44 protein-coding genes and 6 pseudogenes (1 of these 50 cut by a window edge) are annotated in these 41,967 nt (G+C 65.8%); 20 read left to right on the forward strand and 30 right to left on the reverse strand.

The window, feature by feature from the left end:
• Positions 1 to 81 (reverse strand): annotated as a pseudogene (locus ACZ46K_RS00585) (isochorismatase family protein) (its annotated part extends 282 nt beyond the left edge of the window); the annotation flags it as partial.
• Between the two features lie 505 nt (positions 82 to 586).
• Positions 587 to 835 (reverse strand): ferredoxin, encoded by a 249-nt coding sequence (locus ACZ46K_RS00590; protein WP_054810260.1) that lies wholly within the window; start codon positions 833 to 835, stop codon positions 587 to 589.
• Positions 836 to 855: 20 nt separating this feature from the next.
• Here ACZ46K_RS00590 and ACZ46K_RS00595 point away from each other — a divergent pair, with 20 nt between their 5' ends.
• Positions 856 to 1,098: a hypothetical protein gene (locus tag ACZ46K_RS00595; RefSeq protein ID WP_054806672.1), complete on the forward strand. Its 243-nt coding sequence runs from the start codon at positions 856 to 858 to the stop codon at positions 1,096 to 1,098.
• A 2-nt stretch (positions 1,099 to 1,100) separates the two neighbouring features.
• On the opposite strand, the gene ACZ46K_RS00600 is transcribed toward ACZ46K_RS00595, so the two are convergent.
• From ACZ46K_RS00600 to ACZ46K_RS00625, 6 genes are all read right to left on the reverse strand, one after another.
• On the reverse strand, positions 1,101 to 1,973 hold the full coding sequence (locus ACZ46K_RS00600; protein WP_054806673.1) for a DODA-type extradiol aromatic ring-opening family dioxygenase: 873 nt from the start codon (positions 1,971 to 1,973) through the stop codon (positions 1,101 to 1,103).
• Positions 1,973 to 2,953 (reverse strand): alpha/beta fold hydrolase, encoded by a 981-nt coding sequence (locus ACZ46K_RS00605; RefSeq protein WP_464743270.1) that lies wholly within the window; start codon positions 2,951 to 2,953, stop codon positions 1,973 to 1,975. The genes ACZ46K_RS00600 and ACZ46K_RS00605 overlap by 1 nt, the downstream gene beginning before the upstream one ends.
• Positions 2,954 to 3,001: 48 nt before the next feature.
• A complete protein-coding gene (locus ACZ46K_RS00610) occupies positions 3,002 to 3,313 on the reverse strand; it encodes a hypothetical protein (protein ID WP_054807299.1) in 312 nt (103 codons plus the stop codon).
• Positions 3,291 to 3,794: an aromatic-ring-hydroxylating dioxygenase subunit beta gene (locus ACZ46K_RS00615; RefSeq protein WP_019287416.1), complete on the reverse strand. Its 504-nt coding sequence runs from the start codon at positions 3,792 to 3,794 to the stop codon at positions 3,291 to 3,293. The genes ACZ46K_RS00610 and ACZ46K_RS00615 overlap by 23 nt, the downstream gene beginning before the upstream one ends.
• Positions 3,791 to 5,122, reverse strand: coding sequence for an aromatic ring-hydroxylating dioxygenase subunit alpha (locus ACZ46K_RS00620; protein ID WP_464743272.1), 1,332 nt, complete (start codon positions 5,120 to 5,122; stop codon positions 3,791 to 3,793). The genes ACZ46K_RS00615 and ACZ46K_RS00620 overlap by 4 nt, the downstream gene beginning before the upstream one ends.
• Positions 5,123 to 5,221: 99 nt before the next feature.
• Entirely contained in the window at positions 5,222 to 6,295 is a 1,074-nt protein-coding gene (locus ACZ46K_RS00625; protein ID WP_054807300.1) for an SDR family NAD(P)-dependent oxidoreductase, read from the reverse strand.
• 127 nt (positions 6,296 to 6,422) lie between these two features.
• Between ACZ46K_RS00625 and ACZ46K_RS00630 the strand changes: the two genes are divergently transcribed.
• The gene (locus tag ACZ46K_RS00630; RefSeq protein ID WP_464743274.1) at positions 6,423 to 7,337 is read left to right on the forward strand and encodes a LysR family transcriptional regulator; all 915 of its coding nucleotides are present in this window, start codon (positions 6,423 to 6,425) and stop codon (positions 7,335 to 7,337) included.
• A gap of 31 nt (positions 7,338 to 7,368) precedes the next feature.
• Here ACZ46K_RS00630 and ACZ46K_RS00635 read toward each other — a convergent pair.
• Positions 7,369 to 7,593, reverse strand: a pseudogene (locus tag ACZ46K_RS00635) (IclR family transcriptional regulator domain-containing protein); the annotation flags it as partial.
• A 17-nt stretch (positions 7,594 to 7,610) separates the two neighbouring features.
• Between ACZ46K_RS00635 and ACZ46K_RS00640 the strand changes: the two are divergent.
• Together ACZ46K_RS00640 and ACZ46K_RS00645 are read left to right on the forward strand one after the other, a co-directional pair.
• Positions 7,611 to 7,832, forward strand: a pseudogene (locus ACZ46K_RS00640) (ATP-binding protein); the annotation flags it as partial.
• 282 nt (positions 7,833 to 8,114) lie between these two features.
• Positions 8,115 to 8,822 (forward strand): IS6 family transposase, encoded by a 708-nt coding sequence (locus ACZ46K_RS00645; protein ID WP_464743246.1) that lies wholly within the window; start codon positions 8,115 to 8,117, stop codon positions 8,820 to 8,822.
• 169 nt (positions 8,823 to 8,991) lie between these two features.
• Here the strand turns inward: ACZ46K_RS00645 and ACZ46K_RS00650 are convergent, their stop codons facing one another.
• The 6 genes and pseudogenes from ACZ46K_RS00650 to ACZ46K_RS00675 form a co-directional block, all read right to left on the reverse strand.
• Positions 8,992 to 9,165, reverse strand: a complete 174-nt coding sequence (locus ACZ46K_RS00650) for a hypothetical protein (protein WP_464743276.1) — start codon at positions 9,163 to 9,165, stop codon at positions 8,992 to 8,994.
• A gap of 202 nt (positions 9,166 to 9,367) precedes the next feature.
• Positions 9,368 to 10,211: pseudogene (gene dmpG / locus ACZ46K_RS00655) on the reverse strand (4-hydroxy-2-oxovalerate aldolase); the annotation flags it as partial.
• A 200-nt stretch (positions 10,212 to 10,411) separates the two neighbouring features.
• On the reverse strand, positions 10,412 to 11,134 hold the full coding sequence (locus ACZ46K_RS00660) for an acetaldehyde dehydrogenase (RefSeq protein ID WP_051059612.1): 723 nt from the start codon (positions 11,132 to 11,134) through the stop codon (positions 10,412 to 10,414).
• A 97-nt stretch (positions 11,135 to 11,231) separates the two neighbouring features.
• Positions 11,232 to 11,408: a hypothetical protein gene (locus ACZ46K_RS00665; protein WP_155951843.1), complete on the reverse strand. Its 177-nt coding sequence runs from the start codon at positions 11,406 to 11,408 to the stop codon at positions 11,232 to 11,234.
• Positions 11,409 to 11,760: 352 nt separating this feature from the next.
• Entirely contained in the window at positions 11,761 to 12,756 is a 996-nt protein-coding gene (locus ACZ46K_RS00670) for a 3-carboxyethylcatechol 2,3-dioxygenase (protein WP_464743278.1), read from the reverse strand.
• A gap of 55 nt (positions 12,757 to 12,811) precedes the next feature.
• On the reverse strand, positions 12,812 to 13,324 hold the full coding sequence (locus tag ACZ46K_RS00675; RefSeq protein WP_054810402.1) for a flavin reductase: 513 nt from the start codon (positions 13,322 to 13,324) through the stop codon (positions 12,812 to 12,814).
• Between the two features lie 442 nt (positions 13,325 to 13,766).
• Here ACZ46K_RS00675 and ACZ46K_RS00680 point away from each other — a divergent pair, with 442 nt between their 5' ends.
• Positions 13,767 to 14,402: a GntR family transcriptional regulator gene (locus ACZ46K_RS00680; protein ID WP_464743280.1), complete on the forward strand. Its 636-nt coding sequence runs from the start codon at positions 13,767 to 13,769 to the stop codon at positions 14,400 to 14,402.
• 94 nt (positions 14,403 to 14,496) lie between these two features.
• On the opposite strand, the gene ACZ46K_RS00685 is transcribed toward ACZ46K_RS00680, so the two are convergent.
• On the reverse strand, positions 14,497 to 14,748 hold the full coding sequence (locus ACZ46K_RS00685) for a hypothetical protein (RefSeq protein WP_054716020.1): 252 nt from the start codon (positions 14,746 to 14,748) through the stop codon (positions 14,497 to 14,499).
• A gap of 234 nt (positions 14,749 to 14,982) precedes the next feature.
• Between ACZ46K_RS00685 and ACZ46K_RS00690 the strand changes: the two genes are divergently transcribed.
• The 7 genes and pseudogenes from ACZ46K_RS00690 (at position 14,983) to ACZ46K_RS00720 (ending at position 21,674) form a co-directional block, all read left to right on the forward strand.
• Positions 14,983 to 15,846 carry an alpha/beta fold hydrolase gene (locus tag ACZ46K_RS00690; protein WP_026138026.1) on the forward strand — a complete coding sequence of 288 codons (864 nt, stop codon included), beginning with the start codon at positions 14,983 to 14,985 and terminating at the stop codon, positions 15,844 to 15,846.
• Positions 15,843 to 17,339 carry a 4-hydroxyphenylacetate 3-hydroxylase family protein gene (locus ACZ46K_RS00695; protein WP_464743282.1) on the forward strand — a complete coding sequence of 499 codons (1,497 nt, stop codon included), beginning with the start codon at positions 15,843 to 15,845 and terminating at the stop codon, positions 17,337 to 17,339. The genes ACZ46K_RS00690 and ACZ46K_RS00695 overlap by 4 nt, the downstream gene beginning before the upstream one ends.
• Positions 17,336 to 18,100, forward strand: coding sequence for an SDR family oxidoreductase (locus ACZ46K_RS00700; protein ID WP_464743284.1), 765 nt, complete (start codon positions 17,336 to 17,338; stop codon positions 18,098 to 18,100). The genes ACZ46K_RS00695 and ACZ46K_RS00700 overlap by 4 nt, the downstream gene beginning before the upstream one ends.
• A gap of 10 nt (positions 18,101 to 18,110) precedes the next feature.
• Entirely contained in the window at positions 18,111 to 18,590 is a 480-nt protein-coding gene (locus ACZ46K_RS00705) for a cupin domain-containing protein (protein ID WP_007298144.1), read from the forward strand.
• Positions 18,591 to 18,597: 7 nt separating this feature from the next.
• The gene (locus tag ACZ46K_RS00710) at positions 18,598 to 19,479 is read left to right on the forward strand and encodes a VOC family protein (RefSeq protein WP_054810778.1); all 882 of its coding nucleotides are present in this window, start codon (positions 18,598 to 18,600) and stop codon (positions 19,477 to 19,479) included.
• A 466-nt stretch (positions 19,480 to 19,945) separates the two neighbouring features.
• Positions 19,946 to 20,188, forward strand: a pseudogene (locus ACZ46K_RS00715) (phosphoadenosine phosphosulfate reductase domain-containing protein); the annotation flags it as partial.
• Positions 20,189 to 20,390: 202 nt separating this feature from the next.
• A complete protein-coding gene (locus ACZ46K_RS00720; RefSeq protein WP_054807625.1) occupies positions 20,391 to 21,674 on the forward strand; it encodes an IS256 family transposase in 1,284 nt (427 codons plus the stop codon).
• A gap of 145 nt (positions 21,675 to 21,819) precedes the next feature.
• Here the strand turns inward: ACZ46K_RS00720 and ACZ46K_RS00725 are convergent.
• The 7 genes and pseudogenes from ACZ46K_RS00725 to ACZ46K_RS00755 all read right to left on the reverse strand — a co-directional run.
• Positions 21,820 to 22,806: pseudogene (locus ACZ46K_RS00725) on the reverse strand (IS256 family transposase); the annotation flags it as partial.
• 89 nt (positions 22,807 to 22,895) lie between these two features.
• Complete coding sequence (locus ACZ46K_RS00730; RefSeq protein WP_464743246.1) at positions 22,896 to 23,603, reverse strand: IS6 family transposase; 708 nt, start codon at positions 23,601 to 23,603, stop codon at positions 22,896 to 22,898.
• Between the two features lie 207 nt (positions 23,604 to 23,810).
• Entirely contained in the window at positions 23,811 to 24,356 is a 546-nt protein-coding gene (locus ACZ46K_RS00735) for a DUF6262 family protein (protein ID WP_464743286.1), read from the reverse strand.
• Positions 24,353 to 24,514 carry a hypothetical protein gene (locus tag ACZ46K_RS00740; protein WP_464743288.1) on the reverse strand — a complete coding sequence of 54 codons (162 nt, stop codon included), beginning with the start codon at positions 24,512 to 24,514 and terminating at the stop codon, positions 24,353 to 24,355. The genes ACZ46K_RS00735 and ACZ46K_RS00740 overlap by 4 nt, the downstream gene beginning before the upstream one ends.
• Complete coding sequence (locus ACZ46K_RS00745; protein ID WP_464743290.1) at positions 24,511 to 26,844, reverse strand: tyrosine-type recombinase/integrase; 2,334 nt, start codon at positions 26,842 to 26,844, stop codon at positions 24,511 to 24,513. Before ACZ46K_RS00745 ends, ACZ46K_RS00740 begins: the two co-directional genes overlap by 4 nt.
• A complete protein-coding gene (locus ACZ46K_RS00750; protein WP_054807786.1) occupies positions 26,841 to 28,001 on the reverse strand; it encodes a tyrosine-type recombinase/integrase in 1,161 nt (386 codons plus the stop codon). Before ACZ46K_RS00750 ends, ACZ46K_RS00745 begins: the two co-directional genes overlap by 4 nt.
• A gap of 93 nt (positions 28,002 to 28,094) precedes the next feature.
• Positions 28,095 to 29,191, reverse strand: a protein-coding gene (locus ACZ46K_RS00755) for an IS3 family transposase (protein ID WP_464743292.1) whose coding sequence is annotated in 2 segments (ribosomal slippage) — positions 28,095 to 28,924 and positions 28,924 to 29,191 — 1,098 coding nt in all. Because the reading frame shifts where the segments join, the coding sequence is not laid out codon by codon here.
• A 263-nt stretch (positions 29,192 to 29,454) separates the two neighbouring features.
• Between ACZ46K_RS00755 and ACZ46K_RS00760 the strand changes: the two genes are divergently transcribed.
• The gene (locus ACZ46K_RS00760) at positions 29,455 to 29,577 is read left to right on the forward strand and encodes a hypothetical protein (protein ID WP_464743294.1); all 123 of its coding nucleotides are present in this window, start codon (positions 29,455 to 29,457) and stop codon (positions 29,575 to 29,577) included.
• Here the strand turns inward: ACZ46K_RS00760 and ACZ46K_RS00765 are convergent.
• Together ACZ46K_RS00765 and ACZ46K_RS00770 are read right to left on the reverse strand one after the other, a co-directional pair.
• Positions 29,574 to 31,385 (reverse strand): FAD-binding protein, encoded by a 1,812-nt coding sequence (locus ACZ46K_RS00765; protein ID WP_464743296.1) that lies wholly within the window; start codon positions 31,383 to 31,385, stop codon positions 29,574 to 29,576. The two genes, ACZ46K_RS00760 and ACZ46K_RS00765, sit on opposite strands and share 4 nt — an antisense overlap.
• Complete coding sequence (locus ACZ46K_RS00770; protein WP_005253614.1) at positions 31,382 to 31,642, reverse strand: rubredoxin; 261 nt, start codon at positions 31,640 to 31,642, stop codon at positions 31,382 to 31,384. Before ACZ46K_RS00770 ends, ACZ46K_RS00765 begins: the two co-directional genes overlap by 4 nt.
• 467 nt (positions 31,643 to 32,109) lie before the next feature.
• Here ACZ46K_RS00770 and ACZ46K_RS00775 point away from each other — a divergent pair, with 467 nt between their 5' ends.
• Both ACZ46K_RS00775 and ACZ46K_RS00780 read left to right on the forward strand, forming a co-directional pair.
• The gene (locus tag ACZ46K_RS00775; RefSeq protein WP_017681829.1) at positions 32,110 to 32,802 is read left to right on the forward strand and encodes a GntR family transcriptional regulator; all 693 of its coding nucleotides are present in this window, start codon (positions 32,110 to 32,112) and stop codon (positions 32,800 to 32,802) included.
• The gene (locus ACZ46K_RS00780; protein ID WP_054807224.1) at positions 32,799 to 33,470 is read left to right on the forward strand and encodes a V4R domain-containing protein; all 672 of its coding nucleotides are present in this window, start codon (positions 32,799 to 32,801) and stop codon (positions 33,468 to 33,470) included. Before ACZ46K_RS00775 ends, ACZ46K_RS00780 begins: the two co-directional genes overlap by 4 nt.
• A 462-nt stretch (positions 33,471 to 33,932) precedes the next feature.
• Here the strand turns inward: ACZ46K_RS00780 and ACZ46K_RS00785 are convergent, their stop codons facing one another.
• Positions 33,933 to 34,328 (reverse strand): SCP2 sterol-binding domain-containing protein, encoded by a 396-nt coding sequence (locus ACZ46K_RS00785; protein ID WP_464743298.1) that lies wholly within the window; start codon positions 34,326 to 34,328, stop codon positions 33,933 to 33,935.
• A gap of 229 nt (positions 34,329 to 34,557) precedes the next feature.
• Here ACZ46K_RS00785 and ACZ46K_RS00790 point away from each other — a divergent pair, with 229 nt between their 5' ends.
• The 5 genes from ACZ46K_RS00790 to ACZ46K_RS00810 all read left to right on the forward strand — a co-directional run bounded on the left by ACZ46K_RS00790 (position 34,558) and on the right by ACZ46K_RS00810 (position 38,802).
• The gene (locus ACZ46K_RS00790) at positions 34,558 to 35,964 is read left to right on the forward strand and encodes a Rieske 2Fe-2S domain-containing protein (RefSeq protein ID WP_464743300.1); all 1,407 of its coding nucleotides are present in this window, start codon (positions 34,558 to 34,560) and stop codon (positions 35,962 to 35,964) included.
• A 3-nt stretch (positions 35,965 to 35,967) separates the two neighbouring features.
• Positions 35,968 to 36,486, forward strand: coding sequence for an aromatic-ring-hydroxylating dioxygenase subunit beta (locus ACZ46K_RS00795; RefSeq protein WP_054807225.1), 519 nt, complete (start codon positions 35,968 to 35,970; stop codon positions 36,484 to 36,486).
• 13 nt (positions 36,487 to 36,499) lie between these two features.
• Positions 36,500 to 36,772 (forward strand): hypothetical protein, encoded by a 273-nt coding sequence (locus ACZ46K_RS00800; protein WP_054807226.1) that lies wholly within the window; start codon positions 36,500 to 36,502, stop codon positions 36,770 to 36,772.
• Between the two features lie 5 nt (positions 36,773 to 36,777).
• On the forward strand, positions 36,778 to 37,593 hold the full coding sequence (gene hcaB, locus ACZ46K_RS00805) for a 3-(cis-5,6-dihydroxycyclohexa-1,3-dien-1-yl)propanoate dehydrogenase (RefSeq protein WP_054807227.1): 816 nt from the start codon (positions 36,778 to 36,780) through the stop codon (positions 37,591 to 37,593).
• Between the two features lie 222 nt (positions 37,594 to 37,815).
• Positions 37,816 to 38,802 (forward strand): dihydrodipicolinate synthase family protein, encoded by a 987-nt coding sequence (locus ACZ46K_RS00810; RefSeq protein WP_005570095.1) that lies wholly within the window; start codon positions 37,816 to 37,818, stop codon positions 38,800 to 38,802.
• A gap of 7 nt (positions 38,803 to 38,809) precedes the next feature.
• Here ACZ46K_RS00810 and ACZ46K_RS00815 read toward each other — a convergent pair whose 3' ends face one another.
• From ACZ46K_RS00815 to ACZ46K_RS00830, 4 genes are all read right to left on the reverse strand, one after another.
• On the reverse strand, positions 38,810 to 39,940 hold the full coding sequence (locus ACZ46K_RS00815) for an IS630 family transposase (protein WP_054807598.1): 1,131 nt from the start codon (positions 39,938 to 39,940) through the stop codon (positions 38,810 to 38,812).
• Positions 39,941 to 40,041: 101 nt separating this feature from the next.
• Positions 40,042 to 40,392, reverse strand: coding sequence for a hypothetical protein (locus ACZ46K_RS00820; RefSeq protein WP_054720130.1), 351 nt, complete (start codon positions 40,390 to 40,392; stop codon positions 40,042 to 40,044).
• A 2-nt stretch (positions 40,393 to 40,394) separates the two neighbouring features.
• Positions 40,395 to 40,859 carry a prevent-host-death protein gene (locus tag ACZ46K_RS00825; RefSeq protein WP_464743302.1) on the reverse strand — a complete coding sequence of 155 codons (465 nt, stop codon included), beginning with the start codon at positions 40,857 to 40,859 and terminating at the stop codon, positions 40,395 to 40,397.
• Positions 40,860 to 41,134: 275 nt separating this feature from the next.
• Positions 41,135 to 41,275, reverse strand: coding sequence for a hypothetical protein (locus ACZ46K_RS00830; protein WP_464743304.1), 141 nt, complete (start codon positions 41,273 to 41,275; stop codon positions 41,135 to 41,137).
• Positions 41,276 to 41,967: the final 692 nt, after the last annotated feature.

Below are 41,967 nucleotides of genomic sequence, written 5' to 3' on the forward strand. Positions count from 1 at the left end.
GACCAGCAGCATCTCGTTCTCGCGACGACCCAGTCGCTCATCCAGCTCCACCCACTCGCTTCCCTCCACCAGCCAGCTGTTGGGATTTTCTGACTGCCACCTGAGCGTAGGGTCGCATGTGTCGTCGTGGTCCGCACTATCCCGGCTCCTTAGCGGAGCTGAGGTCGTGATTCCCCGACGCCGAGGGCTCGGATGGAAACTCTGAACTGGCCCGCTCTAGCCGACTGGGCCAGTGCCCGAGGTGCGGCAGGAAGGCAGGCCGGTATCCTCTTGGGCGTCAACGATATGCCCGCCGCGGCGACCAAATGCTGTACGCGTGGCAGCCCGGGATGCTGGCATCGAGCCCCGGATCGCGAGTCGCCCGGTCTGACAACGTGGTCGTTGACCCGCTCAGCGATCGGCCATTGCGGCTGCCACCCCTCCAACCGAGAGCGCGAGCGGAGAGAACCTGCTGAACGGCGCAGCCGGCCGCCAACGTCGGTGGTAGCACGTTCACGAACCGGGGCACAGGGCGTACCGGCCACCGTCGCCCGACGGAGTTCGTTCTCGACCGCGGTTGCCACCGCGTCCGGCGAAACTCCGTCGGTCACCGGCCGCGCCGCGGCAGCGATGGTTCGTCCACCAGGGGGTCGTCGGAGACGGTGATGGCCCGCACCGGGCAGCTCGCGGCGGCCTCGAGCGCTAAGGCGCGGGTGCGGGGGCCACCGTCAACAGGCTCCAGAACGACGGCGACGCTTCGCTCGTCATCGAGGTCGAAGAGCTCGGGCGCGGTCACAACGCACGAGGCGAAGCCCTCACACCGCTCGAGGTCCACCGTAATGTTCATCATGTTCATCGTCCCTCCGTGGTTAAGTCATGGGCAGTCTGTTCGGCGGCGAAGCGCCGCATCGGATCGATCCTGAGCGCACCGGCCAGCTGCATGATCAGCAGTGGGTGGGCGCCCCTTTGATGGAGGGTGACCAGGTCACCATCCAGGACGGCCGCAAGATCGGCCAGCCGTACGCCTGCGAGGTCGGCCGCGAGCTGGCCCGACTCTTCCGCAATGGAACGAAACTCCGGATCCCGGACGACCCGGCGGATGACCTGGTCCAGGGGTAAGTTCACGGTTCCTCCTCGGGGGCCAACCGAGCCAGCGCGATCCCGGTCGCCCAGTCCGGGACGGACTCGTATGCCAGGACGACCCCTCTCGGCCCACGGGCCGTCCGCTCAGGCTCCGACACTCCCCAGCCCTTTTGACTGGACGCGGCGGCCATCGCGGTGACCCAGTTGCAGATCTCCGGGGCACCATTGCCGGCCTCAGCGAGGACGTCGGTGGTCTTCATGGCGAGGATCGCGCCGAGGTCCCCTGCGCGCACGTGCTGCAGGAACCGCTCGTCGAAGGCGGAGTTGATCTGGCCCATCTCCGGCGTGCCGACCCAGTGGGAGAGCCCGCCGGTCCCGAGCACGACCACTGTTTCGGCTGCGGGCCGCCGCGTAATGACGTCGCGCAGCAGTTCCCCTAGTTGGGCGCTGCGCCACAGGGGTGGCAGAGGCTCGGTGTTGGCGTTCTGGAACACCGGGACCACCGGGATGTCCATCTCTGGTCGGATCAGGGTCAATGGTGCCATGAACGCATGGTCGATCTTCGGGTTGGCGGAGAACGCGAGGTCGAACCCGGCGGCCACCCCTTCGGAGAGCAGCTGGGCAGCGAAGGCGCCAGCAAGTGGGACCTCGGCGCTGGCCACTCCTCCATCGCCCCAACCGGTGGCTATCTCTCCGATTCCGACGCATATCTGCGGAAAGCTGTCGTAGCTGAAGGATGTTAGGTGCTCGCTGCTGACGACGACGAGCACGTCAGGGGACAGCCGGTCAATTTCCGCACGCACCTGAGCGAAGGCCTGATGGACTGCGGCGTGCACGTCGTTGTCCGGTTGGAGCTTTCGGATCATCATCGCCGTGTGGGACGTCGCGTACGCACCTACCAGCCTGCCCATCAGCGGGCCGCCCGTTGCCGGTTGGTGGCCGGATCCGTGGGGCCGCCGTCGCCGTCGGTGCGCCCACCTCGGCGCCCCGCGGTGACCGAACGCACGAAACCGCCGACGACAGCGTGGAATTCCGCCGGCTTCTCGAACTGCGGCCAGTGACCGGCGTCCTCCATCAGATGGAACGTTGCATCGGGAATGATCCGGCTGGCCGCCTCCCCCACCGGCCACGGCATGGTCGGGTTCTGCCGGGTCCACAGCACGAGCGTCGGGCAGTTGATCGTCGCGAGCCGCTCGGCGGTCAGCAGTTCCTCCGGCCGGGGCCGGGAGGTGAATGCGGCGACCATGTCACCGGCGGTGGCGGCGAAGTCCGGGCTGGCGTAGATCCGGTACCGGGTCTCCACCAGTTCGTCGGTGACCACGGACGGGTCATGGACCAGCCATTCCAGCCGAGTCCGGACCTTCTCCCGGGTCGGGGTGTCCAGAGCCTTGGTGGTAGCCTCCGCGACCTGCCGGCCGACGTTCTCGGTCAGCGTGGCACCGTCGGCGTCCACCTGCAGCCCCGCCCCGGTGACGCTGACGAGCGAGGCGACCCGTTCGGGGTGGTGGACGGCGAGAAACGCCGCGACCCAGCCACCGAGAGACTGCCCGACCAGGTGGGCTCGCGAGGCGCCGATCTCGTCGAGGAAGCCGAGCACGTGCTCGGCGAGCGCGCGGATCGAGTACTCGATCTGCGGCTTGTCGGTGAAGCCGTGACCCAGCATGTCAATGGCATGCACGCGGAAGTCCCGGCCGAGGACGGCGACGTTGCGCACCCAGGTCTCGGCGTGTCCGCTCACGCCGTGCAGCAGGACTACCGGCTCACCGGCGCCTGCCTCGATGCTGCGGGTGCGGTAAGAGCTCGCCTGGCGGTACCGGACCTCGGTTCCCAGCAGGTCCACCCAGAACGAGTTCCCCTGGGGCTGGGCCATTCCCCCTTCAGTGCTCGTCACGTTGAGGCTCCTCTCTGTTCGGCCGTGCGGCCGGTGCGGGATGGTCGGTCACTCCGGTCCGAACGGCTCGGAGAGCAATGTCGTGTAGGCCCTCTCGTCGAGCCAGGTGAGGCTCTCCAGCTGCAGCGCGTCAAGGAAGACCTCGCGGCCGGTGCGCTGGCTACGGATGGCCAGGCGAAGGTCGTTGCCGTCTCGGTCGGCGCGTACCCGCACCCGGGCGAACTCGTTGCTGACTACGAGCTCGCCGTCGGCAGAGCCGATGCGCAGCCAAGAACTCGGCTCAGGTGCGCCATCAGCCCCGACATCCCGACTGCCGTCGAGGTCAGCCGCCTGGGCCTCAGAAGAAGATGGAGATGGCACGGGGCAACACCCGGTGGTCGAAGAGCACGGTCCGTTCGGCGATCTTCCAGCTCTCACCGGAGGTCACGATCCGGTCGCGACGGGAGCCGACGAAGAACTGCTCGGAGTTGGCTCGCCGGGACTGGAAGACGATGAAGTTGCACTCCGCTACCAGGTCGCCGTCCGGCCCGGGGGTGACCAGGACGTTGCTGATGAAACGACGCGTCCGCGACCGCGGCTGCTCCGAGTGGGCAAGGCCACCGGCCAAGCGCTCCATCCGCTTGGCGAGGAAACGGGCGTCCTCCTCCATGAGCGACCACTCGCCGGGGACGTGGTCCCGGTGCTGCCGCACCTCACGGGTCTCCGTGATCGGCATCCAGTAATGGACATCCTCGGTGAACAGGTCGAGCCACTCGTCGTAGCGTTGCTCGTCGAGCATCTTGGCCTCGCTGTAGAGGAAGTCCTCGACGTCGCGGCGCAGATCGGTGAGGGAATTGGTCATTTCTGCTCTCCCGGGGTGGTCATGAGTTCGAGCCAGTAGCGATAGAAGTTGCGGTGGTTCTGCTCCGAATAGTGGGGCCCCAAATGGCCGGGGTATCCCTCCTCGTGGATCTCGCCCTCGTGCCCCAGGCCCATCGCGTAGTTGAAATCCCGGGTCTGGGAGACCACCCCGCGGGCGGACTCGGTGATTTGCTCGAAGTTCTCGCCATCGTCCTGGCCAAAGATCCCGGCCGCGGCGTTCTCCTGGGACATCTGGGTGCGGGCGAAGTCCTTGACCGACTGCGGCGCGTCGCGGTCGAAGAGCGCCGTCTGCCAGACCTCGATCTCACCCGGTCCCCTCGGGTGCCATTGGAAGAGCCCGAAGACGTGGAAGACGCCGAACTTGATCCATGACAGGTTCGGGAAGATATTGCCCTGACCGAGCCCGTGCATCTCCGCCTGCAGCGGGGAGACCCGGGCCTTGAGCCGCTCGTGTACGGCGTTGACGTACTCGATCGCCTCCGGCCCGAGGAACTGAGCCATCCCGACGTCGTTCTGATAGGCCCGGCCGGGCTTGCTGATGTCGCCCATCCCGTGGCCGTGGCCGAAGTATGCGATGTAGTCGCCGAGCGTGTCGTAATCGGGGAGGAAGCCGATCTGGAAGGCCGACCCATGTGTGTAGAGCACGTGGTAGTCGTCGCCGGCGAAGTTCTCCGCCGCCAGCTTCCAGTTGGCCTTGATCCGGAACTTCATCGTGGGGCCGATCACCTCGAGCCCGCCGAGCGGCGCCTCGAAGGCCAGGTCCAGATACCAGAGCTGGTCAGCGCCGAGGTAGTCCACCAGCGGGATGGCGTCCTCGTCCCAATTGGCGAAGATGAAACCCTTGTAGTTCTCCACCCGCGGAACGGCCTTCAGACCTAGCCGCGACTTGTCCAGCTCGCCATGGTAGACGGTATCTGCGCGCGGTACACCGATCAGATCGCCGTTGTTGCTGTAGGTCCAGCCGTGGTAGGGGCAGCGGAAGAACTTCGAGGACCCGGCGTCGGTGCTACACACGGCCATGCCCCGGTGGGCGCAGGAGTTGAGCATCACCCGGATCACTCCGTCCGCACCGCGAGTGGCGATCACAGGGTCCTCGCCCATGAAGTTCGTCAGGTAGTCGCCCGGCTCACTCAACTGGGACTCGTGGCCGATGAACAACCACGTCTTGGTGAATACCCGGTCCAATTCCTTGCGGTAGATTGCCTCGTCGACGAAGACCGTTCGGCTGACGGCACCCTCGTCGGGCTTCACCAGGTCGTGCAGTCCTGCGGCGGCCACGTCAACGGGGCGTTCGCTAATGCTGGTCATGAGCGGGTCCTCTCGGGGTCTGACGGGTTGCGTGAGGTGAGATGGGAGGGCGGACCCGAACGGCCCACCTGTAGGCGGATCGTCTGGGCGTCTGCGGTATCACTGAGCGCTGTCATTGCTGGTCCAACTGTTCTGGGCCCCGAGGTTTGCCATGCCCGCGGCGTACAGGGCGCCCTGCGCGTCGAAGGGGAGGTGGGCCACGCCGGCCCGCTCGTATGACGGGGTCGCGGCTTCCAGCCGGCTGTAGATCTCCTCCAATTCCGGAGGCAGCTCATGGTCCTGCCAGGCGGCGTAGTCCCCGTAGCCGTGGTCGTAGTTCCACTCCGGCACGTAGTAGAGGCGCCCGGACGTCCCCGCGCTGTCCTGGGCGGCGAGGAAGAGCGAGATCGGCAGCAGGTGCTCGGGAATCGCCGGGCGCATGAAGTAGGCAATGCCCTGCTCGTTGAAGGCCCGGGCGGTGGCGTCGAACCACGACGCTCGGGTGTGCCCCGGCATGATCGCGTTAACCGCGACCCCGTCGCCGCGCACTTCCTCGGCGAGGTAGAAGGTCAGCGCCATCACGGCGGCCTTGGTGGCCTGGTAAGGCATCTCGACCGTCCACGGGCGCAGCCCGTGGTAGCCGCCGCCGCCGGCGACGGCCAGGACGCCACTGCTGACGACGTTGACGATGCTGCCCCGCTGCTGGGCCCGCATCGGCTCGATGAACCGGCGGATGGCCTTCAGCGTGCCGAACACGTTGACGCCGAACATCACCTCCCAGTCGCGGTCGGTCGTGTCAAGGGTGTTCCGGTGGCCTGTGGGCGGGAAGAGGGTTTCGGAGACCAGAGACGCGTTGTTCACTAGGACGTCGACGGTCCCAAACCTGTCGATTACAGCGTCTCGGGCGGCGTCGAGGGCGGCGTCGTCGGTGATGTCCATGTCGACGGCCATGCCGCTGCCGTCCGACTCCAGCTGCTTGCGGAAGTCGTCAGCGTCGTCCCACGTCAGGTCCGCTGCTACGACCTTGGCGCCGGCGCGCAACAGTCCCTCGCAGAGGGAACGGCCGATGCCGCGGGCTCCACCGGTGACAACGATGACTCGACCCGCCACCTCGCCCTGCCACTCACCGAGTGCCCGCTCGACCAGCTGACGCTGCCGCGCAGTGGCCACGGTTCCTCCACCAGACTCCGACATCCAATTCTCCTCAAGTTGGGACGGCTTTCTGCATAGCAGTACACATAAAAGAGTATGGCCCTCATCACAGGCTGTCTACGGGCTATTTTGGGATCGAGCTATTCACTGGTGAAACTAGGAGCCGTGCGTGGAGCTGCGTCAACTCAGGTATCTCGTTGCGGTGGCCCGCGAGGGGTCGTTCCTCCGCGCCGCCGCCACCCTCGACGTGCCGCAGCCCTCGCTGTGGCGTTCGATCAAGGCGCTGGAGGCGGAGCTGGGCATCGCCCTCTTCAAGAGGTCCGGCCGCGGAGTACAGCTCACCGGTGCCGGGAATCAATTGCTGCCCCGCGCCCATTACCTGCTGAATCGAGCGGAGTCGGTCTCCCAGTTTGCCCACGAACTCGCTCGCGGTCGAGCGGGCGTCGTCACGGTGGCCTGCGCATATCCGCACGTGCCACGGTTCCTCGCGCCCCTGATCGGCACCTTCCGGTCGGCGCATCCCGCTATCCACGTCGCCGTCCACGAGTACTCGGGCCTGCCCGCGATCGAACAGGTGCTTAACGGGGACGTCGATCTCGTGACGGGCCTCGGGCAGGTCGACCAGCGTCTTGCGGGCCACCAGCTCGGGGACGTGCGGCTGGCGGTGGTGACCTCCGACGACCACCCGTGGCGGGGCCGGAGCCACGTCTTGGTCGCTGAATTGCGTGGCCAGCCGGTGCTCACCGGGCCCGCCGATAGCCTCACCCGGCGCCTGCTGGAGCCGGCGCTGCGGGCAGGGGGCTTCGGGCTCGACATCACGTCGGAGAGCGTCAACGCCACCACCATCGTTGCGCTCGCCCGGGCAGGGCTGGGCGTGGCCGTCATCGCCGACGACAACCTCAGTGCCGACGACTCGGCCAGATGGCCAGTGCTGGTCGACGAGCACACCCCGATGAGCGCCCCGCTGTGGATCTGCTGGTCACGCGAAGGAGGCATCGCCCCGGCGGTACGGTCCTTCGTGCGCCACGTCCAGGGGACCGGCAACCGGCTGGACCGGGACGGCGGGCAGCCCAGTCCAGCCTGAGGCCCAGCCGACCTCGGACTGACCACGCCGATCAGAGCAGGAGATGGTCGATCTCCTTCCCCGCAGCTACCAGCCGAGTGAGGATGTCCTGCTCGGTCGCCGAGCTCATGCGACTGAGCGGCAGCGAGGCGTTGACAGCCAACCGCGGGGAGCGGGTCGAGGCCAGTGCGACGGCGAGGGAGGCGAAACCCTCCTCGCTCTCCTCCTTGCTCGACGCGAACCCCCGGGAACGGCTCGTGCGCACCGCGTCGAGAAGCTCGGTCCGGGTGCCTAGCGAATGGGCTTTACCGCCTGGTGGACGCCGCCTACGAGAAACGTGCCATCGCGATCAGCTCGAACCTGCACCCGGCCGGTTTCGACGAACTCATGCCCAAGACCATCGCCACCGCGACAGTGGATCGGCTACTGCACCACGCCCACGTCTGCCAGACCAGCGGCGACTCCGTCCGCCTCTCCCAAGCACTCGCAGGCCAGGGAGTGAAGCCCTTGTCCTGACAACCCGAAAACCCGAGATGGCCAACCCCTGGGCAGATCCCATGGCCATCTCCGGGCAGATCTGGGGATCTGGCGCACTTTCCGTGAAGGCACTGCCGCGCTGCATCATTCGAGGTGGATAACGCGTTTCCGCAGCAGGTCCAGGTTCGCCCGCCCGTACATCTGCCGTTTGAGCATATTGATCCGGTTCACATGGCCCTCGACCGGACCGGAGTTATGCACGAGCGTCAGACCGGGCACTGTCACGTTAACGAGGATGCATTCGCTGGCAGAATCTGTGGGATGACCAGCGCAATGCCGTCGTTCAAGCGACACCGCTATCCGGTGGAGATCATCGACGAGTGTGTGTGGTTGTACTTCCGGTTCCGATTGAGCTTCCGGGAGGTCGAGGAGCTGATGCTCCAACGCGGTGTCGTGGTGTCCTACGAGACGATCCGTCGCTGGTGTCACAAATTCGGGCAGGCCTACGCGAACGAGTTACTGCGCCGCCGGCCTCGGCCCGGCGACAAATGGTATCTCGATGAAGTGTTCATCCGCATCAACGGCACGCAGCACTATCTGTGGCGGGCGGTCGATCAAGACGGCAACGTCCTCGACATACTGGTCCAGTCCCGCCGGAACGCGAAGGCGGCCACACGGTTCTTCCGCAAGCTACTCAAGGGCCTGCGGTACGTACCGCGGGTGATCGTGACCGACAAGCTGACCAGCTACCAGGTGGCGCACCGCGAGACGATGCCGTCGGTCGAGCACCGTCGATCGAAATACCTGAACAACCGCGCCGAGAACTCGCATCAACCGACCCGGCAACGCGAGCGTGCGATGAAACGCTTCACATCGGTCCGGCACGCGCAGCGATTCCTGGCTGCGTTCAGCGGAATCTCACCGCATTTCCGGCCTCGCCGACACCTGTTATCGGCGACCCAATGGCGCGAAGAGATGGCCGACCGATTCCGGGTTTGGAGCGAGGTGACCGCAATAATGACCGTCTGAACAACGAAGCAGACCAGCACATTACACTAACTTGAGCCTCAAGCCGACTGAACCGTACACGATTTCAGTTAACGTGACAGTGCCCTGCCGAGTACGCTGCCGGATGTACCCACCGGCACCAACCGGTGGCGTGCGAGATCGACTGATCGACTGCAAGCAGGAACCGGCTCTAGAACCGACCGGACCGACTATTGGGGACCTGCCAGACGCAGTAGTAGTAGTAGTAGTAGTAGTAGTCGACCATGCCGGTGGACTTGATCCACGGATAGCTCCGACCGTCGGCGTCTCGGCTTTTCTCGGTGCGGAACAGTGGTGTCTTCTCCCGCACCCGGCCGATGAACACCACTCCTCGGACGCGGTGAACTGCTCGAGGTGCTCGTGCATCACGTCGTCCTTGCGCTGGCCCTTGACGAAGTCGACCCACCGAATGTCGGGTGTCGACGGCGGTGCACCACCGTCGAGAAGCGGTCGGTGATCCTCGCCAACAGGTGCGGTCGAGGCGATCGGCAACCCCAACTGCCGGTGCACCTAGCCGACCAGACCCCCGCACGTTCCGCGCGCCGGAGGAAGCTGGAGTAAACGCCCGAGTAGCCCAAAGTGGGTGTCTCCGTGTCCACTTGCACCGGACGGTGCTGCAGCGGCCGGACGATGTCGTCAGCCGAGTCCTGCAACTTCAACAGATGACCGTTGTGCTTCCATCCGGTCAGGTCTGCGACGGCGATGAACGCTTCGATGGGGGTGTTGCCCGCTCCGGCCCCTTGCCGGCCAGGGAGGCGTCGACCCTGGCAGCTCCTTCCTCGACCGCAACACGGAGTTGGCCACGTACAGTGACAGATTCTGGTGTGGTGGATTCCGATCTCCGCCTCGGGATCGAGGACCCCTCGGTAGGCGCGCATCCGCGCTCGTACGTCGTTCATGGCCAGCTGTCCACCCGAGTCGGTGATGTTCACGCAGTGCGCGCCGTAGGCTTCCATCAGCTTGGCTTGTTCGGCGAGGTGCGTCGGTGAGGCCATGTGGCTCATCATCAGAAAACCCGGAAACGTCCATGCCCAATTCTCGTGCCGCGCTGATGTGCTGCGCGGAGACGTCTGCCTCGGTGGCGGGTGTGGCGACGCGGACCGATCTAACGCCGAGTGAATGCACGAGCTTCAGATCGTCGATTGTTCCGATACCGGGCAGCGACAGTGTGGTCAGCTGCGCCTTCGTGACGACCGAGGCGGGCGCTTCGATCCACTCGGGGTCGGTGTGCGCGCCGGCCCCGTAGTTGGGCCTGCAACCGGAAAGTCCGTCGCCGTGCGCAATCTCGATTTCGTCGACACCGGCGTCGTCGAGTGCTTTCGCGATTCTCGACACCTGCTCGGTGGTGTAACGATGACGGATGGCGTGCATGCCGGCGCGCAGGGTGAGGTCGTGGAGGTAGACCGACGTGGGCCGCGTGTCGGTTGTCGTCCTGAGGTGACCTCCGCGGATGACGAGGAATAGAGCCGGACCCGGGCTGCGAGCTGTTCGCGCGGCCGAAGTCATGATGTCGAGGTTGCCGGCGTAGGCGGGCAGGTACTGGGCGGCGCCTTCGACCTCGAGGAAGACGGTCAGCTGGTGGCGCTCTCCGTTGCCTGCACACCGGCGGCCAGTGTGTGCACCGGCTCGTCAGCGGTGATTTCGGTGAATTGGACGGCCTGCTCGAGCCGGTAGCCGGGAACATACCTGGCAACGTTTCGAGCCATGCGTTCGACGGAGGCGCGGATCCGCTGTTGGGTGTCTGCGCCGAGTCGGTCGGTCAGACAGAGCACGGTGTCTCGCATGATCATCTCGGGCTCTGCCGGGTTGAGGACGATGATCGCCTTTCCCCGCTCCGTCCCGCCGACCTCCTCGATCGCGCGGGCGGTGGTTTCCGTGAATTCGTCGATGTGGGCGCGGGTGCCCGGACCTGCAGACTTGGAGGCGATCGACGCGACGATTTCCGCGGAGCGGAGGGGGTTTGCTGGGCGATTGCCGCCACGATCGGAATCATTTCCTCCCCGCCGCAGGTGACCATGTTGACGTTGTCGGCATCGCGATTCTCGGGCGAGATTGACCGCAGGGACTACGTAGGGACCGATCGCTGCCGGTGTCAGATCCACCAGCTCTTCCCGTACCCGGCGGGTCTTTTCAGCGTGCGCGATGTGTGCTACAGCTGAGGGGGCGTCGAAGACGATGTCGATGTCTTCGAAGCCGGGCATGCCGATGAGACCGTCGACACCGGCAGCGGCGGTGGGCACTCCGAGACGGGTAGCCCGGGCCAGTCCGTCGGATCCGGGGTCGATGCCGACCATCGCTGCGGGTTGCCGAGTACATCGGTACCCATTCCGGTACCGGCGGCGCGGCCGTTGATTGTCATCTGTGCTTCGCAGGCCGCCAGCTGCTGCACGGTCAGCGGTGTCTGCGGTCCCGTTCCCAGTACCACCCCACCCGAGGACGCTTGTCCGCGATGGTGTCGATGATCGTGATCTTCCAGTCGCTGATGCGTGAGTCGATGATTGCGATCCCGCGCAGCACCTGCCCCACTGCGGCTGCAGCATCCTCGATGGTGAGGCCCGGGCCCCGCAAGATCCTCCTGGGGGATGAATGCCACCTCGGGTTCCACACGCGGGAACGCAGCGACCGGACTCGAAGATCATCTCGTCGAGCAGGAATCCGAAGTCCGGCTGGTCGACCCCGAGCTGACGCTGCATCACCTGCGAGGTCAGCCCCACTTTGTGCCCGCGCAGCACGCTGCCCGAGCAGGTGAGCGCGCACGCTGGTCTGGATCCGGTAGGCCCCGTCGATGGTCAGGCCCGGACAGCGTTCGGAGAGCGGGGAGATCGGGATACGCGGGTTGCGGCAGCGAGGAGATCGCGGGTGAGAGCGCCGAGGTCGGCTGGCTGCGCCTGGTCGATGGTGTTCCGGCGTGTCGGCGCCATCATGCGCGCACCGTTCCGGCAGCGACCGCTGTTTCCGTGAGGCCGGCGGTCTTGGGAACGGATACGGCCGTGGTCACGGCGAACCCGGCGATGTACTCGGGAATGGGCCGGTAGTACTCGGAGGTCACCGCGTACTGGCCGGCGGCCGCTTTCAGGGCGTTGTGGGCCGCGACCCAGGTGCGCACTTCGTGGGCGGAGTTGCCTGCCGTGGCGGCCATCTCCTTGGCGGTCCACGCATCGAGCTGTTCCAGCTCCCCGGAGGCCAGGATGTCAAGAAGTTGCCGGTCCCACTCCGGAGCGAGGTCCATGATGCCGGCCTCACCCCTGGTGAAGGCCTTGGCGGTGTCGATAACCCGCTGCTGGCGGACCGATCGCGCCGCGGCGGTGGGGTGGTTGCAACCCAGCAACATCGTCCTTTGTTCCCCGGTCGCTGCCTCGAGCCGCGGTACCGGCGGGTCGTGGGACAGACCACCGGACCCGAGGAGCAGAACGTTCCCGTCGAAATTCTTCAGGAATGTGCCCACGGCCTCGCCGAGCAGACGGATTCGCTTCATGGGCGCGAACGGTGCCGCCACGGAATTGACGAAGATCGGGATCACCGGCTTCGTCGCGATGCCCCCGAGCAGGATTTCCAGGGGCTGGACCGCACCGTGGTCGACTTCCATCGCGAGGGAGACCGCAATGTCCACGCCCTGGTCCAGCACCGACTGCGCCATCTGCTCCGCAAGCGCCGAGGGCACGTCGAGCGGGCCGGCGGAGCTGCCGAAGTCCCCCACGCCCGAGGCCTCGAGGCCGATGCAAAACGACGGCATGAGCTTGTAGAAGAACCCGTTGTAGTGATCGGGGGCGAAGGAAACGACGAGGTCGGGGTCGTAGTCTTCGATGAACTGCCGGGCCTGCGCGAAGGCCCTGTCCACCTCTGTGCGCACCTCGGGCGGGGGGTCGTTGAACTCCAGCAGCGGACTGTGTGACGTGCAGACCAGCGCGAGCGTCATTATCGGTTCCCTTCGGTGAACAATATGGTCTTCGCCTCAGCGGACGGGCCAGCACTCAGTCGGCGAGGGTGAGCGGGCCGGTCGGTTCCAGGCAGAAGCCGGACCAGGCGTCGGAGTACTCGGTGTCGTGCGCTGCGCGCAGTAGGTGTCGGTAGCCGCCGGAGTAGAAAACGAGTGGATCGCCCGGGGTGTCGTCCAAATGGTGGACCTTCCCGATGAAGAGGGTGTGGTCCCCGGCGCGGTGGGCGTCGACCACCTCGACACTGATGCGAGCCAGGGCGCCCCGTACCAGGGGGGCACCGGCGATCTCGTCGAAGCTGAAATCTGGAAGGAGGTCGGGGCGCCCGCTGAAGTGCCGGCTAACGGTTTCCTGGTCGGCACCGAGAAAGCTCACGCCGTAGCGGCCACTGGCGAGCAGCCTCTCGTGCATCTTCGCCTTGGTGGCAATGGACACCATCGCCAGAGCCGGGTCCAAAGACACCGACATGAATCCGTTGGCGGTCATGGCGTGGATGCCATCGGCGTGTTTGGTACCGATGATCGTCACTCCGGTGGTAAAGCGCCCCATGACATTACGGAAACGCCGGGGGTCCACAGGGGGCGCCGCGTCCGGGCCGGTCGTCGTCGACGTCGATGTGCTCATTACTCCGCCTCTCGTACTGAGATCTTAGTATGTCAGCTTAGGTGTGTGTGCTCGACCTGACAAGCCTCTCCGCCAAAGGCGACCGGAAGCCGTTCCAGTCCACCGGCGATCCATGTCGTCGTCGACCGCCGGTAAGGCAAGCCCCACGGTCGGCCGCATTCACCTAGCCCAGAGGGCGTTTGATGGATCCCTCTGGGCACCATCTGTTCCGTCGCCGCGTTCGGTTGGACCGCATCATCGAGCGCCTCGAGTAAGATCGTGTGAGCCGTATCCTCGAGCGAGATATGGTATTGAAATACTAGAATCTGACAGGGCCAACACTCACCGGCTTGGTCCCGCGCAGTGATCGTCGAGAGGCTGGATGACCATGACCATGACCGCGTCGGGGAGCAAGACGGACCAGATCTACGACGCCCTCCGCACCCGGCTCATGCAAGGGCATTACCAGTTCGGGGAGGTCCTGAGCACCTACGAACTCGCTCAGGAGTTCGGCGTGAGCCGCCGGCCGGTCATGGACGCTGCGATGCGGCTGGCGTCCGAGGGATTCATTTCCATCATCCCCCAGGTGGGGTGCCGGGTGATCATCCCCGACGAAGACAGGGTCCGTGAGCATTTCGCCCTGGCCGGAATCCTCGAAGGTGCGGGCGCCAAGCTGGCAGCCCTCAACGCCACCGAGGTGCAACTGGCCGACATCGATGCTGCACTTGGCCGCTGCGCCGGCCCAGCTGAGGCGGACGATGCGGCGGCTTTCGCGGCAGCGAACCGCGACTTCCACTCCGCCGTGCTGGCAGCCAGCGGCAACCAGCGACTGACCGAGCTCGCCAAACACGCCTGGGATCTGAGCGATTTTTACATCCAGAAGAACCGAGTCCGCACGGACCTGCGCAGATCTCAGAGTGAACACTCCGACATTGCAGGGGCGATCTCGCGCCGGGAGCCAGGGCTTGCGCGAGAGCTCATGGAAGGGCATCTCTCGCGATTCTGGATGGGCGTTCACATCTAGCCACTCGCCGGTCACGTCCGGCAGGCGACGGCAGCGGGTCACCCTCGACAGGGTGCAAGCCCGCGGCCCAGCCGTAGCCGGGCGCGAAGCGCCATCAGGCTGCGGAGTGCCCGAGAAGGACCGACCCGAGCAGCGTCCCCGCCCCTGAGTTGAATCCGGCCGAATGGCGCGTGCCCGTCAGGGCGAACACTGGGAGGTCGACGGCGATGATCTCCGAGGCGACCGCCGAGATCGTTCCGAGAGCAGAACACGAGTAGCGCGCACACTGCCCCGTGCGCCGCATCCGCCCGCGGACACCGAGCCCGGCAGGGCACGGAGCCGCTCCGCTCTCTGCATCAGCATGCATGGGGCATCGCTGTGTCGGTCACCGCATCCGCCCGGCGGCCGCACGCGACACTCCGGCGAAAAAACAGCATCTTGTCATTGAGATCTTAGTATGCCAGCATGTTACGTGTGATCGCAGTCACTGGTCGGAGATCAGTCAGGTACCTGGGATAGGCATCCGGCCTGCGAAATGTATCGGGCGGCATGAATGCCACGGCCGAACCAGCCGGGCCTGGCTGCAACAGGAAGGATTGCCGTGGAAGAGCATGTGAGCATCTGGGGAGACCTCGCGGGTGTCGCCCTGGTTCAACGAATGGTCGATGTCAATGGAGTCGCCACGCGGGTCGTGGAGGCCGGGAGCGGACCGAGCCTGATCCTGGTGCACGGGACGGGCGGGCACCTGGAGGCGTACGCGCGCAACGTGCGGGATCTGGCCAAGGATTTCCATCTGGTCCTGTACGACATGCCCGGGCACGGTTACTCGGACAAGCCCGACCGGCCCTACACCATCGACTATCTCAGCGATCATCTCGTCGCGTTGATGGACGCGCTCGACATTGGCCGAGCACACCTCTCGGGCGAGTCCCTCGGCGGCTGGGTCGCGGCGTGGACTGCCGCGCACCACCCCACGCGCGTCAACGGGATGGTCCTCAACACACCCGGGAACATCACCAACAAGCCCGAGGTGATGGCCGGCCTGAAGCAATCGAGTATGAAGGCGGTTCGTGAGGCCAACCCGGAGACCGTGCGAACCAGGGTCGAGTGGCTCTTCCACGACAAGTCCCTGGTCACCGACGAACTCGTGGGCCTGCGGCTGCGGATCTATTCCCAGCCCGGCTTCGAGACGGCGATGGCCAACATCCTTGCGGTGCAGGACTGGGAGTACCGGCGCCCCTTCGTGTGGTCGCAGGAATGGTGTGACCGCATCCTCGCGCCGACCTTGCTGCTGTGGACCGACCACGACCCGACCGCCGCCGTCGAAGAAGCTTCGCTGCTCGAAACACTCATCTCGGGAAGCCGCCTGGAAGTCATCGAAGGGGCCGGGCACTGGCCGCAGTGGGAGAAACCGGATGAGTTCAACGAGACGCACATTCGATTCTTGAAAGGAAAGTCATTATGACCGCACGAAACGGCGCAGCGTACCTCGAGAGGTTGCGCGCACACAGTCCCGAGTTGTGGGTGGGATCGGAGAAGATCGTCGATGTCGTCGGGCACCCGGCCACCTCGGGTGCCGCCGCCGAGATCGCCCGACTGTACGACCTCCAGTGCGAGGACGGCAACGAGGACATGCTCTTCGAACCCACCGACGGCGACGGCCCGGTCGGAGTGCAGTTCCTCGAGCCGCGCTCCCGCGAGGACCTGGAGCAACGACACGCCATGCACAAGAAGTGGGCGGATTCCACCCTGGGCATGATGGGCCGCACCACGGATTTCGTGAGCGCCATGCTGGTCGCCTGGAACGCCAATGCCGACTTCTTCGGCGACAACGCCGACAAGGTACGCGACTACTTCCGGCACGTGCGGGACAACGACCTGTTCCTGTCCCACGCGATCGCGGACCCGCCCGTGGACCGGTCCAAGCCCGCGTCACAGCAGCCCGACCCCTACACCTACCTCGGGGTCAAGGAGCAGACCGCGGAGGGCCTGATCGTCAGCGGCGCGAAGATGCTGGCGACGGCCGCACCCTACTCCGATGAGATCCTCGTCTGGCCGTTCTCGCTGCGCAAGTTCGCCCCGGAGGAGAAGCCCTACGCCATCGCCTTCGCCATCCCGACCGACGCACCCGGCGTGCGGCTGATCTGCCGGGAGCCGTTCGGCGGCGGGAACGCGTTCGACCAGCCGCTGTCGAGCCGGTTCGACGAGATGGACGCGGTGGTCGTCTTCGACGACGTGCTCGTGCCCTGGGACCGGGTCTTCATCAACCAGGACTACGAGCGGGTCAACCGGATCTGGGAGATCAACTCCAACGCTTTCACCGGAGCCCAGACCTCGGTCCGCCTGATGGCGAAGCTGCAGTTCGTCGCCGGGCTGGCGAAGCGGGCCACCGAGGTGGTCAAGACAGATCAGTTCCCGCAGGTCCGGGACGCCCTCGGGGAGATCAGCACCTACATCGAACTGACAAGGGCCGCGATCCTCGCATCCGAGGCCGGCGCCACGCCCAACCAGGACGGTGTCCTCTTCCCCGACCTCCGGCCGCTGTACGCGATCCGCAACTCCGGAAACCGCTGGTATCCACGGGTGCGCGAGATCCTCCAGCAGATCCTCGCCGGCGGACTGCTCTACCAGCCGGCCGACGTCAGTGCGTTCGACTCCCCCATCGCGTCGGACCTGGCCAAGTTCTACCGCGGCCCCGACAACAGCAGCGTCGACCGCATTTCCGTCTTCAAGGTGGCAGCGGATCTGGCGGTCTCCGCCTTCGGCGGACGCCATGAACTCTACGAACGCTTCTACGCCGGCGATCCGATGTTCCTGCGCATCAACACCCAGTTCAACCAGTACGACTGGACGGAACCGCTGGGACTGATCGACGGGTTGCTGGCCACCTCGGCCGAGCACGCACGGACCGCCGGCGCCGCAGAGCCGGACCGCACCGAGGGCGGCGCCGCGGCATGACCGTCACGGGCAAGCGGGCGCTGGTGACCGCCGGGTCGAGCGGGATCGGTGCCGCCGTCGCGGCATCGCTGCGGGCGGGCGGCGCGGAAGTCTTCATCACCGGAACCCGACCGCACACGGCCGACGTCGCCCGGGACCTCGGGGCGGCGGGCTGGGCGATCGCGGACTTCACCAAACCCGGCGCCGCCACCGGCGCGGTCCGGTCTGCCCTCGACACTCTCGGCGGTGTGGACATCCTCGTCTCCAACACCGGCGGCTCGCGGGCCGCTCCGGCCACCGAACTCGCACAAGCGGACTGGGAGTCGGCCTACCGGTTGATCCTCGACAGTGCCATCTCGCTGACCAACGCGGTCCTGCCGGGCATGTTGGCCTCGGAGTGGGGTCGGCTGATCTACCTCACCTCGGTCGGTGTGGTGCGGCCACTGCCCCGCCTGCACACGTCCAACGTGATGCGTGCCGGCGTGGCGGCGCTGGCTCGGTCCCTCGCGGGTGAGGTTGCGCCGAACGGGATCACTACCCACGTCATCGCCCCGGCGCACGTCGATACCGCGCGGCGGAGGGCGTTGGTGGCGGCGGCCGCCACGTCGGCGGGTACCTCCGTGGAGGAAACGGAGCGGCGGCAGCTCGCCGCCGAGCTCCCCGTCGGCCGCTGGGGGCGTCCGGAGGAGGTCGGTGAGCTCGTGGCCTATCTCTGCTCGGAGCGCGCCAGCTTCCAGACCGGGTCGACGCACGTCGTCGATGGCGGAATGACCTCGATCTAAGGCGGACAGAATGACGAATTTCGACGTGTGGATGGAAAAGCTGCACGACATGAAGGATTTCGACCCGGAGCGTTCGCTGCCGGACGGCCTGGTCACCGGCCCGGACAGCGCGCGATGGCTCGAGGAGGAGATCACCGGCAACCCCTGCCGGGTCGGGGTACTCGCGGACGTGCCGGCGAAGTCCATGGAGTTCTACCTCCAGGAGATTCCGGCCGGAACCGCGACCGACCTTCAGCGGCACTTGCACGAATCCGTGCACTGCGTCGTTGACGGCAGCGGCTACTCCGAGATCGGCGGGAAGACCCTGCGCTGGACGGCAGGGGACTTCGTCTACACCCCGCCCTGGGTCTGGCACCGGCACTACAACGACGGCACGACGAACGTCCGAATGATCCTCGTAGAGAACTCGCGGATGCTCGACAGCCTCGGCATCAACCGGCGGGAGAGCGCCGGAAACATCCCCTACCACGACAACATCGACAGGAGTTGATCCAATCATGGGAATCTCACAGGTGTCCCACGCCGAACTCGCCGTAGGCGACCTCGAAGCAGCTGTCGGCCTTCACGTCGACGTGCTCGGCATGAAGGAACTCGGCCGGTCCGACGGTTCCGTCCGCCTCACCGCGGGCGTCGACGACAGGTGCGACCTGGTACTGACCTCGGGTGGCACCGGCGTTCGCCGGTTCGCGCTGAGGGTGGACTCGCGCGACGATCTCGAGTACTACGGCAAACGCCTCGCCAACGCCGGCGTCGAACACAGCACCCGCAGCGACGAGGATCCCGGCGTGAGCCAGTCCTTGCAGTTCCGGACGCCGACCGGCCACGTGATGGAGCTGTCACTGCTCACCGACGCCGAGGGGCCGCAGTACATTCATCCGGCGCGAGCCGCCCATCGCGGCGGGATCCGGGCACTGGACTTCGACCACATCACGCTCCAGGCGCAGGACCCGAAACCGTTGGTCGAGTTCATGGTCGACATCCTGGACTTCCAGATCTCCGACATCTTCGCTCCCGCACCCGGCGTGATGGGTGCTGCCTGGCTCCGTGCCAGCGACCTGCACCACGACGTGGCGATCATCTCCACACCCGAGCCCGGAAAGTCGCTGCACCACTACGCCCTGGGAATGGAGTCCTTCGACCACCTCAAGGTGGCCGCTGACGAACTCGCACGGCACGGTGTGCCGATCGAGACCGGACCCGGCCGTCACGGCGTGGGCGCCAACCTCTACACATATTTCTGGGTCGCGGGTAACCGTTACGAACTGTCCGCCGAAATGCCCCGGGTGCGCCCCGGTGCACCCGGAATGTGGGACAACTTCCCGAAGGCGTTCAGCCCCTGGGGCCTGACCCCACCCGAATCGTTCGGACACGCCTCCTAGGGAACCGGTGCCGCCATTGACCTTCCCCGTCAGCGGCGGCACCGGCACCAATGCCTTATACAGGTCGATCAATGCATCAAGGGGCGGATCCCGATCCGCCCATTCCACGGTGAGGAGGCCTGCGAGCTGGCGGACTTCTCGATCCAAGGATTATTTACCGCGGTAGACCACTACTAACGATATCCGACCGACGTGCTGGATCGCGTCAAACAACTATTCACGGTGCACGCGTCCGGCCATGATGGCCCGTCAATCTCCAGCCGGTCGACCATCTGAGCCCACTGATCGGGGCGACGATGCCACCGTCAGGCTGCAATAGATTTCCCTACTCATGTGGTGGTGCCAGCGCACAAAGCGCTGCCGCCTGTAGGTCACCGACCACGGAGCGAATCAGTTCTGCGATCTCGAACGAAGTACGGTCCACCTCTCAACAGTGAACGCACCTGACCCCGGCCTGGACCTGGCGATGCTCCGCGGCCTGCGGGCACCGTCGGCGAAGGCCGGCCCGGGCGCCGTCGCAGACATCCTGACCCGGATCGAGGCGCACCTCGCACGGCACGACGGCTACGTCGCGTTCTCCGGTGGCAAGGACTCCCTGATCGTCCTCGCCCTCGCCCGCCGCGTCGAACCGGATGTGCCGGTGGTGTTCTTCGACTCCGGCCTCGACTACCCCGAAACCTACGACTACCTCACCGAACTCGCCCGCACCAGGAAGCGCGTCTGAATAGTTGGTTCGGTGAGGTCGAGGGACTGCAGACCAGTCTCAACGCCGCGGCCGCGCAGCTCACGGCGGTTGACCGATCCGCCTTCCCAACGGCTGAACTGGGCATTCCAATCCTCGGCGGAAAGGAGTGAAGAGTCCGGCGGGACTGTAAGAACAACGGTGTAACTCTGAAAGGAGATGCACCACCATGACCGATGTGATTGATCGTGAGGACGAATCGAACTCGGCACCTGTGGGTGTCAGCGATGCCCGGCTGCAGGAACTGGTGGATCAGGCGCGGGCCGAAGGCCTCCAGCTCACCGGCGAGGGCGGGTTGCTGGCGAAGTTGACCAAGCTGGTGGTGGAGTCCGCCCTCGAGGGCGAGATGGACGACCACCTCGGCTACGGCAAGAATGACCCGGCCGGCAGGGGCAGCGGCAACTCCCGCAACGGCAGACGCGCCAAGACCGTGCTGACCGAGGCCGGCCCGGTCGAGCTCGACGTACCCCGGGACCGGGAGTCCTCGTTCGAGCCGAAGATCGTGGCCAAGCGGCAGCGGCGGCTGACCGGGGTGCAGGACATGGTGATCTCGCTGTCGGCCAAGGGACTGACCACCGGTGAGATCTCTGCGCACCTGGCCGAGGTCTACGGCGCCGAGGTGTCCAAGCAGACGATCTCGACGATCACCGAACGGGTGATGGACGGCATGGCCGAGTGGCAGAACCGGCCGCTGGACCCGGTGTATCCGGTGCTGTTCATCGACTGCATCCACGTCAAGATCCGCGACGGCAACGTGGCCAACCGGCCGATCTACGTCGTGATGGGGGTGACTGTGGACGGCACCCGCGACATCCTCGGATTATGGGCCGGCGAGCACGGCGACGGGGAGGGGGCGAAGTATTGGCTTCGGGTGTTGTCGGAGCTGAAGAATCGTGGTGTGCAGGATGTGCTGATCGTCGTGTGCGACGGTCTGAAGCATCTGCCCGACTCGATCGGGCAGGTGTGGCCGCAAACCATCGTGCAAACCTGCGTGGTCCACCTCCTCCGCAATACCTACGCCTACGCCTCCCACAAGGACTGGGCCGAGATCGCCAAGGACCTCAAACCGGTGTACACCGCGCCGTCGGAGCAGGCCGCGCTGGACCGGTTCGCCGAGTTCAGCGACAAATGGGAGAAACGCTATCCCGCGATCATCCGGCTCTGGACCAACACCTGGGCCGAGTTCGTGCCGTTCCTGCAGTTCGACAACGCCATCAGACAGGTCATCTACACGACCAACGCCATCGAGAGTGTCAACGCCCGAATCCGCAGGGCCGTCAAGGCCCGCGGTCATTTCCCGACCGAGGCCGCGGCCCTGAAATGCGTGTACCTGGCCATCATGAGCCTCGATCCCAAAGGCACCGCCCGCCAACGCTGGTCCAACCGCTGGAAGGCAGCACTGAACGCCTTCGAGATCACCTTCGACGGACGCCTGTCCGCTGGACGAAAGTAGCTACAGTTCAACCAGTTACACCGTTAACTTGACGGACCCAGTCCGGCCGCGAGGAAATGATGGGGTCCACGCCGATCATGTGGGTGACCGCCATGCGGAGGATGTCCCGAAGTCCGTGGAACTTCGGCAGTGGCCCCTGTGAGAATCAGGCGACGCTCACCCGATCAGTGTGCACGACCATCGCCTCCCGGTCGAGCGCGGCACGCAGCGCCGGCAGGTGTAGGTGCCCGTTGACACGTCGGAACTTCTTCCCGGCCTCGGCCATTCCGGCTGCACACCAGCGCAACGCCATCTGAGAGTCTCGCCACCGCTTGACGTTGCGGGAGTGATCCCGGCACACCGAGATCATCGATTCGATTGCATTCGTCGACCGCAGAGTCCGCGCCAGCGTTGGTGGCACACCCAGACGCAGCACCGTCAGCGTCTCGGACAGGCCCTCGCGCAGACTGGCCGCGGCCCCAGGATGAGTGCGTTCGAGCTCGGACGCCAGATTTTCGAGCATCGCTTCGGCCTCGAGCACCGAGTCCGAGTGGTAGGCCTGCGTCATCTTGCTTCCCACGGTGGTTCGAAGTTTCTGCGGCAGGCGGTCTTTCACGTTGCGAATCTTGTGCAGCTGACACCGCTGGACGATCGGGTGGTCGAACACCTCGGCCACCGCCTTGCGCAGTGCGCTCGATCCGTCGATCCCCACGAGCACCGGACGGGTGACGTCCAGGCCGCGTTCGCGCAACCCGACGAGCAGGGCGGTGACCGTGGTGGTGTTCTCCGTGCCGCCGTCGACCACGGCCAACGGGTACTTGGTGCCGTCGGAGTCGATGCCCAAGGCCACGACGCAGCAGGTGTCGGCGAAGTGCACTCCGTCGATCATGATCGCCACCAGGTCCAGACCGGACAGGTCCGCGGAGAGCAGCTCGTCCAGTGCAGTTTCGGTCATCGCCACGAACTTGCGTGACACGGCAGATTTGCTTGTTGCAGAGGATGTTTCGTCTACCTCGTGCCCTACTGGTTCGAGGCCGATCGGGTATCGGCAGGTCGACAGGCCGGCGAGCATCTTCTCCATCGCCATCTTGCCGAGGATCTCCGTCGAGGTGAACAGTTCGTACGACGGGACCGGCAGCTCGCCGGAGCCGTCGGTGGGGCACTGTCACGTTAACTGAAATCGTGTACGGTTCAGTCGGCTTGAGGCTCAAGTTAGTGTAATGTGCTGGTCTGCTTCGTTGTTCAGACGGTCATTATTGCGGTCACCTCGCTCCAAACCCGGAATCGGTCGGCCATCTCTTCGCGCCATTGGGTCGCCGATAACAGGTGTCGGCGAGGCCGGAAATGCGGTGAGATTCCGCTGAACGCAGCCAGGAATCGCTGCGCGTGCCGGACCGATGTGAAGCGTTTCATCGCACGCTCGCGTTGCCGGGTCGGTTGATGCGAGTTCTCGGCGCGGTTGTTCAGGTATTTCGATCGACGGTGCTCGACCGACGGCATCGTCTCGCGGTGCGCCACCTGGTAGCTGGTCAGCTTGTCGGTCACGATCACCCGCGGTACGTACCGCAGGCCCTTGAGTAGCTTGCGGAAGAACCGTGTGGCCGCCTTCGCGTTCCGGCGGGACTGGACCAGTATGTCGAGGACGTTGCCGTCTTGATCGACCGCCCGCCACAGATAGTGCTGCGTGCCGTTGATGCGGATGAACACTTCATCGAGATACCATTTGTCGCCGGGCCGAGGCCGGCGGCGCAGTAACTCGTTCGCGTAGGCCTGCCCGAATTTGTGACACCAGCGACGGATCGTCTCGTAGGACACCACGACACCGCGTTGGAGCATCAGCTCCTCGACCTCCCGGAAGCTCAATCGGAACCGGAAGTACAACCACACACACTCGTCGATGATCTCCACCGGATAGCGGTGTCGCTTGAACGACGGCATTGCGCTGGTCATCCCACAGATTCTGCCAGCGAATGCATCCTCGTTAACGTGACAGTGCCCTCGGCAGGGGTCTTGTAACCCAGTGCCGAATGAGGAGGCTTCTCTGGGGGTCCGGGCCTGAAGTGACTACAGATGTCGCGTGTTCCCGCTGGTCCTGTGGCTGATCGTTGAAGGATATGGTGCGCAACAGGTGTAGTGCAAGCGTTTCCACTGGGCGTATCAGTCGGTGTGCGGTGAGGCGTTCAGTCGCGTCATCAGTTCGCGATTGGCGGCGCGGGCGGCGGTGAGGTCTTCGTCGCGTTCGTCGAGTTGCAGGCGGAGGTCGACGACCTGTTGTTCGAGCATCATAATGCGTTGCTGAAGGTGGTCGATATCGACGGGTGCACCGAGTCCGGTTGCGTGCCAAGTTTGTTCACCGAGAAGCCCGGACAGACGTGTCTCGAGTTGCCGGGTATGCGCGGCCATCCGGGTGCAGCGTTGCTGGGCGGCGAGCAGGTCGGCGTGCAGGGAGGCACGGGTCACCGCCGGCCCGATTCCGGGTTGGTCGGGTGGCTGGGTTTCGGCGGTGTGGATGCGTTCGAGCAGGTCACGGTGGCGGTAGAGGAATGTGCGGTCGACGCCGGCGCGACGGGCGATGCCGGTGACGCTGAGTTCCGCGCCTTCTGCGATGGCCCTGTCGAGCGCGGTGAGGACGCGTTGGCGGCGGCGGGTGGAGTCGGCCCGGCGTCCGTCGATCATGGCGCTGGACGTGATGTCGGTGCTCATGTGGTTCGCTCCGGTCGTAGGTCGGGCATGGCTGGGCGCAGGCGTGGCATACCGAGCAGGGTGGAGCGGTGGCGATGCACGACGGTGACGGCGTGGTCGATCTGCTCTCGCTGTTCGTCGGTGAGGTCGTCGAGGTCGGCGCTGATGCGTGTGATCAAGCGCCGGATGCGGCTGATCTCCTCATCCGAGGGCATCGCTTCGGCGCGTGCCCACTGGTCGAGATCAGTGGCGGCGAGCAGTCGCTCGCGGGTGCGAAGCAGGTCATCGAGGTAGGCGTGCAGGTCGGGCAGGTAGGACACGTCGGTGCGGAAATGGTCGCACCCGGCGCAGCGGAACCGGAACGGGCAGGCGCCGCCGCCGGCTTGGACATTGGACGGTTCTGTGCAGACCCGAACGGGACGGCGACCTCACCCACGGCGCGGCGGGCGTGCTCGGAGTCCAACAGTGCCTGAGCATTTCGCCAGATTCGGTTGCCGTGCCGGTCGAACTGCATCGCTGTGACGCGGTCGACGGCTTCGCGACGGCGGGTCTGGCCGACGCGGTAGTAGCCGCTGGTGGTGTCGAGTTTGCGGTGCGACATCAGCTCGCGCAGCACCTCGACGGGAACACCGGCATCGGCGTGGCGTTGGGCGTAGCTGTGCCGATAGGCATAGAGCACGATCTTGCTCTTGTCGTATTCGACGCCGTCGGCGGTGCGCAGCACCGGCATCCGGTCGACCCAGGTGCGGTGTGCGAATGCGAGAGAGAACGCGGTGATGGCGCGGCGGCCGCCGGGATTGCGCCGGTCGGTGGGCAACAGTGTCAGCTCACCGACCGGGGTGTGCGGGAAGTGTGCCCGCACTCGCTGTTGCGCGGCGACGATGACCGCGGCGGTCTGCTCGGCGATCGGCAGTCGGCGGGCGAGTCGGTTGGCTTTGTGATTGTCGTAGATCAGCACGGGCAGCCCGTCATCGTCGCGGGTCAGACAGTCGAAATCGAGCGCACAGACTTCTTCGGGACGTCGCCCGGTGTCGATGGCCAGTTCGACGGCGGCACGCATCTGCGGCGAGGTCAACTCATCCAGACGAGCGCAGAGCTGGGACATGATCTCCGGCGGCAGATCCCGGTTCGGTTCGCCGGGTTCGGGTTCCGCCGGGATGTCACCGACGGTGACGACGAAGTCCTCGCCCAGGCCCGCAGCGAGCCCGCCGGGACGGGTCAGCCCCATGGACCGGATGCGGGTGAGGACCGCACGAACCTCACGGCACGCCCGGATCCGGGCATCGCCGCTGATCTGCCCGACCGATTCGAGATAAGCAAGCCGGTGCAGGAACGACTCCATGTCGGTGCGGCCCAACGCAACCGGATGCTCACCGCGGTCCTCACGCATCCGCAGCGACTGCGACAACCGTTCCAGACAACCGATGTGGTGGCGCACCGAAAGGCCGCCGCTGGTGCGTCGTCCCGGCCGGACACGTCGGCGCGGCAGGTCGTCGGCGGCCCACCGTTTCGCGGACTCGCGCAGCCAGCTCTGACTGATGCCGACGAACGACACGGTGCCGCGATGTCCGAACACCGTGAGATCCCAGTCATCTTTGGCAACTTCGGTTTCCGGTGTCAATAAAGCGCGGCGAGCATGGTCGATCAGGCAGTGGGCCAGCCCGGTGAATTCCAGGTCGCGGTCCTCGCCCGGACCGTAGTCGCGCAACGAGCCCACCTGCCGACGACGGATGTCGTTGCAGACCGCCCGCAGCACGGCCTCACCGGTCTTGACGGCGTTGATCCGGCAGCGTTGCTGCAGGCCCACCAGCACTTCGGCGACGACCAGCGGCGGCAGGCCCCGCAGGCTGACCTCGCCGCCGCGCCCGATCGCGGACTCGACCGCCCGCCATCGCATCTCGTCCAGATGCGCATCGTATGTCCGGGCGGTGCGCAGCCGCTGCTGGTGCGCGTCGCAGTAGAGTCCGTCGGGATGTCGCCGCTGGCGTGTGCATGCGCCGACCGCGCAGAACCCCAGCGGTGGCAGCGGTTTCACGTGTGGATCAGTGAGGAACTGCTCGACGCCGACGCCCGGCAACCCGCGTCGTTGTTCCTCGTGAGCCGAGCACAGCCCCGAACGCGCCGACATCCATTCCCGCCCGCAGCCGCCGATGACGCACAGCTCCGGTCCGCGGCCGGACCGGTGGCGACTACGCGCCGGCAGCACCGAGATCTCGTGCTCGCCGAGCCCGTGTTCGTCCAGCCGGCGGCGGCACGTGGCGCAGATCCTCGACGCTGCCGGCGCAGTCGTCGAACAGTCCGCTGCCCGGCAGACGGGCCGGCCCAGCAGCGGATGCTCCGGCGGAAACGACAGCACTCGCCGCGCTGCGTCCCATCCGACCTCCGCCACAAACGCAGGGTCGATCACCGCGGTGATCGCGGCGACGTGCCGGTCGATCCTCGCGCCGGCGAACACGTGCGCCCCACCAGCGGCGACCTCGGCGATCCCGGCCGCCTCCACGGCGCTCATCGGTCGACTCCGGACAGGTCACGGGGACCCCCGACCCGGTCGACCGCCTCGCGCAGTCTCGCCGGGTCCGGATGCAGATACACCTGCGACGAACTCACCGATGCGTGTCCCATCAAAATGGCAATCTCGTCCAGGCCGCTGCCCGCATCGGCCAGGTTGCTGCCGAAAGCGTGTCGCAGCCGGTGCGGGGTCACATGATCGATCCCGGCCCGCTTCGAGCATGCGGTGATCACCTCGTTGATCGCGTCCGGACGCATCGGCGCACCGATCGGTTCACGAAATAGGTTGACCAGCAAGAAATCCGACTCGGAAGTCCGCCGAACCGACAACCGCTCGAACGCGTAACCGTCGACCGCCCGCACCACCAGAAAATCCAGTGGCACCACCCGCTGACGGCGGGACTTGGCCCACGCCCCGTTCGGATTGTCCCGGCGCACGACATGCAGGTGCGCCCGCGGTATCTCGCAGCCCAGCACCCGTGAGTCGGTCAGCACATGGACATCCGAGCGCCGCAATCCGGTCAGCTCACCGCGCCGCAACCCAGCCCGCGCCAGCAGCAACACGATCAGCCGATCCCGCGCCGACCGGCACGCCCGAAACAGCGCCACGATCTCGGCATCGCCGGCCCGGTCCACCGTCGATTCAGGCTCATGCAGGCGGTGCCGGGCCCGCAGCCGCCAGGCCATCCGATTTTCCTCACCACGAGCGTGCGCCGGAAGGTCGCGTTCATCTGCCAACTCGTAGATCAACGGCATCAGCTCACCCGGTGCCTGCCCGGACGTGACCGCGTGCGCCACGAACCCCCTCACCGCAGTCAGCACGCCGTTGATCCGCCGGGCCCCGCGCACGGGCTCCACCCCGGGACCGGCCAGCACCCGCCCTCCGGTCCCGACCTCGGCGACGCCCGCGTGACGCAACCACGTGACGAACAATCCCAGCGCCGCCACACCGTCATGCCAGTGCCGGTCGGTGTGCGCGCACCAGCGCAGGAACAACGCGATGCCACCCGCATACGACCTGGTGGTCAACTCCGAGCCATCGCGGCCGAACCGGACATGCCGCAAGAACGAGTCAGCCTCGTCCACCACGGCCAGATTCTCGTCGAGCACCGTCCAGTACCGCATCCCGGACGGCAACCTCACCAGAAACGCCCGCATCCTGGTCTCCTCTCGCAGCAGGCACCTGTACACCTACCAGCCACGAGCACCACAACCCGGGAGATGTGTTGCACACTGTCCCGTGTCGCGAACCTATGCAACGTCACACAACGGTTGATCCAACCCCAGAGAACGGTGTCGGTGATTGTGGTCGTCCTTGAAGTCCTCGATCACCACGCGGGCCTCGAGCAGTGTGGGCCAGTAGTTGCGGTTCAGACATTCATCGCGCAGCCGGTTGTTGAACGACTCGATGAACCCGTTGTTCCACGGCGTGCCCGGCGGAATGTAGGACACCCCCACAGACCCAGCACAGAAGGCCCGCAGCGCCTCTGAGATGAACTCGGGCCCGTTGTCCATGCGCAACACCAGCGGTGGACCGCCCCACATCGCGAACGCCTTCTCCAAGCCCTCGATCAACCGGCCGGCGGTGATCGAGCGGTCCACGATGTTCAACAACGACATCCGGGTGTGTTCATCGACCATCGACGCGATCTTCACCGTCTTGCCGTCGACGGTCGAGTCGAACTGGAAGTCCAATGCCCACACAACATTCGGAGCATCCGCGTCGACGACTGGAACGGAGGACTGGCCGGCACGTTTGCGGCGTGGGGTACGCCGTACCTGCAGTCCTTCTTCCTTCCACAGGCGGTGAACCTTCTTCTTGTTCACCTCGATGCCCTGGTCGTAGCGCAGCCACGCCCACGCTCGACGGAACCCGTGCCGCGGATGCTGACGGGAATATCTGCGTAGCTCTGAACGCAGATCGGCATCCGGGTCGTCCGGCGTCTGCGCCAACGGCAGCCGCCGGTAAACTGATCGGGAGAGCCCAACAACCTTGCACGCGAACCGCTCCGACATCTGCATGGTGCCGGTGAGCATGGTGATCGCGGCGCGTTTGGCGGTCGGGCTCAGAATTTTCCCTTCGCGATCTCCCGCAACGCGTCCTTCTCCAACTCGGCATCGGCGAGCAGTCGCTTGAGCCGGCTGTTCTGCTCCCGCAGTTCCTTGAGTTCCTTCGCTGCATCGGCATCCATGCCGCCGTACTGGCGACGCCAGTTATACAGGGTCGCCGCCGACACCTCGAGTGCAGCGGCGATCTCCTCGCCGTTCTTACCTTCCGCGGCCAACTCGTCGGCCCGGCGCAGCTTGCGCACGATGTCTTCCGCCGAGTGACGTTTGCGTCCCGCCATGATCCTTATCGTCCCTTCTCCGCCCTCATCAGGGCAATCAGGACTCTAGATCAGGCCGGACCCACTCAATGGGAACATGCCACGTCGCCGCCGACTTCGGCCCGTTCTTCCTTGAGTTCTGCTCGTCCATTCCCCTGCAACGCCAAACTCTGTATCAACGGCCGCCACCGGGCCGAGCGTCAGGCCGCGAGGGCAGGGCTCGGGTTCACCGCACTGGCACTCGACAACGCGTTCGCCCGCGGTCGACGATCCGGTCGTGCTGCATGGCGATCTGCGACCGGCTCACCGGGGCACGGATCGATGTGCTGCTGCGGAAGTGGTTGGCGATGCTGCCGGATCCGTTCCCCGACGCCGATCGGGGCGGTGACTTCCGGAGGAGGGATTAGTGCACCGCCTCGACAAGCCCCAACAGATCACCAAGTACCGGTTCGATATCCGCAGTGACGACTGCGTCGGCGAGGCCGGACAGTTCGTCGAGCTGGGCGTCGGGGTCTACCACGACGATCTGCCCTGCTCCACTCACCGCACGGAGGGTCCCGGGGTCATGTCTCCCCAGGCCCAGATAGATCGAGGGGGCGATCGTGCGGGCGAGTGGCCCGATCTCGATCTGCCGCGGTGCGTCGCCCGCGGCCACCGCCGCTGGGGTGGCCGCCACCGCGCCGCCAGTCGCCTGAGCCAACTGCTCGGCCACCCGGCGCGTCGCCGCATCGAGCCCGGGGCCCAGGCCGATGACCACCCGCGCCGCTGTCAGATGGGGAGCGTCAGGATTCTCGACGCGCCGCTCGATCGGCGTGCACCGGTCGTCGGCGACCTGGGCCGCCGGCCCGAGGACGTCGACCTGCGGATCGCCCTCGTCTCGGACGGCGGCGACCGGAAAGGACCCGGGGCGCAGTGTGCCCATCGAAGGGGTGGTGTGCGCGATGACAGGCGCGAGCACGTTCCCCGCGAGCGCCGGCTTGAGCCAGAGCAGGTCCGGGTCGTCGCCGTCCGCGCCGCGTACCTCGAGCGCGACGAAATCCCCGGTGAGCCCGAGGCCCAACCGGGCCGCGACGCGCGGCGCGTAGTCGCGGCCCCGGGCGCTGAACGGGGCGATCACCGCGAACGGCGAGCCGGCGGTGATCGCCGCACTGAGGGCGCTCGTGAACGGCTCCGTGGCGTACTCCTCGAGCCCGGCGTCACCGAGCACGATCACCCGGTCCGCCCCGTGCGCGTGCAGGACGCGCGGCGCGTCGCTGCCGTGCGCACCGGGGAGGACGGCAACGGTCGTGGAGTGCAGCTCGGCAGCGATCGAGCGGGCGCAGGCGAGGGCCTCGAGGCTGGTGGGGTGCAGCCCGCCACCCGGCAGCGGCTCGGCGACCGCCCAGATCTCCCGCGGCGGGGATGCCGGACCGGCAGCGTAGGTCGCGGGCCGGAGGTCCTCGCGGGCCGCCGCGAACGCGGCGGCCAGCATGCTGGCGGCGGCGGGGGCGTCGGCGCCGTGCTCCGTGGAGCGCATACTGCGGCCGGGACGGATCTCGACGACGAAGGTCGGCGAGCCGCGGGTCCCGAAGTCGCGGGGCCCTCCTCCGAGATCATCGGCGGTGACCGTCTCGATGGCCGCGGCGTCGGCGGCGTCGACGACCCAGGGCGGCTCGATTCCACGTCCGACCGACACCAACCCCGGCAGCTCGATGGCCCAGTCCTCGGTGCCGACGTCGGTTTCCACCTCGGCCCGGATGCGACCGTCGTCGCCGGTATGCAGGGCCACGACTTGCGTGAGTTGCGGCAGCCCGGCCAGTTCGGCGACCTGCGGACCGACCTGTGCGGTGGCGCCGTCAAGCGTCCAGCGGCCGGTGAGGACGAGGTCCGGCGCTTCACGTTCGACGACCCGGGTGATCGCGCGCGCCGTCGCCAGCGTGTCGGCGCCAGCGAAACGCCGGTCGAGAAGATGGACGGCGCGGTCGGCGCCTCGGCGTAGTGCGTCGACGAGGGTGGCCTGGGCGGCGGGCGGCCCCATGGTGACGACGACCACCTCCCAGCCGAGCGCGTCGCGAAGCGACAGCGCGTGCGCGAGAGCACACAGATCGGCGGGGTTGGTGATCGCGGCGTCGGAATCGCGGCGAATGCGCTTGGTGCGTTCGTCGAAGGCGACCGCCCCCGGGGCGGGTACCTGCTTGAGGCAGACGAGGACGCGGCCGCTGCCGGAAGCGTTCATCCCAGCTCTCCCGTCACGAGGTCTTCGCTCACGTCCTGGTATTCCTCGCCCGGCCTGAGCTTCCGGAATTCCTTCTTGCGCGCCCCGCAGACCGGACAGACCCAGTCGTCGGGGATGTCCTGGAAGGCAGTTCCCGGGGGGATGCCACCGTCCGGGTCACCCAGCTGGGGGTCGTACACGTCTTCACAGACCTCGCAGACCCACAGCTCGGTTGCCGGGTCCGCCTGTGTCTCTTCCGTCGCGATCAGAATCTTCATGAACCCTCCTCAGGTGTGTTTGATACTAGTATGCTAGCGCGCTATTGAACATAGTGGAAGGTGGTTTGCCACAGACCTCCCCGTCGGTGGACACGGCTGGTCCACGGATCAGGGTGGGACTCGGCAGGCATCGTGCGCCGGTGCCGGCGGCGCACGATGCCTGCGCGGACGTCGATCACCCGGGAGGCCCTCGACCGCCTGGCCTCGGCGAGATCCCACTCCGTCATTTACCGTCGGCTCGGTTGTCCCGGCGTGGACTATCGAAGAAGCGTTGCAGAGCTTGATGTTCCGGCGCGTGTTACGTTCATGGTGTCGGCCAAGCCGTCGGCGTGGGTTCGGGTGATCCACCACACCGCAGTGGCATCAACCGTACCCGGCTAGCGTAGTAACATTCTAGTCGGATCGGGTACGCGTCCACGGGTGCAATACACTGGAGTGAATCGATCACTTCGCACACCTAGGATCCCATGGTCAGTCAGCGCCTCAATCGAAGCGGTCAAGCGTATGAGCAGCTCACCGCGGAGATCCTCCGCGGTCGCTGGCAGCCGGGCGACACGCTCTCGACTTATGCGCTGTCCGAGGAGCTGCAGATCAGTCGCACGCCGGTGTCCGAGGCCCTCAAGCGACTGGAGTCAGAGGGACTCGTGGAGATCATCCCCCAGGTCGGGTGTCGCGTTGTTCGGCCGAGTTCCACGACCGTCACCGAGCTGTTCGCGATACGTGGCGTGCTCGAGGGCCTCGCCGCCGAGGTGGCCGCCAAAGCGATGAGCGCCCAGCAGCTCGCTGAGCTCGGTGGCGTGCTCGAGCGGATGGAAGCGGCCATTGATCATGGGGACGAAGTGGCCTACGGTGACCTCAACTACGAGTTCCACCTGAAGATCATCGAGGGTAGCGGCATGCCGCGGCTCATCCAGAACGTCGAGGGCGTGTGGTCGCTGCTGCGCTATCAGCTTGCGCGGCTTCCGTTCACGGGCGACCAGATGGGGGAGTCGATGACGGAATCCAGAACCGAGCATCGGGCCATCTTCGAGGCGCTCGAGCGACGTGCCACCAAGCGCGCCCGGACCCTCGCAGAGCAGCACACCCGTCGGTGCGGCGACCGCTTCGTCGCCTACCTGGAGGGTGTCGCCGCCCCGCGGCGAGGAGGAGAGAAGCCATGACACAGCTGTCGGCATTGATCGCTCGTGCCCTCGACGACATGTGTGAGTACCAGGAGCGCTTCACGCGCGACCCCGGCCATGCCCAGGTGTCGCTCGCCGGCGTTCCACACGCCCTGGTTCCGACCCACGTCGTGGCCAGCGACCTGCCGCGCGAGTTGGTCGAGATCCTCGGTGCCGAGCTGGCACCCGCGGTGATGTACCGGTTCGGTCGGCTCATCGGGCTCAGCCACGCGGCGGCGTTCTTCGCGGACCGCAAGATCGGCATGACCGAACCGCAGTATCGCGTGCTTACCGGCCCGTTCCACTTCGCATGGGCGGGCTACGGAGACGTGCAACTGCTGCTATGGGAGCCCAAGCTCGACGAGGACATCCTCGTGCTGTGGGAGTCGGACAACTCGTTCAGTGCGCGAGAGGCGCTGAACGACGGGCACCGCAGCCGGGCCTGCCATCTCCAGGCGGGATACGCGGCGGGCTGGGCCTCGGAGGCGACAGGCCTCCCAATCGATGTGCAAGAGATCGCCTGTCGGGCAGAGGGCGTGTCGTACTGCCGCTTCGCGATGGCCCACCGCGATCGTGTGTCGCTGTGGATGCGCGATCCGCGCCTGCACCGCCCGACCAAGCAGTACAAAGTGATGCCGGCCAGTATGCCCCGCGCCGCGTCCGCCTGACGACGCGTCGGCAAGGTTGCCGGCTGACGAGCGGCGACCCCTTGCGTGCGCCACAGTTCATGCGAGCCCTGGGTACTGGCGCTGACCACACCCCTTTCGCCCTGACGCAGCAGCGTCCAACCGCGGCGCGCGCAAGGGAAAGACGAACGATGTGGGCAGCCGACGAGCACGGGCACGCGCTACGCCAACGAGAGGTCCGCACAGCCCGCCCGTCGCTTCAGGTTGGAATGATCAAGGGCCGCAGCGGGTCCCAACCTCGCTGCGGCAGGGCAAGGTAACGCGCCCTCGGCATCATCGGTGGAGTGCCGTGTGTACTCGACCCGCGCATGTCCAATGCTGATGATGTGACCTGGCCCAGGGCGGCGTCCCGGTCGCGCGTCGACCGGGACGGTCCTCATCTGTCGTTCCGCGTCGGATGCTCGATGCAGGGCGGACACCACCCTCGTGCGCGAGGCTTTCCGGTCACACCGACCAGTCGGTGCCGTCGATCTGGCCCATCATCTTCATCGCTGCTTCCAGGGATGGAAGGTTCGCCAAAGCGACCGACATGGGGCCGCGGAACTTGACCTTGCGGGTGACCATCGCCTTGGATGCCGGAAGTTCGCCCCGGCCGAGGCGCTGCCAGGTGTCCGTATTGGCTGTCAGCACGAACTCGGGCTTGACGCCGTCAGCCGGGGCGCCCGCCCGGACGACCTCGCCGAGGACCACCTGGATCTGACCTGCGCGGCTCTCGTCCTCGGCGAGTCGGTACTCGATGACCATGCTCAGTTTCTTGAGTCCCTGGCGTGTCGCCTCGGTGTTGTTCCACCGCTCGCCGTATGTCTGCATCCACTCGGGTGAAAGGACGGGTGTTGTCATATTGCGCTCTCCTTGTTGGTGGCCCACGACACACAATCCGGTCGTCGGTGACCTGCGACACAAAATTAAGTTGACCGATGTGAGCAAAGATACTAACATGGTAGAACGTCAGTCAAGTAGCTGGCTTTGCGCGGGGTCGAATTCGCTTCGTAGGCCCGCACTTTCAGGGTTCGTAGGCCCGCACTTCCAGAAGGAGAAAGAGAATGTCTGACTCGAGAAAGCCGAAAGCATGCTGAGCAACGAACTCCGGCAGACCCTCCAGAAGGGTTTGCACGACGTGAAGTCCAACTGGACCGTCCCCGCCTCGATCATCAACGATCCCGAGGTGCACGACGTCGAGCGCGAGCGGGTCTTCGGTCACGCGTGGGTCTTTCTCGCGCATGAGAGTGAGATCCCCGAGCGCGGTGATTACGTCGTGCGGTACATCTCCGAGGATCAGTTCATCGTCTGCCGCGACGAGGACGGCGAAATCCGCGGGCACCTCAACGCTTGCCGCCACCGCGGTATGCAGGTGTGCCGCGCGGAGATGGGGAACGCCTCACACTTCCGGTGCCCGTACCACGGCTGGACCTACAGCAACACGGGAAGTTTGGTCGGCGTGCCGGCCGGCAAGGACGCGTACGGCAATCAGCTGAAGAAGTCCGACTGGAACCTGCGGCCGATGCCGAACCTGGCCACCTACAAGGGCCTGATCTTCGGCTCGCTGGACCCGAACGCCGATTCGCTGGAGGACTACCTCGGCGATATGAAGTTCTACCTCGATATTGTTCTGGACCGCAGTGACGCCGGGCTGCAGGTCGTCGGCGCCCCGCAGCGGTACGTGATCGACGCGAACTGGAAGCTCGGCGCAGACAACTTCGTCGGCGACGCCTACCACACCCTGATGACCCACCGCTCGATGGTCGAGCTGGGGCTCGCCCCGCCCGACCCGCAGTTCGCGCTCTACGGAGAGCACGTCCACACCGAGCACGGTCACGGCCTGGGCATCATCGGTCCGCCGCCGGGTATGCCGCTGCCGGAGTTCATGGGCATGCCGGAGAACATCGTCGAGGAGTTGGGGCGTCGGCTCACGCCGGAGCAGGTCGAGATCTTCCGGCCCAATGCCTTCATCCATGGCACCGTGTTCCCGAATCTGTCGATCGGCAACTTCCTGATGGCCAGGGATCACCTCTCCCCGCCGTCGCCGTTCCTGACGCTGCGCCTCTGGCACCCGCTCGGACCGGACAAGATGGAGGTGATGTCGTTCTTCCTCGTCGAAAAGGAGGCGCCCGACTGGTTCAAGGACGAGAGCTACAAGGCCTACCTGCACACCTTCGGGATCTCCGGTGCCTTCGAACAGGACGACGCCGAGAACTGGCGCAGTATCACCCGTGTTCTGGGTGGTCAGTTCGCCAAGACAGGGGAGCTCAACTACCAGATGGGGCGCGGCGTTCACGAGCCCGACCCGAACTGGCCCGGACCCGGGGAGGCCTACCCGATGGACTACGCCGAGGCCAACCAGCGCAACTTCCTCGAATACTGGATGCAGCTCATGCTCGCGGACACACCGCTGCACGCCGGCAACAGCAACGGCAACGGCAAGGTGGAGACGTCGGCGCCGGCCGCCCCCAAGACCCCAGCGAAAGCGGAGGCGTAGGCCATGAGTACGCAGACACAGATCTCGGCCACCACCGTCCGTGAGATCACCGACTGGCTCTACATGGAGGCCGGGCTGCTCGACGCCGGTAGGTACCGGGAATGGATGGACCTCGTCGCCGAGGACCTGAGCTACATTGTGCCCCTGAGGGTCACCCGGGAGCGTGAGGCCGTGACCGACGTCGTCGAGGGAATGACCCACATGGACGACGACGCGGACTCGATGGAGATGCGCGTGCTGCGCCTCGAGACCGAGTACGCGTGGGCAGAGGACCCGCCGTCGCGCTCACGGCACTTCGTCACCAACGTTCAAGTCGCGCCGGGCGATAGCGAGGACGAGTTCGAGGTTACCTCGAACCTGCTGCTCTACCGCACCCGCGGTGACGTTGCTACCTACGACATCCTCTCGGGCGAACGTAAGGACGTGCTCCGGCGCGCGGGCGACGGCTTCCGTCTCGCCAAACGTGTTGTGCTGCTTGATCAGACCACGATAATGACACACAACCTCGCCCTGATCATGTGACGGAGGAGCCTACATGAGCATCATCCACAACGACCGCGGAGAACCGATAATCCAGATCGCCAACGAGTTCACGGTGATCCAGGTCGGCTACACCCGCACCGGCAGTGGTGAGCGCCTCGTCATCACCTCGCCGCGCCTCAGATTCCAGACCCATCTGGATCCGCTGCAACTCGAGAGCCTCACCTGGCAGACGCCGGACATGTACGCGGCGCTGCTCGACACGCCCTACGGACCGGGCTCGGAACTCAAAGCGAGCCCCCTGTCGGCTCTATTCAGAAAGGACTGATTCCCTTGGGATTCCTGGACGGCAAGGTGGCGCTCGTCACCGGCGGCGGATCGGGTATCGGCCGCGCTGTGGTCGAGCTCTACGTGCAACAGGGCGCAAAAGTGGGGATCCTCGAGATCTCCCCGGAGAAGGTGAAGGACCTGCGTAACGCACTGCCCGCCGACTCCGTCGTGGTGACGGAAGGCGACGCCACGTCGATGGCCGACAACGAACGCGCCGTCGCCGACGTCGTGGACGCGTTCGGGCCGCTCACCACGCTCGTCTGCGTGGTCGGCGTATTCGACTACTTCACCGAGATTCCGCAACTGCCCAAGGACAAGATCAGCGAGGCATTCGATCAACTCTTCGGCGTCAACGTCAAGAGCAACCTGCTCAGCGTGAAGGCGGCGCTCGACGAGCTGATCGAGAACGAGGGCGACATCATTCTCACCCTCTCCAACGCTGCGTTCTACGCCGGTGGCGGCGGCCCGCTGTACGTGTCGTCGAAGTTCGCCGTACGCGGCCTCGTGACCGAGCTCGCGTACGAGCTGGCGCCGAAGGTGCGCGTCAACGGCGTGGCACCAGGCGGCACCATCACCGAGCTGCGCGGCATCCCTGCTCTGGCCAACGAGGGCCAACATCTCAAGGACGTGCCGGACATCGAGGGTTTGATCGAGGGCATCAATCCGTTGGGCATCGTCGCCCAGCCTGAGGATCACTCATGGGCATACGCGCTTCTCGCCTCGCGGGAGCGGACCTCGGCGGTGACCGGCACCATCATCAACAGCGACGGCGGTCTCGGGGTCCGCGGTATGACGCGGATGGCGGGTCTCGCGCAGTGAGGGTCGGCGCGTGGGTGGGCCACTCCTCCCACGCGCCGTGACGGGTTCGGAGGTCCACCAGCACGGCGAAGGTCCCCGCCGTCGGGCTGGTGTCCGCTGCGATCATTCCTGCCCAGCCCGACCGTTCCTGACCTTCAGCGGCCACCGCGCGGGGGGCGCTTCCCGAACCGTTAGGACGTCAAACGACGACATTGGAAACGACACCTTCACATCGGAGATGGCATGGCACAAAAGTTCGGAGTCAATGACCTGCGCGGCGTCGTCGCGGTCACGCCGACCCCGGCGCTCCCCGGCGCGGGGGAGCTCGCCGGGCGCGACACGGTCGACCTCGAGGAGACGGACCGGATGATCCGGCGGCTGATCGCCGACGGCGTCGACGGCATCATCACCAACGGCACGCTCGGCGAGATGGCAACCCTGACCCTCACCGAGTGGCAGGCATTCACACGGCGCGTGTCCGAAGTCGTGTCCGAGGTCGCCCCCGACCTGCCGCTGTTCATCGGGGCGACCACACTGAATACCCGTGACACCGTCGACCGGATCCGCTTCCTGGAAGATCTCGGGATACAGGGGGTGTTCCTCGGTCGTCCGATGTGGGGCGGACTCGGCGCCGACACGATGGCCGCCTTCTACCGCGATATCGCCGACACGTTCCCCGACATGGCAATCGTGCTCTACGACAACCCTGAAGCATTCAAAGGCCCGATCCCATCACCGGTCTACGCCGAGCTCGCCACGCTGCCCCAGGTCATCGGCGCGAAATACATTGCGCTCACCCCGAAGTTCGCGGTGGACATCGCCGCGGTCGACGGCAAGATGCGGCTGCTGCCGCTCGAAAGCGACTGGCTGGCGACCCGCACCCTCTACCCGGACGAGGCGCTTGGCTGTTGGAGCAGCAGCGCGCTGTGCGGCCCGGAGCCCGTGCTCGCCCTTCGGGACGCACTCGCGTCCGGAAACCTCGATGCGGCGCGACATCTGACCCATCGCATCGACTGGACCTACGAGCCGTTCCTCGCCCGTACCAACTTCCCCGAGTTCTCCAAGTACAACGTCACCCTGGAGAAGCTCCGCTTCGACGAGGCTGGCTACATCAACGCCGGGCCCGCCCGTCCCCCATTTCTGACAGCACCCGAGGCCTATGCCGAGGGGGCGCGCGAAAACGGACGTCGGTGGCGCCATCTCGTCGACGAAATCACCACCACGAACTAGTGCCGCATCAGGCTACGTTTGCCCTGTCGACGATCTCGCGTAGCCGTTGATCCTCGGCGTGCTTGTTACGCCAGATGATGTACCGACGAATCATCGACGCCTGCTCCCGATGACTGCCGTGATCGGTGCCATCGAGCGCGAAGTACCGCAACGCCGTGAACTGCGCCTCGATACGGTTCAGCCACGAACTGTTCGTCGGCGTGTACGCGAATTCGACATTGTTCGCCTCCGCCCACTCGGCGACCCGTTGGCACTTTCTCGTGGTCAGGTGCGGTGCGAAGTTGTCGCACACGATCGCGATACGGACCTCGGCCGGATACAAGGTGCGCAGGTAGCGGCAGAATTCGAGGAACTTGGTGCGGTTCTTCGTTGTCTTCACATGCCCGAACAGCTTGTCCTTGCCCAGGTCGTACGCGGCGAACAGATGCCGAACCCCGTGCGGACGGTTGTACGTCGCCCGTCGACGTCGCGGCTCGCGGTTCGGGTCCTTGTGCTTGCCGCCACGCTCGGCCCACTGCCGACCTGGATGCGGCTGCAAGTTCAAGGGCCCGAACTCGTCGAGACAGAAGATCACCTGTGGCTCATCAGGTTCGGGTACCACGTCGCCGTCGGCGAGAGCGTACAGGTGCTCCACTCGCGCCTTCTTGACCGCGTAGTCCGGGTCTTTGGACCGTTTCCAGGTTTTCACTTTTTGAAAGGAGACACCCTCCTCGCGGAGCAGCACGCGTAGACCTTCGTGGCTGATGTCGTCGATCACCCCCTCGGCGACCAGGAACTCGGCGAGTTTGGTCAGGCTCCAGGTCGAGAACGGCAGGTCGTGTTCGGTCGGGACCGATTTGGCGATCTTCTTGATCTCGCGGCGTTCGGGGAGGGTGAATTTCTTGGGCCGGCCGCCGGCGTATTTCGGGTAGAGCGAGTCGAATCCGTCGGTGTTGAAGTTGTGGATCACGTCGCGGACACGGTCGGCGCTGGTGAAGCTGACTTCGGCGATCTTGGGCACCGGCATGTTCTGGGCGGAGAGCAGGATCATCTGGGCGCGGCGCCAGGTCACCACCGATCCGGTGCCGCGGCGGATGATCCGTACCAGCCGTTTGCCTTCGTCGTCGTCGAGTTCTCGCACTCGTACTCGTTCTGCCACTCGACCAGGTTGACCGATGCCGTGGCCGATATGCCGCAACTGGTCGGCGTGTCGGCCCAGAACGGGGCGAAGGTTCACGGGTGCGGCACTAGCTGCCCCGGTTACTTCGTTTCGTTCGGGTGGCTGGTGTGGACCTGCTCCAGGAAGACCGTTCGCTCGTGGACGTAGTACCAGATGCGTGCGGTGCCCTGCGCCGTCGGTTTGTGCTGCCAGCGCTGGTGGGTCGCGCCACCGCGCGAGATTATGCCGAGCTCGCCCTTGAGCCGGTAGTTCGTCGCGGTCGTGGCCAGGGGCGTCCGCGTGAGGAAGTCCCAGGTCTCCGTCATCGGGTTACGGATCGTCGCGACAAGGTCCCGCCACCCCTTTTCGGCGTCGGTGGTGGCGAAGCGGATCTCGTACTCGACTTTCTTCGGAGGGCGGGGGACCAGCTCGCCCTTCTTGGCGGCCGCCACGATTACGGACGCCCTACGGTCTCGGCAGCGTCGTTGTCGAGCCACTCGAGGTCGGCACTGCCGAGCCCTGCGGCGACGGCCGTGGCCGTCTCTTTCCAGGATGTCAGCTCGGCGATCGCCAGGTGCGGCTGGTCGGTGGAGAACGAGGCGCGCGCCGCGTCCACGAGGTCCTGCGCGCAGGACTCCCGGTCGGCGGGCGACAGGGCGAGCATCCACGGGAAGGCCTTGGCCATGCGCTCGGCGAGCGAGCCGCTGTCGTCGAGGGTGACGGTGATGAGCTGCGCGGCGAAGTGCAGCAGCCGCGAGCGGCCCTCGGCCTCGCGTTGCGACATCAGGACCAGTGCCTCGCCATCGCGGCGGGTCACCGTGACGGGGTGGTCCTCGGCCTCGGCGAAGACCTCGGCGGAGTGCTTACTCAGGTCCGAGGAGCGTCGGGTCCGGGCGGGGAGGTCTGCTGCGATGGTCATGGGCCCATGGTATTCGGAACGTGTTCGGAAGTCTAGGTGCGGTCACGGGTGAGCCAGGCAGCACTCCCGTCAGTTGCCGTGCGAGGCAGGTCAGGGCGGCGCCCAAGCTTTTTGTCTTCGGCGCGTCGACATCTCTGGGTGAGAGGCGATGTCGTGTCGAGGTGGGTGCTGTGCTTCTTCATGTAGGGGATGTACATGTGCTTTCCCTCAGCTGATGTCGCTGTGAGGTTGTCTCTGTCGTATGGGCTGTGGCGGGGCATGTCTTTGTGCTCGTACTACGGATGTGGGTTGTGGGTGGGGTTGTTGGTCTTGTCCCAGTCGGGCAGCTTCGGCAGGGGGGTGTCCAGAATGGTGTGGGCCAGGACGAGCGCGAGTGCGAGGGTGTGGGTGAGGGGTCGGAGGAGGGTGGAGATCATGGAGGGTTCTTTCTTCTGAGTTCGCCAGTGGGGCGGGTGGTGAAGCCCGGGCGCCCGCGTAGGGGAGGCGGGCGCCCGGGGTGGGTCGACGTGTCGACCCGGGGATTCCACTTGCCGCCGGCAGGGGGATGGGGATGGCGGTTCGTGGAGTGAGGTCTTTCGAGTGGACGGAGATTGTCAGCCACTGGTTCTTCAGGATTGTCGATGGGGTGTTGAAAGTCAATACGAACGTTGTTTGCCTGTGTTTTTCAATTATGTTGTGCCGAAATAAAGTTGGTAAAATTAGTCTGACTGAACAGAATATAAAGGTTTTGCGCATTGAATGTTGATGAGAGTGTCGTATTTTGGTGTTGCAAAACATGTTCCGTATTTTTAACCGTCGTGTCGGAATGGGTGTATGAAGGTGTGGTGGGGTATGATGAAATCATGACTTCGGGACGAGTTGAGAGCGGTGTGGCGGTGGTGTGCACGACGCGCGCAGCGCGTCCTGGTTTCTCGATTCTTACTGATGACGGGCTGATGATGACGATGAAACATATTGGTGAGTACGGAGTATCGGTTTCGAGTGGAGCGCAGCGACGCGGGCGACGGCAACGATTCGGGACCCTGTTCGAGCCGCGCAGCGGCTCCCTGGTGGGGAGCGCAGCGACCCGCCCCGTTCCCCGACGCGAAGCGTCGGGGAGAGCGCCGCG

This window comes from Rhodococcus sp. JCM 9793 (genome assembly GCF_055380405.1).

Bases quoted from the DNA above. Each gene is read 5' to 3' on its own strand.
- ACZ46K_RS00590 (WP_054810260.1), bottom strand. From the start codon at position 835: ATGAACATGATGAACATTACGGTGGACCTCGAGCGGTGTGAGGGCTTC.
- ACZ46K_RS00595 (WP_054806672.1), top strand. From the start codon at position 856: ATGGGCAGTCTGTTCGGCGGCGAAGCGCCGCATCGGATCGATCCTGAG.
- ACZ46K_RS00600 (WP_054806673.1), bottom strand. From the start codon at position 1,973: ATGGGCAGGCTGGTAGGTGCGTACGCGACGTCCCACACGGCGATGATG.
- ACZ46K_RS00615 (WP_019287416.1), bottom strand. From the start codon at position 3,794: ATGACCAATTCCCTCACCGATCTGCGCCGCGACGTCGAGGACTTCCTC.
- ACZ46K_RS00620 (WP_464743272.1), bottom strand. From the start codon at position 5,122: ATGACCAGCATTAGCGAACGCCCCGTTGACGTGGCCGCCGCAGGACTG.
- ACZ46K_RS00625 (WP_054807300.1), bottom strand. From the start codon at position 6,295: ATGTCGGAGTCTGGTGGAGGAACCGTGGCCACTGCGCGGCAGCGTCAG.
- ACZ46K_RS00645 (WP_464743246.1), top strand. From the start codon at position 8,115: ATGACCAGCGCAATGCCGTCGTTCAAGCGACACCGCTATCCGGTGGAG.
- ACZ46K_RS00660 (WP_051059612.1), bottom strand. From the start codon at position 11,134: ATGGTCGGCATCGACCCCGGATCCGACGGACTGGCCCGGGCTACCCGT.
- ACZ46K_RS00670 (WP_464743278.1), bottom strand. From the start codon at position 12,756: ATGACGCTCGCGCTGGTCTGCACGTCACACAGTCCGCTGCTGGAGTTC.
- ACZ46K_RS00675 (WP_054810402.1), bottom strand. From the start codon at position 13,324: ATGGGGCGCTTTACCACCGGAGTGACGATCATCGGTACCAAACACGCC.
- ACZ46K_RS00680 (WP_464743280.1), top strand. From the start codon at position 13,767: ATGACCATGACCGCGTCGGGGAGCAAGACGGACCAGATCTACGACGCC.
- ACZ46K_RS00685 (WP_054716020.1), bottom strand. From the start codon at position 14,748: ATGCATGCTGATGCAGAGAGCGGAGCGGCTCCGTGCCCTGCCGGGCTC.
- ACZ46K_RS00695 (WP_464743282.1), top strand. From the start codon at position 15,843: ATGACCGCACGAAACGGCGCAGCGTACCTCGAGAGGTTGCGCGCACAC.
- ACZ46K_RS00700 (WP_464743284.1), top strand. From the start codon at position 17,336: ATGACCGTCACGGGCAAGCGGGCGCTGGTGACCGCCGGGTCGAGCGGG.
- ACZ46K_RS00705 (WP_007298144.1), top strand. From the start codon at position 18,111: ATGACGAATTTCGACGTGTGGATGGAAAAGCTGCACGACATGAAGGAT.
- ACZ46K_RS00710 (WP_054810778.1), top strand. From the start codon at position 18,598: ATGGGAATCTCACAGGTGTCCCACGCCGAACTCGCCGTAGGCGACCTC.
- ACZ46K_RS00720 (WP_054807625.1), top strand. From the start codon at position 20,391: ATGACCGATGTGATTGATCGTGAGGACGAATCGAACTCGGCACCTGTG.
- ACZ46K_RS00730 (WP_464743246.1), bottom strand. From the start codon at position 23,603: ATGACCAGCGCAATGCCGTCGTTCAAGCGACACCGCTATCCGGTGGAG.
- ACZ46K_RS00735 (WP_464743286.1), bottom strand. From the start codon at position 24,356: ATGAGCACCGACATCACGTCCAGCGCCATGATCGACGGACGCCGGGCC.
- ACZ46K_RS00745 (WP_464743290.1), bottom strand. From the start codon at position 26,844: ATGAGCGCCGTGGAGGCGGCCGGGATCGCCGAGGTCGCCGCTGGTGGG.
- ACZ46K_RS00750 (WP_054807786.1), bottom strand. From the start codon at position 28,001: ATGCGGGCGTTTCTGGTGAGGTTGCCGTCCGGGATGCGGTACTGGACG.
- ACZ46K_RS00760 (WP_464743294.1), top strand. From the start codon at position 29,455: ATGGCGATCTGCGACCGGCTCACCGGGGCACGGATCGATGTGCTGCTG.
- ACZ46K_RS00765 (WP_464743296.1), bottom strand. From the start codon at position 31,385: ATGAACGCTTCCGGCAGCGGCCGCGTCCTCGTCTGCCTCAAGCAGGTA.
- ACZ46K_RS00770 (WP_005253614.1), bottom strand. From the start codon at position 31,642: ATGAAGATTCTGATCGCGACGGAAGAGACACAGGCGGACCCGGCAACC.
- ACZ46K_RS00775 (WP_017681829.1), top strand. From the start codon at position 32,110: ATGGTCAGTCAGCGCCTCAATCGAAGCGGTCAAGCGTATGAGCAGCTC.
- ACZ46K_RS00780 (WP_054807224.1), top strand. From the start codon at position 32,799: ATGACACAGCTGTCGGCATTGATCGCTCGTGCCCTCGACGACATGTGT.
- ACZ46K_RS00785 (WP_464743298.1), bottom strand. From the start codon at position 34,328: ATGACAACACCCGTCCTTTCACCCGAGTGGATGCAGACATACGGCGAG.
- ACZ46K_RS00790 (WP_464743300.1), top strand. From the start codon at position 34,558: ATGCTGAGCAACGAACTCCGGCAGACCCTCCAGAAGGGTTTGCACGAC.
- ACZ46K_RS00795 (WP_054807225.1), top strand. From the start codon at position 35,968: ATGAGTACGCAGACACAGATCTCGGCCACCACCGTCCGTGAGATCACC.
- ACZ46K_RS00800 (WP_054807226.1), top strand. From the start codon at position 36,500: ATGAGCATCATCCACAACGACCGCGGAGAACCGATAATCCAGATCGCC.
- ACZ46K_RS00810 (WP_005570095.1), top strand. From the start codon at position 37,816: ATGGCACAAAAGTTCGGAGTCAATGACCTGCGCGGCGTCGTCGCGGTC.
- ACZ46K_RS00825 (WP_464743302.1), bottom strand. From the start codon at position 40,859: ATGACCATCGCAGCAGACCTCCCCGCCCGGACCCGACGCTCCTCGGAC.
- ACZ46K_RS00830 (WP_464743304.1), bottom strand. From the start codon at position 41,275: ATGATCTCCACCCTCCTCCGACCCCTCACCCACACCCTCGCACTCGCG.